The organism is Gammaproteobacteria bacterium, assembly GCA_036381015.1.
Taxonomy (GTDB): Bacteria; Pseudomonadota; Gammaproteobacteria; order Steroidobacterales; family Rariloculaceae; genus ZC4RG20.
Genome location: DASVDR010000005.1, coordinates 1 through 57,671 on the forward strand (window position 1 = coordinate 1; position 57,671 = coordinate 57,671).

47 protein-coding genes, 1 tRNA gene and 1 other RNA gene (1 of these 49 running past the window's edge) are annotated in these 57,671 nt (G+C 67.3%); 38 read left to right on the forward strand and 11 right to left on the reverse strand.

Features of this window, described 5'->3' with window-relative positions:
* The 5 genes from VF329_00820 to VF329_00840 all read left to right on the forward strand — a co-directional run.
* A partial coding sequence (locus VF329_00820) for a hypothetical protein (GenBank protein HEX7079542.1) occupies positions 1-193 on the forward strand: 193 nt, incomplete at its 5' end.
* 197 nt (positions 194-390) lie between these two features.
* Entirely contained in the window at positions 391-1,557 is a 1,167-nt protein-coding gene (locus tag VF329_00825; GenBank protein ID HEX7079543.1) for an acyl-CoA dehydrogenase family protein, read from the forward strand.
* 144 nt (positions 1,558-1,701) lie between these two features.
* A complete protein-coding gene (locus tag VF329_00830; protein HEX7079544.1) occupies positions 1,702-3,984 on the forward strand; it encodes a nuclear transport factor 2 family protein in 2,283 nt (760 codons plus the stop codon).
* Positions 3,985-4,171: 187 nt separating this feature from the next.
* Positions 4,172-6,295, forward strand: a complete 2,124-nt coding sequence (locus VF329_00835; GenBank protein ID HEX7079545.1) for a TonB-dependent receptor — start codon at positions 4,172-4,174, stop codon at positions 6,293-6,295.
* A 52-nt stretch (positions 6,296-6,347) separates the two neighbouring features.
* Positions 6,348-7,466: a PepSY-associated TM helix domain-containing protein gene (locus tag VF329_00840; protein HEX7079546.1), complete on the forward strand. Its 1,119-nt coding sequence runs from the start codon at positions 6,348-6,350 to the stop codon at positions 7,464-7,466.
* Between the two features lie 52 nt (positions 7,467-7,518).
* Here VF329_00840 and VF329_00845 read toward each other — a convergent pair whose 3' ends face one another.
* Positions 7,519-8,937 carry a DNRLRE domain-containing protein gene (locus tag VF329_00845; GenBank protein ID HEX7079547.1) on the reverse strand — a complete coding sequence of 473 codons (1,419 nt, stop codon included), beginning with the start codon at positions 8,935-8,937 and terminating at the stop codon, positions 7,519-7,521.
* Between the two features lie 406 nt (positions 8,938-9,343).
* Here VF329_00845 and VF329_00850 point away from each other — a divergent pair, with 406 nt between their 5' ends.
* The 3 genes from VF329_00850 to tal all read left to right on the forward strand — a co-directional run bounded on the left by VF329_00850 (position 9,344) and on the right by tal (position 14,697).
* Positions 9,344-11,287 (forward strand): glycoside hydrolase family 15 protein, encoded by a 1,944-nt coding sequence (locus VF329_00850; GenBank protein HEX7079548.1) that lies wholly within the window; start codon positions 9,344-9,346, stop codon positions 11,285-11,287.
* A 169-nt stretch (positions 11,288-11,456) separates the two neighbouring features.
* Positions 11,457-13,496, forward strand: coding sequence for a transketolase (gene tkt / locus VF329_00855; GenBank protein ID HEX7079549.1), 2,040 nt, complete (start codon positions 11,457-11,459; stop codon positions 13,494-13,496).
* Positions 13,497-13,563: 67 nt separating this feature from the next.
* Positions 13,564-14,697, forward strand: coding sequence for a transaldolase (gene tal / locus VF329_00860; protein HEX7079550.1), 1,134 nt, complete (start codon positions 13,564-13,566; stop codon positions 14,695-14,697).
* Between the two features lie 165 nt (positions 14,698-14,862).
* Here tal and VF329_00865 read toward each other — a convergent pair whose 3' ends face one another.
* A complete protein-coding gene (locus VF329_00865) occupies positions 14,863-15,081 on the reverse strand; it encodes a hypothetical protein (GenBank protein ID HEX7079551.1) in 219 nt (72 codons plus the stop codon).
* 149 nt (positions 15,082-15,230) lie between these two features.
* Between VF329_00865 and VF329_00870 the strand changes: the two genes are divergently transcribed.
* Positions 15,231-17,090 (forward strand): PQQ-binding-like beta-propeller repeat protein, encoded by a 1,860-nt coding sequence (locus VF329_00870; protein ID HEX7079552.1) that lies wholly within the window; start codon positions 15,231-15,233, stop codon positions 17,088-17,090.
* Positions 17,091-17,116: 26 nt separating this feature from the next.
* A complete protein-coding gene (locus VF329_00875) occupies positions 17,117-19,093 on the forward strand; it encodes a PQQ-binding-like beta-propeller repeat protein (protein ID HEX7079553.1) in 1,977 nt (658 codons plus the stop codon).
* Positions 19,094-19,172: 79 nt separating this feature from the next.
* Here VF329_00875 and VF329_00880 read toward each other — a convergent pair whose 3' ends face one another.
* Complete coding sequence (locus tag VF329_00880; GenBank protein HEX7079554.1) at positions 19,173-19,574, reverse strand: NfeD family protein; 402 nt, start codon at positions 19,572-19,574, stop codon at positions 19,173-19,175.
* Between the two features lie 194 nt (positions 19,575-19,768).
* On the opposite strand from VF329_00880, the gene VF329_00885 reads away from it, so the two are divergent.
* The gene (locus VF329_00885) at positions 19,769-20,383 is read left to right on the forward strand and encodes a class I SAM-dependent methyltransferase (protein HEX7079555.1); all 615 of its coding nucleotides are present in this window, start codon (positions 19,769-19,771) and stop codon (positions 20,381-20,383) included.
* Positions 20,384-21,165: 782 nt separating this feature from the next.
* Positions 21,166-23,106 (forward strand): heavy metal translocating P-type ATPase, encoded by a 1,941-nt coding sequence (locus VF329_00890; protein HEX7079556.1) that lies wholly within the window; start codon positions 21,166-21,168, stop codon positions 23,104-23,106.
* 94 nt (positions 23,107-23,200) lie between these two features.
* Here the strand turns inward: VF329_00890 and VF329_00895 are convergent, their stop codons facing one another.
* The gene (locus VF329_00895; protein ID HEX7079557.1) at positions 23,201-23,908 is read right to left on the reverse strand and encodes a CBS domain-containing protein; all 708 of its coding nucleotides are present in this window, start codon (positions 23,906-23,908) and stop codon (positions 23,201-23,203) included.
* Positions 23,909-24,126: 218 nt separating this feature from the next.
* On the opposite strand from VF329_00895, the gene VF329_00900 reads away from it, so the two are divergent.
* The gene (locus VF329_00900; GenBank protein HEX7079558.1) at positions 24,127-25,929 is read left to right on the forward strand and encodes an MEDS domain-containing protein; all 1,803 of its coding nucleotides are present in this window, start codon (positions 24,127-24,129) and stop codon (positions 25,927-25,929) included.
* Positions 25,930-26,047: 118 nt separating this feature from the next.
* On the forward strand, positions 26,048-26,530 hold the full coding sequence (gene dps, locus VF329_00905; GenBank protein HEX7079559.1) for a DNA starvation/stationary phase protection protein Dps: 483 nt from the start codon (positions 26,048-26,050) through the stop codon (positions 26,528-26,530).
* A gap of 144 nt (positions 26,531-26,674) precedes the next feature.
* Here dps and VF329_00910 read toward each other — a convergent pair whose 3' ends face one another.
* The 3 genes from VF329_00910 to smpB form a co-directional block, all read right to left on the reverse strand.
* On the reverse strand, positions 26,675-27,829 hold the full coding sequence (locus VF329_00910) for a hypothetical protein (GenBank protein HEX7079560.1): 1,155 nt from the start codon (positions 27,827-27,829) through the stop codon (positions 26,675-26,677).
* Positions 27,830-27,991: 162 nt separating this feature from the next.
* Positions 27,992-28,368, reverse strand: a transfer-messenger RNA (tmRNA) gene (ssrA, locus tag VF329_00915).
* 116 nt (positions 28,369-28,484) lie between these two features.
* On the reverse strand, positions 28,485-28,961 hold the full coding sequence (gene smpB, locus VF329_00920) for an SsrA-binding protein SmpB (protein HEX7079561.1): 477 nt from the start codon (positions 28,959-28,961) through the stop codon (positions 28,485-28,487).
* A 76-nt stretch (positions 28,962-29,037) separates the two neighbouring features.
* Between smpB and VF329_00925 the strand changes: the two genes are divergently transcribed.
* Positions 29,038-29,472, forward strand: a complete 435-nt coding sequence (locus VF329_00925; GenBank protein ID HEX7079562.1) for a type II toxin-antitoxin system RatA family toxin — start codon at positions 29,038-29,040, stop codon at positions 29,470-29,472.
* Positions 29,462-29,788: an RnfH family protein gene (locus VF329_00930; protein HEX7079563.1), complete on the forward strand. Its 327-nt coding sequence runs from the start codon at positions 29,462-29,464 to the stop codon at positions 29,786-29,788. Before VF329_00925 ends, VF329_00930 begins: the two co-directional genes overlap by 11 nt.
* Here VF329_00930 and bamE read toward each other — a convergent pair.
* On the reverse strand, positions 29,785-30,171 hold the full coding sequence (gene bamE, locus VF329_00935; protein HEX7079564.1) for an outer membrane protein assembly factor BamE: 387 nt from the start codon (positions 30,169-30,171) through the stop codon (positions 29,785-29,787). The two genes, VF329_00930 and bamE, sit on opposite strands and share 4 nt — an antisense overlap.
* Before the next feature lie 120 nt (positions 30,172-30,291).
* Between bamE and fur the strand changes: the two genes are divergently transcribed.
* A complete protein-coding gene (gene fur / locus VF329_00940; protein HEX7079565.1) occupies positions 30,292-30,705 on the forward strand; it encodes a ferric iron uptake transcriptional regulator in 414 nt (137 codons plus the stop codon).
* Between the two features lie 118 nt (positions 30,706-30,823).
* Here fur and recN read toward each other — a convergent pair whose 3' ends face one another.
* Positions 30,824-32,506, reverse strand: coding sequence for a DNA repair protein RecN (gene recN, locus VF329_00945; GenBank protein HEX7079566.1), 1,683 nt, complete (start codon positions 32,504-32,506; stop codon positions 30,824-30,826).
* Between the two features lie 67 nt (positions 32,507-32,573).
* Positions 32,574-33,482 carry an NAD(+) kinase gene (locus VF329_00950; protein ID HEX7079567.1) on the reverse strand — a complete coding sequence of 303 codons (909 nt, stop codon included), beginning with the start codon at positions 33,480-33,482 and terminating at the stop codon, positions 32,574-32,576.
* Between the two features lie 172 nt (positions 33,483-33,654).
* On the opposite strand from VF329_00950, the gene hrcA reads away from it, so the two are divergent.
* From hrcA to greA, 8 genes are all read left to right on the forward strand, one after another.
* Complete coding sequence (gene hrcA / locus VF329_00955) at positions 33,655-34,704, forward strand: heat-inducible transcriptional repressor HrcA (GenBank protein HEX7079568.1); 1,050 nt, start codon at positions 33,655-33,657, stop codon at positions 34,702-34,704.
* 83 nt (positions 34,705-34,787) lie between these two features.
* Positions 34,788-35,387 carry a nucleotide exchange factor GrpE gene (gene grpE / locus VF329_00960; GenBank protein HEX7079569.1) on the forward strand — a complete coding sequence of 200 codons (600 nt, stop codon included), beginning with the start codon at positions 34,788-34,790 and terminating at the stop codon, positions 35,385-35,387.
* Between the two features lie 106 nt (positions 35,388-35,493).
* The gene (dnaK, locus tag VF329_00965; GenBank protein ID HEX7079570.1) at positions 35,494-37,410 is read left to right on the forward strand and encodes a molecular chaperone DnaK; all 1,917 of its coding nucleotides are present in this window, start codon (positions 35,494-35,496) and stop codon (positions 37,408-37,410) included.
* A gap of 205 nt (positions 37,411-37,615) precedes the next feature.
* Positions 37,616-38,749 carry a molecular chaperone DnaJ gene (gene dnaJ, locus VF329_00970; protein HEX7079571.1) on the forward strand — a complete coding sequence of 378 codons (1,134 nt, stop codon included), beginning with the start codon at positions 37,616-37,618 and terminating at the stop codon, positions 38,747-38,749.
* Positions 38,750-38,752: 3 nt separating this feature from the next.
* Positions 38,753-39,562 (forward strand): 4-hydroxy-tetrahydrodipicolinate reductase, encoded by an 810-nt coding sequence (gene dapB, locus VF329_00975; protein HEX7079572.1) that lies wholly within the window; start codon positions 38,753-38,755, stop codon positions 39,560-39,562.
* Between the two features lie 243 nt (positions 39,563-39,805).
* The gene (gene carA, locus VF329_00980) at positions 39,806-40,963 is read left to right on the forward strand and encodes a glutamine-hydrolyzing carbamoyl-phosphate synthase small subunit (protein ID HEX7079573.1); all 1,158 of its coding nucleotides are present in this window, start codon (positions 39,806-39,808) and stop codon (positions 40,961-40,963) included.
* Between the two features lie 99 nt (positions 40,964-41,062).
* Entirely contained in the window at positions 41,063-44,287 is a 3,225-nt protein-coding gene (carB, locus tag VF329_00985) for a carbamoyl-phosphate synthase large subunit (GenBank protein ID HEX7079574.1), read from the forward strand.
* Positions 44,284-44,760 (forward strand): transcription elongation factor GreA, encoded by a 477-nt coding sequence (gene greA / locus VF329_00990; protein ID HEX7079575.1) that lies wholly within the window; start codon positions 44,284-44,286, stop codon positions 44,758-44,760. The genes carB and greA overlap by 4 nt, the downstream gene beginning before the upstream one ends.
* Before the next feature lie 610 nt (positions 44,761-45,370).
* Here the strand turns inward: greA and VF329_00995 are convergent.
* Positions 45,371-45,667, reverse strand: a complete 297-nt coding sequence (locus VF329_00995; GenBank protein HEX7079576.1) for a YhbY family RNA-binding protein — start codon at positions 45,665-45,667, stop codon at positions 45,371-45,373.
* Between the two features lie 53 nt (positions 45,668-45,720).
* Between VF329_00995 and VF329_01000 the strand changes: the two genes are divergently transcribed.
* From VF329_01000 to nuoG, 13 genes are all read left to right on the forward strand, one after another.
* On the forward strand, positions 45,721-46,344 hold the full coding sequence (locus tag VF329_01000; GenBank protein HEX7079577.1) for an RlmE family RNA methyltransferase: 624 nt from the start codon (positions 45,721-45,723) through the stop codon (positions 46,342-46,344).
* Positions 46,345-46,400: 56 nt separating this feature from the next.
* Positions 46,401-48,314 carry an ATP-dependent zinc metalloprotease FtsH gene (gene ftsH, locus VF329_01005; GenBank protein HEX7079578.1) on the forward strand — a complete coding sequence of 638 codons (1,914 nt, stop codon included), beginning with the start codon at positions 46,401-46,403 and terminating at the stop codon, positions 48,312-48,314.
* A 171-nt stretch (positions 48,315-48,485) separates the two neighbouring features.
* Positions 48,486-49,823 carry a phosphoglucosamine mutase gene (glmM, locus tag VF329_01010; protein HEX7079579.1) on the forward strand — a complete coding sequence of 446 codons (1,338 nt, stop codon included), beginning with the start codon at positions 48,486-48,488 and terminating at the stop codon, positions 49,821-49,823.
* A 113-nt stretch (positions 49,824-49,936) separates the two neighbouring features.
* The gene (gene tpiA, locus VF329_01015; protein ID HEX7079580.1) at positions 49,937-50,731 is read left to right on the forward strand and encodes a triose-phosphate isomerase; all 795 of its coding nucleotides are present in this window, start codon (positions 49,937-49,939) and stop codon (positions 50,729-50,731) included.
* Between the two features lie 31 nt (positions 50,732-50,762).
* On the forward strand, positions 50,763-51,188 hold the full coding sequence (gene secG / locus VF329_01020; GenBank protein ID HEX7079581.1) for a preprotein translocase subunit SecG: 426 nt from the start codon (positions 50,763-50,765) through the stop codon (positions 51,186-51,188).
* A gap of 7 nt (positions 51,189-51,195) precedes the next feature.
* Positions 51,196-51,280: transfer RNA gene (locus VF329_01025), tRNA-Leu, on the forward strand.
* 161 nt (positions 51,281-51,441) lie between these two features.
* Positions 51,442-51,798 (forward strand): NADH-quinone oxidoreductase subunit A, encoded by a 357-nt coding sequence (locus VF329_01030; protein HEX7079582.1) that lies wholly within the window; start codon positions 51,442-51,444, stop codon positions 51,796-51,798.
* 59 nt (positions 51,799-51,857) lie between these two features.
* Positions 51,858-52,316: an NADH-quinone oxidoreductase subunit B family protein gene (locus tag VF329_01035; protein ID HEX7079583.1), complete on the forward strand. Its 459-nt coding sequence runs from the start codon at positions 51,858-51,860 to the stop codon at positions 52,314-52,316.
* Between the two features lie 109 nt (positions 52,317-52,425).
* Entirely contained in the window at positions 52,426-53,139 is a 714-nt protein-coding gene (locus VF329_01040) for an NADH-quinone oxidoreductase subunit C (GenBank protein ID HEX7079584.1), read from the forward strand.
* On the forward strand, positions 53,132-54,385 hold the full coding sequence (locus VF329_01045; protein ID HEX7079585.1) for an NADH-quinone oxidoreductase subunit D: 1,254 nt from the start codon (positions 53,132-53,134) through the stop codon (positions 54,383-54,385). Before VF329_01040 ends, VF329_01045 begins: the two co-directional genes overlap by 8 nt.
* Positions 54,386-54,462: 77 nt before the next feature.
* Positions 54,463-54,984: an NADH-quinone oxidoreductase subunit NuoE gene (nuoE, locus tag VF329_01050; protein ID HEX7079586.1), complete on the forward strand. Its 522-nt coding sequence runs from the start codon at positions 54,463-54,465 to the stop codon at positions 54,982-54,984.
* Positions 54,985-55,081: 97 nt separating this feature from the next.
* Positions 55,082-56,380, forward strand: a complete 1,299-nt coding sequence (nuoF, locus tag VF329_01055; GenBank protein HEX7079587.1) for an NADH-quinone oxidoreductase subunit NuoF — start codon at positions 55,082-55,084, stop codon at positions 56,378-56,380.
* A 40-nt stretch (positions 56,381-56,420) separates the two neighbouring features.
* Positions 56,421-57,671, forward strand: partial view of an NADH-quinone oxidoreductase subunit NuoG gene (gene nuoG, locus VF329_01060; protein ID HEX7079588.1) — the 5' portion only. Its footprint extends 963 nt past the window's final position; only the first 1,251 of its 2,214 coding nucleotides appear in the window; the start codon lies at positions 56,421-56,423; the stop codon falls past the right edge of the window.

Here is a 57,671-nt window from a genome sequence, read left to right on the forward strand (position 1 = left end):
GCAGAACATCAGCCTCGCGTCGCTCGTGATGCTGACGCTGCTCGGCAACGAGGAGTTTTTCGTCGTGCCGCTCGTCTATGCCGTCGTGATGAAGCTCACGGCGCTCGGCTTCATGTACTTCGCGCGGCGCTGGCTCGCGGCAGACGAGGCACAGCAGGGCGCGCAGGCGCCGGCGGCGGAGCCGGTGCATTGAAACGGCTGCGGCGGGCCGTCGGCCCGTCGTAGGCGCGTCGCTACTGGGACGGACTCCTTCGGAGCCCCTCTTCGCGCGCGGCTGGTCGCCGCTTCGGCCGCTCATCTTTTTTGCGAAAATCGTGTCAGACACCATTTTTGGGCACGATTCGGGCAAAATCGCGGTTCAAGAGGTTCAGCACGAGGAGGAGCCCTGGGATGGTGAGCAACAGCGAGGCGGCGCAGCCGGATCTTCCCGAGCGCGCACGGCGCGTCGCGGAGATCGCGCGCGAGCATGCGGAGTTCGGCGACGAGCACGGTCAGCTCGCGGAGCCCGTCGTGGAGGCGCTGCATCGCGAGGGACTCTACGGCATGTGGGTCCCGCGCTCGGTTCGCGGCGGACACGAGCTCGACGTGGTCTCTTCCCTCCGCGTCATCGAGAATCTTTCGTACGGCGACCCGTCCGCGGGCTGGGTGCTGATGGCTTCGGCTCTCGCGATCGGCACGGGCGCCGCGTACCTCGGCGACGAAGCCGTGGAGGAGCTTTTCAGCGGCGCCCGCTTGCCGGTCATCGCAGGCCAGGGCACGCGGCCGGGCAAAGCCGTGCCGCACGACGGCGGCTTTCTCCTGAGCGGCTCGTGGAGCTTCGCATCCGGCATCAAGCACGGCACGCACATCCACACGCTCGGCATCATCGAAGGCACGGGGGAACCGCGGATCTTCGTGCTGCCGGTGGAGCAGGCCACGCTGATCGACAATTGGGACGTGCTCGGGCTGCGCGCCACCGGCAGCATCGATTACACGATCGAGTCCGTGCACGTGCCGGAGGCCTATACGCACTTCGCGGTCACCGAGGAGCCGCGCCGCGGCGGCAGCCTCTACACGCTCGGCATCATCGGCTTCGCGGCGATTTGCCACTCCGGCTGGGCGTGCGGCATCGGCCGACGCATCCTCGACGAGCTCGGCGAGCTGGTTCGGCAGAAGGCCGCGAGACGCGGCACGCTCGCCGACAGCGCGAGCTTCCAGGAGCAATACGCGAACGCCGAAGCGGTCTACCGCTCCGCGCGGGCGCTCGTCTACGAGACGTGGAACGACGTGAAGGAGACGCTAGATCGCGGGGACAAGCTTTCCGTGAGGCAGCATACGCTGATCCGCCTCGCGCTCGCGCACTCCACGTGGTCGTCGCACCATGCGGCCATGTTCGCCTACAAGGCGGCCGGTACCGCGGCGCTGCGCTCCGGAACGCTCCAGCGGCTGTTCCGCGACATGCACGCCGGCACGCAGCACATCACGTCGTCCCCGCCGGTGTATGCGACGATCGGGCGAGAGCTCGCGGGGCTGGCCGAAGGCAAGAAGTGGCAGTTCCTGGATCTCGTCGACAGCTGACGGGCGGCGCGCGAAAGGCGGCGGAGATTCGCTGAGCCGGGGTTGGCTCCCGGGATCGGCGCGTCGCTTTCGGCCATCGGATGGCGGCGCCGCGCGGACGCGCGCGGGAGCGGTCCCGCGCCGAGCAAAGAGGGGGGAACGCTGATGGCATCGACGCTCGCCAGGGCTTTCGTGCTCTTTATTTGCGTCGCGGCGGCCGCGCTTCGGCCCGCGCTCGCGCAGCCCAAGGACGCCGGCCTCGATGCCCGCCTCGATCGCCTGGAGGCCGAGATTCAAAGCGCGGAGAACCTGAGCGCTGTCAAGCGCCTGCAGCGCATCTACGGGTACTACGTCGACAAGGGCATGTGGGCCGACGTGGCCGAGCTCTTCGCCGACGATGCCGTCGCGAACTATCCGGCCGGCGTCTTCATCGGCAAGGAAAGCATCAGGCGGCACCTCTTCATGAACGTCGGCGGCGGCGAGATGGGCGAGGTCGGTCTCGGCTACGGACGCCTCTACGACCATCTGAACATCCAGCCCGTCGTGCACCTCGATCCGGGCGGCGAAACCGCTCATGGCCGCTGGCGGGCGCTCGCGATGTTCGGCCATTTCGGGGGCGGCGCGACGTGGGCCGAAGGCGTCTACAACATGACGTACGTGAAGGAGGACGGCGTGTGGAAGATCCGCACGCTCGACTACTACGCAGGCTTCGGTGCGCCGTACGAGACGGGCTGGGTCGTGCCGGAGCAGCCCCGCGAATCGCGCGCGCGGCGCAATCTGGCGCATCCGCCCGATCGCGAGCGCAACATGCCGTGCGAAGGGTTCCCCGAAGCGTGCATCGCGCCGTTCCACTACGAGAACTTGGGAACCGGCTCGAACGTTGTCGCGTGGACGACGGGCGCCGCCGCTGCCGAATCGGCGGTCCGCGCGAGCGTCGAAGCGCGCGCGGCCGACCTCGCGCGGCGAGCGCGGCGGCTCGCCGACGAGCAGGAGATCGAGAACCTCATCGAGATCTACGGCTACTACCGCGACCGCCGCAGCTGGGATCAAGTCGCGGACCTGTTCGCCGACGACGGCACGATCGAAATGGGGCTCCGCGGCGTCTACGTCGGTAAGGAGCGGATCCGCGCATTCCTCGATCTGCTCGGCCCCGCCGGTCTCGAGGACGGGGTCTTGAACGACCACGTCCAGCTCCAGCCCGTCGTCACCGTCGCCCCGGACGGCCGCACGGCGAAAGCGCGCAGCCGCGAGCTTGCGATGACCGGCGTCTACGAAGGCCGCGGGTGGTGGAGCGCGGGTGTCTACGAGAACACTTTCGTGAAGGAGGATGGCGTCTGGAAGATCCAGTCGCTGCACTTCTACCCGACGTTCATAACGGACTACGGCCTTGGCTGGGCGAAGGATGCGCAGCCGGCGCCCGGCGTCAGCGCGGAGCTTCCGCCCGATCGGCCGCCGACCGACGTCTATGCGATTTATCCGAACGCCCACATCCCGCCGTACCACTACTTGAATCCGGTCACGGGGGAGCCGCCGGTTTATCCGCCGGGCGCCGGCCGGCCGAGCGCCCCGATCGATGCCGTGTTCCCGCCGGTAGGAAGCCGGAGCGGCGCGGCCGCTGATGCCGCCGCGGGCGCGGCCGCCGATACCGCCGCGGCTTCGGCCGCCGATGCCGCGAGCGGCGAGGCCGCCGATGCCGCGGCCGACTCGGCGGCCGATGTTTCAGCCTTTAGGGACGCCGATGCTTCAGCCGTTACGGACGCCGATGCCTCAGCCGTTGCGGGCGCGGATGCCGCGGGCGGCGCGGCCGACGTGCTCGCGCTCGTGAGCGAGGCCGAGCGTCTCGTCGCGCGCGTGAAGGACTATCACGAGCTCGACAATCTCGAGAACGCGTACGGCTACTACCTCGACAAGAATCTGTGGAACGACCTCGCCGACCTCTTCGCGGAAGAAGGCTCGATGGAGCTCGCGCAACGCGGTGTCTATCGGGGCCGCGAACGCGTGCGCGGTTTTCTGTTCGCCGCCTTCGGCGCCGAGGGTCCCGTGGAAGGCCGGCTCGGCAATCACATCCAGATGCAGCACGTGATTCACGTCGCGCCCGACGGGCGCAGCGCGAAGATCAGGGCGCGGATGCTTCAACAGCTCAATTTCGGCGGCCGGCCTTCGCTCGGTGCCGCCGTCTACGAGAACGAGGCGGTGAAGGAAGACGGCGTCTGGAAGTTCAGCAAGGTGCATGCCTTCAACACGTGGACGGCGAGCTATGACGGCGGATGGGCGCACAGCCCCGGCCGGCGCCTGCCCGGCCCGAGCGAAAACTATCCGCCGGACGGCCCGCCGACGTTCGTGTTCGAGATGTTCCCGAACGTTTACGAGCTGCCGTTCCACTACGCGAATCCGGTCACCGGCAGGCCGCCCGCCCTCAGCACGAGCGACCTGGCCCCGGCGGAGTGAGCGCTGCGGCGAGCGGCGCATCGAGGATCGGCTCCGCGGCCGGAGGAGCGGGCACGGGCCGCCCATAGCGGATCGCGGGGTCGCGGCCCGGCCCTTCGACTGCAACCCCCCGGCCGGGCGGGGCTTGCGCGCCGTTGCGATTTGCAAATAATAAGCGTTCGCATTTGCATGCCAACGGAGGGCTCGAATGGGGCAGGGAAGCCGTCACCTCGCGATCGCGCTCGGAGTCGTGCTGGCCGCCGGCGCGGCCGAACGTGTCGCCCAGGCACAGGAGGGCTCGCGAGGGCTCGAGGAAGTCGTCGTAAAGGCCGCGCGATCCACGGAGCCCGCCGCCGCGTTGCCTAACCGCGTGACGCTGATCGATCGGGAGGATCTCGCCGAGCAGCTTGCGATCTCCACGAGCACGCTCGACGCGGTCGGCACCAGGGTGCCGAGCTTCTCGCCGACTCGCCAGAAGCTTTCCGGCTTCGGCGAAAGCATGCGCGGGCGCGAGCCGCTGTACATGATCGACGGCGTGCCGCAATCGAATCCGCTCCGCAACGGCTCGCGCGACGGCTTCACGCTCGACCCCGCCGTCATCGAGCGCGTCGAGGTGCTCTACGGCGCGAACGCGATCCAGGGCATCGGGGCGACGGGCGGCATCGTGAACTACATCACCCGCAGCGCCGCGAGCGGCGAAGGCACCCGGTACGAGGTCGGGGCCACGGTCGCCGGCTCCGGCGAGAGCGACGGCAACGGTTTCAGGACGAGCATCACGACGATCCGGCAATGGGACGACGTCGATCTCGTGGCGAGCATCGCCGCGGAGCGGCGCGGCGCGTTCTACGACGCCGCCGGCCGCCGAATCGGCGTCGACAATGTTCAGGGCGACATTCAGGACTCCGAGTCGTTGAACCTGTTCGCGAAGCTCGGATGGCAGCTCGGCGACCGCACGCGCGCCGAGCTGATGCTGAACGACTTCGAGCTCGACGGCGACGGCGACTACGTACCGTTGCCGGGCGACCGCTCGCTCGGCATCCCGACCTCGTCGGAGCGGGGCTCGTTCGAGGGCGACCCTCCCGTGAACGACGTGCAAACCGCGTCCTTCAGCGTGAGCCACGAGCTCGCGGCGGGAAGCGTCGACGCGCAGCTGTACTTCCAGGATTTCACTGCAGTCTTCGGCGGCGGCCGGTTCGCGATCTTTCAGGACCCGGAGCTCGATCCGAGCGGCCAGCTCTTCGACCAGTCCGCGAACAATTCCGAGAAGCGCGGGGTGAAGGTCGCGTACACCGGCGAGGATCTTCTCGCACCCGGCTTCGGGGTGACTGCCGGCCTCGATTACCTCGAGGACAAGACATTTCAAGAGCTGATCCATACCGGCCGCTTGTGGGTGCCGGAAACGCAGTTCCGATCGCTCGCGCCGTTCGTGCAGGCGCGGCAGGCGCTTGCCGGCGACCGGCTTCACCTGTCCGCGGGCGTTCGCCGGGAAATGATGGCGCTCGAGGCCGACACTTTCGTGACGCTCGCGGGAGCCGGCGGGCAGACCGTGCAGGGCGGCTCGCCCGAGTTCGACGAGAACCTCGTGAATGTCGGAGTGAGCTTCGACGCGACGGACGCCGTGACGGTCTACGCGTCGTTCGCCGAGGGCTTCACGGTGCCGGACGTCGGCCGCGTGCTCCGCGCCGTCGCGACCCCGGGAGCAGACGTCGACACGCTGCTGAATCTCGAGCCGATCGTCGCCGATAACGTCGAGGCGGGGCTCAAGTGGAGCACCGCACGCTGGTCCGGCGACATCGCCTACTTTCAGTCGGAGTCGGACTTCGGGCAGCGCTTGCAAGCGGACGTGGACGGCATCTTCTCGGTGATGCGCGAGCGCACCGAGATCGACGGTGTCGAGCTCGCGGTCGCGTTCGCCGTGTCCGACGCGCTCGGCATCGGCTTCAACTACGCGCGGATCGACGGCGTCTACGACGCGGACGGCGACGGCTCGGTCGACACGGACCTCTCCGGCGTCAACGTGAGCCCCGACAGGCTGAATGCCTACGCCGAATGGAGCCCGCACGATCGACTGAATCTGCGCGTGCAGTCGAGCACGTTCTTGGATCGCCGCTTCGACGATGCCGGCACGGAGACGGACTTCGACGGCTATTCCGTCGTCGACGCCGTCGTCGGATGGGAGCTCGAGGGCCGCGGGCGCCTCGACTTCGCAGTGCAGAACCTCCTCGACGAGCAGTTCGTCACGTACTACTCGCAGTCCGCGACGTTCGGCCTGGACGATTACTTCGCGGGACGCGGCCGGACGATGACGGTGCGCTGGACCGGGTCGTTCTGACGGCTGAATGCAGGTCCGGCACCGACCGCACGTAACGCATGTTCGGCACCGAATGCGCGTAATCCAGGTCCGGCACTGGGCGGCTGTGCACGCGTGGGCCGGGCTTGCGGCGAGCCTCGTGCTGGCCGTGATCGGCGCGAGCGGTGCGCTGCTCGTGTTCAAGGACGACTGGATCCGCCTCACGGTGCCCGGCGCGCGGGATACGGTAGCCCTCGACGACCCGGCGCTCGCGCGCGTGGCGGAGGCCGCGGAGGAGGCGTTCGGCGCCGACCGGATCGAAGCCGTGAAGTTCGCGACGCCCGACCTCGGCGTGCATCGTATTTACCTCGCCGATGGCGGGGGCGCGTACCTCGACGGCACCGGAGCCGTCGTCGATCGCTGGCCGAAGAACGGCAGGCTCGAGGACTGGCTCCTCGATCTGCACTTCAAGCTGCTTGCGGGACCGGCCGGCGAAGCAGCCGCCGGCTGGCTCGGGCTCGTCGGGACCGCGCTCGCGCTTTCCGGCGTCGTGATCTGGTGGCCCGCGCGCCGGAGCTATCGCCGCCGCTTCGTGCCGCGCTCGGGCGATCGGCGCGAGCTGCTCGGCACGCATCGCGACACGGGCGTCTGGGCAGCCGTGCCGCTCGTGATCTTGTGCATGAGCGGCTCGATGATGATTTTCGATGCGCCGACGGTCGCCGTGCTCGAGCGCCTCTTCGGCGCCACGGCGGAGCCGCCTTTGCCGGCACCGGCGAGCACCGCCGATGCCGATGCCGGAGAGCCGCGCGTCGACTGGCGCGACCTCTTCGACGAAGGCCGCCGCCTCTTCCCCGAAGGCGTCGCGCGCATCGCCAGCTGGCCCGCGCCCGGTGGATTCGCCGTCGTGCGCTACCGGCAGCCCGCCGAGTGGCATCCCAACGGGCGCTCGACGTTGACCTACGACCCGGCGGCGCGGCGCGTCGTGCAGCACGCGGACGCCACGCGCTTCGGGCTCGGCCTCCGGATCAACCACGCCCTCTACCCGATCCACTCCGCGCGCATCGGCGGCCCGCTCTACGCCGCTTTCGTCGCCGTCGCCGGCATGATGCTCGCGTGGCTCGGCCTGCTCGGCGCGTGCTCTTTCCTGAGGAGATCGCGCCGCGCGGCGCTCCCGCGCGCCGCCGGCCCGGTCACGGACCGGCAGCGCCCGTAGCGGCCCCGTTGCTCGCGAGCAGCGCGCGCGACACCGGTCGGCGCGGCGCAGCTCAGAAGCCTATGTTGTCGCCCCAATCGGTTTGAACCGTGCCGCCGAGATCGAACGGCACCGTCGCGGCCACTTGGTTGTCGCCGAAGAAGTTGCCGTCCTGCTGGAACTCGATCCCGGCGGTCCAGGACGCGCCTTCGCCGTCGGGCGCCGCGAGGTTGCCGCGCAAGATATTACGTGTCCCTTGGACCGTGATCGCGTTTCCCGCCTGAACCCCCGCCATCGGCACGAGCACGTTGTCGGCCACGATATTGGCGTCGCCGTGTATCAACAGGGCCGAGAATCCGGACGTGATCACCGTGTTGCTCGTCAACAGGTTGCCGTTACCCTGGATCGAGATGATTCCACCCGAGTCGCTCGTCATGAAGTTGCCCATCATCCGCACGCTTTCGCCGAGCTCCACGCAATCCGATAAGCAGTCGAGAGTATTTTGCTTGACGACGGAGCCCGGCCCGGCGACCAATAGCTGAGAGGCCGAAGTCGTAATCCGGGCCACCGTGGCATTGGGGCCACCGAGCTCGATGCCGCCGCGGCCGCCGCCGGCGACATGCAGATCCTCGATCGTCGTGGCTCTCCCGCCGCCGGCGATGATGATGCCTTCGCTCACGGCTGAGAGGCTGCCGTTCCGCACCGTAACCGCATTGCCTTCGATACGGATGCCGAAGCCCTCGAACCCTTGTGAGACCCTGAACCCGCGCAGGTCGAGCAGCACGCCATCGGCGACGATCTCGATCAAGGTGCTGCCGATCGGCACTTCCATCCCGAAGCTCCAGTCCCTGTCGAGCACGTAAATTCCCGGCTCGTCGATGACGGCCGGAATAGCCGAGAGATCGAGCACGTGCGTGACCCTATTCCGAGGAGGGCGCGGGCCGCTGTCGGCCACCGTCACATCGAGCGTGGGATGAGCGCCTCCCGAGCTCTCCTTCGTGTCGAAGACGGCCCGGATCGGCTCTGAGGTCGTCAGCAGGAATCCGGCGGCAGGCAGAGCGCCGTCCGCCCACTTCTGCACGGTCTCGGTGACGTCGATGCTCACTGTGCTGCCGACGTCCTCCAATGCGAACGTCACGCTGCCGACCGCAGTGCTCTCGACCGGCGGTGTCGTCGAGAAGCTCACGGAACTCTCGCTCCACGAGGAATTCACTGCATGAACGAGCACCGTTCCGCGCGCGAGAGCATCGGCGAGAAATAGACGCAACGTGGCTTGCGAAACGTCCGCGCCGGCGATGGTTGCGGCGTCGAACTGCACCAGGCCCTCCTTCGGGCCATAGTTGTGCACGACGATGCGCGTGTCCGCACCGTAATTGCGGCTGGGCTGCAAGGCGTTCACGTAGGCGTCGCCCGTCAGCGGCAACGCAACGTCCTGTGCCGGCGACGACACGGCACAAAGACAGAGGGCGTATGCGAACCATTGGGTTCTCATCAGAGACGATCTCCGGCAGCGGTGGCGTCCGTCGCCGCCGCGGCGTGATGCGAAGGCCGCCGGGACGCTCCTTCGTCTCGGACGCTTGGTTGATTCCTATGCTTTAACCGTTCTCGGGAACGGAAGGGGTCGGGGGATAAGAGGAAATGTTCGGCGCGAGCGCCCGCTCGAGACCAGGGGTAGTGCCCCCTATTGACAGCGGGCTACAGGATGATCGTCGCCTGCGACGGAAGGCAGCGCGGCCCAAGAGAGACAAAGGGTTGCGATGACGGCGCCGACGCGATCGCGGCTGCGGCCACGACGCCGCCGGCGTGCTCGGCCTTCCGTGGAGACGGATTCGCGGCCGCTGCCGTCCATGGAGCCGGTTGATCGTCCAAGCGGCGTGGGGTTAAGTAGGCGGTCAGCGATGAGCGCGCTCGGAAACAGCACGACCTCGAAGCCGCTCGAGGACTACGGCCTCATCGGCAACATGGTCTCGGCTGCGCTCGTCGCTCGCGACGGCTCGATCGATTGGCTGTGCCTGCCGCATTTCGACTCGGCCGCGTGCTTCGCCGCGCTGCTCGGCGGCCCGGAGCACGGGCGCTGGCAGATCGCGCCTGCGCAGCCGGGCTTTCGGACGTCGCGTCGCTATCTTCCCGGCACGGCCGTGCTCGAGACGTGCTTCGAGACCGACGCCGGTGCGGTCTCGTTGACGGACTTCATGCCGCTCACCGAGGACGAAGGCAAGGTCGACGTCGTCCGGATCGTGCGGGGGCTGCACGGGGAGATGACGCTCGGCATGGAGCTGGTCCTGCGGTTCAACCACGGGCAGGCGGTGCCATGGGTGCGCCGGCGGGATTACGGCATGAGCGCCGTGGCCGGACCCGACGCGATCGAGCTGCACACGAACGTGCCGCTCGAAGGGCGGGACATGAAGACGCTCGCGTCGTTCACGGTGCGCGAAGGCGAGAGCGTACCGTTCAAGCTCTCGTATCATCCGTCGCATCGAACGCCTCACTTCGTCCCGGACCACCAGGAGAGCCTCGAGACGACGGTGTCGGCGTGGCGGGAGTGGTCGAAGCGGTGCCGGTTCGAATGCTCCGACAGCGGCTGGTGCGACGCGGTGACTCGCTCGCTGATCACGCTGAAGCTCCTGACGTTCCAGCCGACCGGCGGTATCGTCGCGGCACCCACGACCTCGCTGCCGGAGACGATCGGCGGTGAGCGCAACTGGGATTACCGCTACTGCTGGATTCGGGACTCGACACTCACCCTCTACGCGCTGCTCAACGCCGGCTATCGCGAGGAAGCCGGGGCGTGGCGGCGCTGGTTGCTGCGGGCGGCGGCCGGTCATCCGGAGCAGCTGCACATCATGTTCGGCATCGCCGGCGAGCGCTGGCTGCCCGAGAACGTCGTGCCGTGGCTGCCGGGCTACGAGAACAGCCGCCCGGTCCGCATCGGCAATCGGGCGGTCGAGCAACGGCAGCTCGACGTCTACGGCGAGCTCATGGACGTGCTCCACGCAGCGCGCGAAGCGGATCTCAGCCCGCTCGACGAGGCCTGGCGCATGCAGAAGGTCCTGCTTCGGCACGTCGAGAAGGTCTGGTGCGAGCTCGATCACGGCATCTGGGAGGTGCGCGGGCCGCAGCGCGCGTTCACGCATTCCCGGATGATGTGCTGGGTGGCGTTCGACCGTGCGGTGAAGTCCTGCGAGCGCTTCGGGCTTTCCGGCTCAGTGGAGCGGTGGCGCGCCGTGCGCGACGAGATCCGCGACGACATTCTGCAGAACGGCTACGACGCGCGGCGCAACACTTTCGTTCAGCACTACGGCGGCGAGGCGCTCGACGCCTCGCTGCTTCTGATGCCGCAGGTCGGCTTCCTGCCTGCCGACGATCCCCGCTTCGTCGGCACCGTGGCCGCCATCGAGCGCGAGCTCATGGAGGACGGCTTCGTGCTGCGCTACTCCACGGAGCAGGTCGATGACGGCGTCGGCGGCAAGGAGGGCGCCTTTCTCGCATGCTCGTTCTGGCTGGCCGATGCATACGCGATGCTCGGCCGCCTGGACGACGCGAGCGCGCTGTTCCAACGGCTGCTCGACGTACGCAACGACCTCGGGCTGCTCGCGGAGGAGTACGATCCCGTGGCGAAACGCCTGCTCGGCAACTTTCCGCAAGGCTTCTCGCACGTCGGGCTCGTGAACACGGCGTTCAATCTCGTGGAGATGCACGGGCCGGCGCAGCAGCGATCGGAGCGCGTCGCGCCGAAGAACCCCGGAGCGCGCGCCTGCCGCATGGGCGCGGCCTTCCCGGAGCAGGAGGACGATCACGGCGGCTCCGGCGTGCCGCCGAGCCGTCTTTCCGACCTCGAGTGAGCGAATGTCGGCGCCGCTCGTAGTCGTGTGATCGAGCGAGATTGCGGGGCGGCTTGGCACGTCGATTGCAGACCGTCCCGGGGCTCGAGCGAGCGCGCGCTCGAGCGGTACCGCGCGGGCCGACCGAATGCGGGAGCGGACCGAAGATCACGATCACGACGGTGGAGACATGAGCGGCACGAGCAGCGCAGACGTGACGCGGCGCGCGATCGACACGATCCGCGTGCTGTCGATGGACGCGGTCCAGCAGGCGAGCTCCGGCCATCCCGGCACGGCGATGGCGCTCGCGCCGGCGGCGTATCAGCTCTACCGCAATGTGATGCGCATCAGCCCGTCGAACCCGCAGTGGCCGGGCCGCGATCGATTCGTGCTTTCGGCCGGCCACGCGTGCATCCTGCAGTACACGACGCTGCACCTCTGCGGCTACAACCTCTCGCTCGACGAGCTGAAGCGCTTCCGGCAATGGGAGTCGCTGACGCCGGGACATCCGGAGCATTTCCTGACGCCGGGCGTCGAGACGACGACGGGGCCTCTCGGCCAAGGCTTTGCGAACGCCGTCGGAATGGCGATGGCCGAGCGCCTGCTCGCTCAGCGTTACAACCGCCCGGGCCACGAGATCGTGAACCACCGCGTTTTCGTGATCGCGTCCGACGGCGACCTGATGGAAGGCGTGTCGCAGGAGGCGGCTTCGCTCGCCGGCGCGTTCGGGCTCGGCAAGCTCACCGTGCTGTATGACGACAACCGCATCACGATCGACGGCACTACGGCGCTGTCGTGGGATCGGGAGGACAAGGCGCGGCGCCTCGAGGCGCAGGGCTGGCACGTGCAGCGGGTCGAGGACGTCAACAATCTGGCCGCGCTCGAAGCGGCATTCGGCGCTGCGGTCGACGAGATCGACCGCCCGTCGTTGATTTGCGTGCGCAGCCATATCGCGTACCCGGCGCCGCACGCACAGGACACCGCGAAGGCGCACGGTGCGCCGCTCGGCGAGGACGAGGTCAAGGCCACGAAGCAGATACTCGGCTTCGATCCGGAAGCGCGCTTCGTCGTGCCCCCGGAAGTGGCCGAGCACATGAACGTCGTCGCGAAAGGCCAGCGCCTCGAGGACGAGTGGATGTCGCGGTTCTCGGCCTGGCGGGCCGCCTTCCCGTCGCTCGCGGAGGAGTGGGACCTCGTGCATACCGGAAAGCTGTCGCCCGGCTGGGCCGAAGCTCTGCCGCGCTTCCAGCCGGCCGAGCAAGCGAAGATCGCGACGCGGGCGGCGGGCGGGAAGGTGATGCAGGCGTTTCAGCGCCATGCCCCGACGATGATCGGGGGCGCGGCCGATCTCGTCGAGTCGACGAAGACGGCGTTCGAAGGCGCCGGTATGTTCGGCCGACGCTATGCCGGGCGCAACGTGCCGTTCGGCGTGCGCGAGCACGCGATGGGCGCGATCGTGAACGGGCTCGCGCTGCACGGCGGCATCGTGAAGCCGTTCGGCTCGACGTTCCTGATCTTCAGCGACTACATGCGCCCGGCCTTGCGTCTCTCGGCGCTGATGCGTCTGCCCGTCGTCTGGGTGTTCACGCACGATTCGGTCGGGCTCGGCGAGGACGGCCCGACGCACCAGCCGGTCGAGCAGTGCATGTCGCTCCGCGCGATACCGAACTTGTGGGTGATTCGTCCCGCGGACGCGAACGAGACGACGTTCGCGTGGAAGGTCGCGCTCGAGCGCGCGGAAGGACCGGTCGCGATCCTGCTGACGCGCCAGGCCGTGCCCGTGCTCGACCGGCGCACGGTGGCCGAACCCTCGGGCCTCGAGAGGGGCGCGTACGTGCTGTGGGACAGCCGCGAGGGCGGCCGCCGCGCGCTCGATCTGCTGCTGCTCGCGACGGGCTCGGAGGTCTGGGTCGCGCTCGAGGCCGGCAAGCGGCTGGCCGCCGACGGCATTGCCGTGCGCGTCGTATCGATGCCGTGCTGGGAGCTTTTCGAAGCGCAGCCGCGCGAGTATCGCGACTCGGTGCTGCCGCCGGAAACTCGCGCGCGGCTCGCGATCGAAGCCGGTGTGTCGCTCGGCTGGGAGCGCTGGGTGGGAGATGCGGGCGATTCGCTCTCGATCGATCGCTTCGGTGCGTCCGCCCCGGGCGCGACGGTGCTCGAGAAGCTCGGCTTCACGCCGGAGAACGCGGCGGTGCGCGCGCGCTCGCTTCTCGGGCGCCGCGGGGCATGAGCGGATCGGCATCCGGCCGATCCTGTATTCTCGCTTCACGGAAGAGAGCGCACAGCCAGGAGCAGCCATGACGAAAACTCCGTTACAGCAGCTCGCCGATTACGGTCAGAGCGTGTGGATCGATTACCTCTCGCGCGAGCTGATTCGATCCGGCGAGCTCGAGCGAATGATGCGCGAGGACGCCGTCGTCGGCGTGACCTCGAATCCCACGATCTTCGAAAAAGCCATCTCGTCGGGCGGCGGTTACGACGAGCAGATTCGCAAGACCCTCGCGGAGACGCGCGAAGCGAAGGAGATTTTCCTGCGCCTCGCTGCCGTCGATGTCGGCGAGGCCTGCGACGTGCTGCGTCCCGTTTACGATGCGGGGCCGCCGGCTGGAGCATCGGGCGGCCGGCCGGGCGGCACGCAGCGCGACGGTTACGTTTCCATCGAGGTCGACCCGTCGCTCGCCTACGATACCGAAGGGACCACGGCGGAAGCCGCGCGCCTGCACGCGTTGATCGACCGCCCGAATCTGTTCGTGAAGATCCCGGCGACGAAACCGGGCCTGCCCGCGATCGAGGACATGATCGCGGCTGGCAAATCCATCAACGTCACGCTGATTTTCTCGTTGACCCGCTACGAGGAGGTGGCCGAGGCCTACATTCGGGGCCTGGAGCGGCTCGTTGCGGCCGGCGGCGACGCGTCACGCGTCGCGTCGGTGGCGAGCTTCTTCGTGTCGCGCGTCGACACCGAGACCGACCGCCGGCTCGACGCGATCGGCGGTCACGAGCGGCTGAAGGGGAAGCTCGCGGTCGCGAATGCAAAGCTCGCGTACCGGCGCTACACGGAGATCTTCTCCGGGGAGCGGTGGGAATTCCTCGCCTCGAAGGGCGCCGTCACGCAACGCTGCCTGTGGGCATCCACGTCGACGAAGAACCCCGCATACTCCGACGTGATGTACGTCGAGGAGCTGATCGGGCCGGAGACGGTTAACACGCTGCCCGAGAAGACGATTCGCGCGTTCCAGGATCACGGCCGCGTCCGCGCGACGCTCGAGGAAGGCGTCGACGAGGCCAAGGCGCTCTTCGACGAGGTCGCGAAGGTCGGAGTCGACTATGACGACGTCACCGCCACGCTCGAGCGCGAAGGCGTCGACGCGTTCGCGGATTCGTTCGCGAAGCTGCTGGCCGGGATTCGCGCGCGCGCCGAGGCCGCTTAGCGGACCGGGACCGCGAAGCCGCGGGCAGCCCGGCCGGCGTCACGATGGCCATCTGCGGGGGCGCCGCGCGATAGGCTGGCTGAGCGGCCCCCGGAGGAGCGGACACAACAGCACACGGAAGGGAGGGGGCCGCTCAGCCAATTCTGCTCTGGACGATCCGAGGATTCAGGGCGCCCGCCGCCGGCTCGCCCTCGGACGGCGCTCCGCAAGCTCGATGACTTCCGCTTTCGGCCGGCTCCGCAGCCTGCGGAGCTCGGCGATGGCCTCGGCTCTCGCGAACGGCATCGGCTGACCGGTCTCGAGGGCCAGTCGATACGCGCGCCGATCGATCCATTCCCACTCGGATTCGCTGAAGATGAACGACATACTGCCGAATCCGGACATTTGGCCCTCCTTCAGCTAGACACGGTCGAGCGGCGCTTCGGTTTCACCCGGCCCCGGCCGGGGCGGGAAGCCGCGGGCAGGTTGCATTGGCCGCGTCTTGGAGGCGAACATGATCCGCGGAGCCGGGGGGACGACGGACGGCAGCGCGAATGGCGAACAGACGATCGATTGGCGGGGAGCACGTCTCCGCCGTAACGGCGGCGCTCGGGCGCTTCACGGTGGTCGCGGCGGCGCTCGGCGCGCTCGGCAGCGCCTACGCTCAAGGCACGGGCCGAGCGGAGGACGGCTCGCCGGCAGCGAAGACGGCGGCCGCAAACAGCCGCTTCGTCCCGGTTACCGACGAGATCCTCGAGAATCCGGACCCGGCCGACTGGCTGATGTACAGCCGCACGTACGACGCCCGGCGCTTCAGCCCCCTCGACCAGATCCATCGCGGGAACGTCGCGCAGCTCGAGCGCGTCTGGCACAAGGCGTTGCCCGAAGGCGTCGTCGAGGTCATCCCGATCGTCTACCGCGGCGTGATGTATCTCTCGACGCCGGGCGACCGAGACCGCTCGAGCGGCGTATTGGCGCTCGATGCGGCCACCGGCGAGCTCATCTGGGAGTACGCGCCTCCGGGCAATTCGTCGTCGAGGATCAAGGCGCTCGCGATCTACGACGACATGATCTACTTCACGGCCCCGGCGCCGCGCGGCGAGCCGAGCCCGATCGTCGCGCTGGACGCGAGGACCGGGGAGGTGCGCTGGCGCACGCCCGTCACGCCCGAGACGCATACCTCGGGCGCGATCGTCGTCGACGGCAAAGTGATCTCGGGCCGCACGTGCAACAGCGCTCGGGAAAATTGCTACATCGCGGCGCACGATGCGATCACCGGTGAGGAGGTCTGGCGTTTCTACACGACGCCGGCCGAAGGGGAGCCGGGCGACGAATCGTGGGGCGGCGCGCCCGTGAGCGGCCGGCGCGCGTCCACGTGGGGCCTGCCCGGCACGTACGACCCGATGCGGCGGCTCCTCTTTTGGGGCATCTCGAATCCGATGCCGAACACGCGCGCCGCCCGCCACGGCGGCGATCCGTACGCGATTCCGACGCACGCGCCCGCCGATCTCTACAGCAACTCCACGGTCGCGCTTCGGCCGGATACCGGCGAGCTCGTTTGGTACTACCAGCACCTTCCGGGCGACGACTGGGACATGGACATCAATCAGGAGAAGATGCTGATCCGGACCGTCATCGATCCGGATCCGCGCTTCGTCAAATGGATCAATCCGAACGTCCCGAAGGGCGTCGAGCGCGACGTCGTCGTCACGGTCGGCGAGGGCGGCGGCATCTGGGTGAACGATCGCGAGACGGGCGAGTTCATTTGGGCGACTCCGTTTCCGTACGACACCGAGCACTTCATCATTTCCGACATCGACGTCGAGACCGGCGTCACGCACATCAATCGTGAGCTCATCCTCGACGAGCCCGGCAAGCGCAGCATCGTCTGCTTCTGGAACACTCGCAGCTACTGGCCGACGGCCTACCACCCGGGGCTGAACTCGCTCTACGTGCCCTACGTCGACCATTGCCTCGACATGACGCGCGCGGTGCCGGGCGGCGCCGGCGAGAGGCGCATCGGCGCGCTCCGGCCGGGCGCCGACCAGGCGAAGTTCGCCGGGCTTGCACGCATCGACATGACGACCGGCGAGATCCATCGCCTGCACGAGGGGCGCGCGGCCGGCAACGGCGCGGTGCTCGCGACCGCCGGCGGATTGGTGTTCTGGGGCGACATTACGCAGGTCCTGCGCGCCTTCGACGCCGAGACCGGCGAGATCCTCTGGGAGTCCGAGCCGCTCGGGGCCACCGTCCAAACGAGCACGATCACGTATGCCGTAGACGGCAAGCAGTACGTCGCGGTCGTCAATGCCGAAGGCGTGTTCGGCTCGCCCCGTGCGCTCGCGGAGGCCGGCGGCGTGGACGTGCCCGAGCACCAAGGCAACTCGATCAACGTGTTCGCGCTGCCCGATTGAGGCGGCGCCGCATCCGGAGGAGAGACATGACGCTGACGGCGCGCCGCCGCTCGATTCTCTGCGCCGCGGGCTTGGCTTTCTTGAGCGCGGCCGGCGGTCCGGCAGCCGCGGACGAGGCCTCGAGCACGGATGCCGAGTGGCCGGCCGTTCCGGCCGGCGACTGGTGGACGATCAACCGCGACTGGGCGGCGACGCGCTTCTCGCCGCTCGAGCAAATCGACGCGGAGAACGTCGGCGGCCTCGAGCAGGCGTGGACGTACGTCCTCGGCTCGAGCTCGACTGCCGTGCCGCTCGCCGTTGGCGGCGTGCTCTACGTTCCGGCGGGCGATCGCGTCGTTGCGCTCGACGGCGACACCGGCGAGGAAGTGTGGGTTCACAGGCTCCGGCCGGCCTCGTCGGCGGAGCCGGCGGCGGAGGCCGGGCCGCGGCGGCGCGGACCGACCGCCTCCACGCGCGGGGTCGCCTACTGGCCCGGCGACAGCGAGCGGGCGCCGCGGATCCTCTTCACGGCGGGCTCCGAGCTCACGGCGCTCGACGCCGCGACCGGCGAGCCGGTCGCCGAGTTCGGCGAGAACGGCGTCGTCGACGTCGGCGTGCCCTACGGCGGCGCGCCGGTCGTCTACCGCCACGCGGCGATTCTCGGCGCGGCCGTCGGCGAGGTGCCGCAAGGTCCGCCGGGCAACGCGCGTGCGTTCGACGTGCGCACCGGCGAGAAGCTCTGGGAGTTTTGGACCGTGCCGCGCCCGGGCCAGCCGTTTCACGAGACGTGGGGCGGCGACAGCTGGCGCGAGCGCTCCGGCACGAACATGTGGGCGTTCTCCGCGCCGATCGATGCGGAGCGCGGGATCGTGTATCTGCCGATCTCGAGCCCGGCGCCGAACTACTTCGGCGGCCGACGTCCGGGCGCGAACGTCTTCGGCAACTCGATCGTCGCGGTCGATGCGCTGACGGGCGAATATCGCTGGCATTTCCAGACCGTCCACCACGACATCTGGGACTCGGACATGCCTTCGGCGGGCGCGCTGTTCGAGCTCGAGCGGGACGGCGAGCGTGTGCCCGCGATCGCCCATGTCGGCAAGACGAGCTACTTCTTCGTGCTCGACCGCGTGACCGGCGAGCCGCTGATCGACGTCGAGGAGCGGCCCGTGCCGCGCGGCGACGTGCCGGGGGAATGGTATGCGCCGACGCAGCCGTTCCCCGTCCGGCCCGAGCCGCTCTCGCGCGTGAGCTTCGACCCCGAGCGCGATCTCGTGAGACCCGAGGACACGACACCCGAGCATGCCGCGGCCTGCCAAGAGCTGATGGAGCGCAGCGGCGGCTACCACAACGAAGGCCCGTTCACGCCGTTCCTCTACAAAGCGCCCGACGCACCGCCGCGGTCGACGATCCAGCTTCCCGGCGGCACCGGCGGCGTCAACTGGGGCGGCGTCGCGATCGATCGGCAGACGAGCCTCGTGTACGTGAACGCGCACGACACGTCGCTGGTCGGCTGGATCGAGGACCGCGACCCCGAGGGCAACTACGGGCGAGGCACGGCCGAATCCACGCAGCCCTACGACCGCGCGAGCATTCTCGGGCCGGGTCCGTACGCGAGCTTCAGTGCGCCGATCGGCGGCGAGTTCGACGAGGCGGGGCGGCCCGTCGGGCCCACCGCGCCGTGCTACCGCCCGCCGTGGGCGCGGCTCGTCGCGATCGATCCGAGCGCCGGCGAGATCGTCTGGGAGTCCGTGCTCGGGCTCGACGAGGATCTGCCGCAGGGCAAGCAGCGGGTCGGGAACTCCGGCAGCGCCGGGCCGTCGGTCACGGCCGGCGGGCTCGTGTTCGTCGGCGCCACGAACGACCGGCGCTTCCGCGCGTTCGATGCGCACACCGGCAAAGAGCTGTGGACCGCGCGGCTCGAGGCGAACGCGAACGCGAATCCGATGACGTATCTCGCCGCGAGCGGAAAGCAGCACGTCGCCGTCGTGGCCGGCGACCGGGTCGTCGCATTCGCGCTGCCTTGACCGTTGTCGAGGTGTGCGCGGTGGAGGCTCGGAGGGAGCGAGTGAGCGCCGCCGGACTGTGCATCGGCACGAATAAAAATCACGAATTATCCTGTGCTTGTGGCTCAGATCTCACGTAAAGCGTGAGGCCTGAGGCGCCCGTGATCCGCACGCGCGTACCCTCGGCGATCGGCCTCTCGCCGGGGCGGACCCGGGCGCGCCAGCGCTCTCCGGCCACCGTGACATAGCCTTGCGGATCGAGGTCCTGTTGCGCGACGCCCGTCCGGCCGATCAGCTCGATGCCGCCGGTCGGCGATTCGCGCCCTTCGTACGCGGAGCGCAGAAACGGATACAGCGCGAAATCCTTGACGACGTACACGGCGTAGCCGGCGACGGCGACCCACGCGCTCCATCCGGTTTTCGGCCAGAGCCAAAGCAGAAGCAAGCCGACCAGCGCCCAGCCGGGCAACTGCAGCAACATGTACTTCGTGAAGGTCTTCATTGCGAGGGCGAGATGCGCCGGTTCAAATGTCGCGCTTTCGTTCGACGCGGCTGCGCGGGATCGACGTGCTGGCGCCGAGGATTGCGCCGCTGTCGCGCTTTTGCAATGGTGGGCTCGAAACCCGAGCCGGAGCACGACCGTGACTCGCATCAGGTCCTCCCGCCTGCTCACGGCCTCTCGGGAAGGCCGGCCCGATGGCGAACGCTGACCGCCCGATGCCCGTCACCAAAGCGCTCTTGATGCGCACCTTTGGTCGTCCCGAGGGTGTTCTCGGATGGCTCGGCGGCATGATCATGGCGCGCACGAACCGCCGGATGATCGGGCGCGCTGTCGAGTTGCTCGATGTCCGGCCGAGCGATCACGTCCTCGAAGTCGGCTTCGGCCCGGGCGTCGGCATCGCGTACCTTGCACGCGCCGTGTCCTCGGGACACGTCGCGGGCGTCGATCCGTCCGAGCTGATGCTCGGGCAAGCGAGGTCGCGCAACGCCGCGGCGGTCGCCCGCGGCGCCGTCGAGTTGCGCAAGGGCGGCGTCGAGCGCCTGCCGTTCCGGAACGAAAGTTTCGATCGGGTGATGGCCATCAACTCGATGCAGCTTTGGCCGGATGCCGTCAACGGGCTGCGCGAGATTCACCGTGTGCTGAAGCCCGGCGGATGCCTCGTACTCGGTTTCACGCGGCACTCGGGGCAAGGACGAGAGGGCGTGGCCGAGGCGCTCGAGGCAGCCGGCTTCACGGACGTTCGCTTCGACGACGTCGATGCGCGGGACTTCTGCGTCGTCGCGAGCAAGCGCTCGAAAGCCGACGGCTGATGATCGACCTAGCGGCGAGGTGTCGACGCGATCGACTCGCACGGAAGGGTACAGGACTTGCATCCTATTGGACATGAAGCACCCGATGCCGCCGTACAGAGTGCGCGTAAGCCTTCGGCGGTCATCGGCACATCGCCGGGTGCGATCGGCACCGCGATTGCTCAACAGCACTTGCAGTGTTCTGGGCTTCTGCAATTCCCCGCTGATGAACGTGCCGGAGGCCTATATCCAGTTCAAACCCGGTACGATCCCCGATTTTCCGGGGCGCGCCTCGATCAGCGGCTAAAGGGCTCGTCCGAGGAGCGTGTCGGCGGTGTCTCCATAGTAAGGTCGAGTCTTCTCGGCCGCGAGGGAGGGAAGCGGATTGAGGATGCGCATGCCGGCGAGACCGAGCACGGACGCAAGGATCAGCAAGAAGGCGAGCCGCCGAGCACGCATCAAGGGCGATTGCGTTTCATCTGCAAACAGCACCGCACGTGCCGCACCGTCTCCTCATCTTCGGTCAGGAACGTTCGAGCGGCAACTCCGCGCTATGATGGAGCATACGATCCACGCGGACGAGCTCGGGGCAGCCGATAGAGTGCCGGCCGCCTCACCGTGAGGCCGGCGAACCCGGCGTGCCGATCGGCATGAGCGGACTGGAAGGCTCCGAACATTCGCATTCGCCGCACCGCCATTCGGCGGACGCGCACGCCGATCACACGGTTCGGGAAAGCCGCGGGCACGGCGCCGGGTCCGGCGAGCACGCGGCACACGACAAGCATGCCGGCCACAGCGTCGAGATGTTCCGCAGCCGCTTTTGGCTTGCCCTCGCCCTGACCCTGCCGACCGTCCTATGGAGCGAACACCTGCAGGAGTGGTTCGGCTACGCGGCTCCGGACTTCCCGGGCGCTCGCTGGCTGCCGGCGCTCTTCGGCACGGTCGTCTTCGTGTACGGCGGCCAACCGTTCCTGGCCGGCGCGCGGCGCGAGCTGAAGGCTCGGCGGCCCGGCATGATGACGTTGATCGCGCTCGCGATCTCGGTCGCCCTCGTCTACAGCGCCGCTGTCACGCTCGGCTATCCGGGCATGGCGCTCTGGTGGGAGCTTGCGACGCTGGTCACGATCATGCTGCTCGGTCACTGGATCGAGATGCGATCGATTTCCCAGGCGCAAGGGGCGCTCAAGGAGCTTGCGAAGCTGCTGCCGGATACCGCGCTGCGCATCACCGGCGACGATCGAACCGAGGAAGTGACCGTCGATCAGCTTCGGGACGGAGACCTCATCCTCATCCGGCCCGGGGCGGCGGTGCCGGCGGACGGCAAGGTCCGCAGCGGCAAGAGCAGCGTCAACGAAGCGGCCATCACCGGGGAGTCGAATCCCGTCCACAAGCAAGAGGGCGACGAGGTCATCGCCGGCACGGTCAACGGTGAAGGATCGCTCCGCGTCGAGGTGACCGGCACGGGCGACGACACGGCGTTGGCCGGAATCATGCGGCTCGTCGCCCAGGCGCAGACTTCGCGCTCGCGTGCGCAGGCGCTCGCGGACCGAGCGGCATTCTTCCTGACCATTGTCGCGATCGGTGCCGGCCTCGCGACGCTCGTCGGATGGCTCGCGGCGGGCGCAGAGCTCGATTTCACCGTGACTCGCGTCGTGACCGTGCTCGTGATCGCGTGCCCGCACGCGCTCGGGCTTGCCGTGCCGCTCGTGATCGCGATCTCGACGACGCTCGGCGCCCGCAGCGGGCTGCTGGTTCGCGACCGCCGCGGACTCGAGGAAGCCCGCAGCTTGGACACGGTCGTCTTCGACAAGACGGGCACGCTGACCCTGGGCGAGCACCGCGTAGTCGACGTCGCGACGGCGGAAGGGGTCGCCGTCGAGGAGGCTCTTCGGCTGGCCGCGGCCGTCGAGCGTGATTCCGAGCATCCGATCGCACGAGCGCTGCAGAAGAGCGCGGAGGAGCGGGGGCTCGACGTTCCGCAAGCGCGAGGATTCGAGGCGCTGCCGGGGCGCGGCGTGCAGGCGGACGTGGAAGGCCGTCGCTTGCAAGTCGGCGGCCCGGCCTTGCTCGGCAAGCTCGGCGTCGGCCTTCCGACCGTGCTGCGCGAGGCCGAGGCGCGCTTCAGCGGCAATGCCCAGGCCGCCATCTTCCTCGTGGAGGGCCGCCGCGCGTTGGCTGCATTCGCCATCGCGGATGCCATTCGGCCGGAGTCGTACGAGGCCATCCAGCGCCTGCACGAGGCGGGGATCGAGGTGGCGATGTTGACCGGCGATTCAGCGGCCGTCGCGCATCGTGTCGCCCGGGAGCTCGGCATCGATCAGGTGTTCGCGGAGGTGCTGCCGGACCAGAAGGCCGCGAAGATCGAGGCGCTGCAGCGCGAAGGCAAGCGTGTCGCCATGGTCGGCGACGGGGTGAACGATGCGCCCGCGCTGGTGACGGCCGATATCGGTATTGCGATCGGCGCCGGAACGGACGTCGCCGTCGAAGCGGGCGATGTCGTGCTCGTCCGCAGCGACCCGCGCGACGTGCCGAGAATCGTATCGCTGAGCCGCGCGAGCTATCGGAAGATGCTGCAGAACCTTTGGTGGGCGGCGGGCTACAACATCGTGACGATACCGCTCGCGGCCGGAGCTCTGGCATGGGCCGGCATCGTGCTCGCTCCCGCGGTCGGCGCGGCGCTGATGTCGGCGAGCACGGTGATCGTCGCGATCAATGCGCAACTGCTGCGGAGGGTCTCGCTGTAGAGACGAGGTCACATTGTCGCCGACGTGCGGCTGCATGTGCCCGCAGGCCCAGCGTCGATCGCAGCCGATGAGCGCGACGCGCTGAGCCTGACGATCACGATAAGCTCAGACGGTTGGGCGGCAAGACGTGCAGGTTGTCTTCGATTCGGCGCACGCCCGCGGTGTTCTCCGCCGCGACGCGCACCGCCCGGCGCTCCGTCTCGCTGAAGACGCTTCCCCAGAGGTGAACGGTGCCGCCGCTGACGACGACGTTGACGAATTCGTGACGGACACCGGCTTCTTTGCGCAGAGTTTCGAGCAGCTGGTCGCGTATGAGCTGATCGGAGGTCCGATCCACGGGCTGCGGTTGCGTGGGCCTGTGCGTAGCGAGGCCGCGCAACAGGTTCGCTCGGCTAACGATGCCTACCAACACCCCATCGCGCAGCACCGGGACGCGCTTGATCTGCCGCTTTTCCAGAAGCTCCGCGATTTCGGCGAGAGATGCCTGCGGATCGATCGTGACGACCGGAGTGCTCATGACGTCCTTCGCCGTACGGCCGTGACTCTTGATATAGCGGGCAGCGCGGTCGGTGTCGGTGAGCAGCAACGATAGCCACCACGAGGGTTGCTTCTCGGTCTGGATTTCGGGGCGGCGCATCAAATCACCTTCGCTGACGATGCCGACCACTTCACCGCCGGCGGTGACGACGGGTACCGCGCTGATGCGCCGCTCCAGCAACAGGCGAGCTATGTCCTCTACCGGTGTGCTCTCGGCCACCGTCGCAACGTCGCGCGTCATGATGTCTTCGGCATGCAGCGTCATCGGTGACTCCTGGTCGTTGCACGAGCCGACGTGCTGCTCGAAGCATGCAAAACTCGATCCACTCGGAGGCCCGGAAGCTTCGGTCCGCCGACTACTTCCAGAAGCCTATCAATTTCCCGCGCCTGCTGCGGAACCATTGATAGGCACTGTACATACAACCTGGATAGCGAATCAACACAGTCGACATTACTGTATAGGCTGATGCATCCGAGGGCGACATGCAGCAGCCACTGCAAAAGCAGGAGCGCACCCCCACTCGACTTCCTCTCGTCGCTTCTTTGCCTTGGGGCTCCCACTGCTGTCTGTTTTATCGCTCCAAATCCGATCTCTTCGACGCGGCGATCGAGTTCTTCCGGGCCGGTCTCGAGAACCGCGAGAAGTGTGTTTGGATAGTAGCTTCCGGCGACGAAGCGCGATCGGCCCTCGCAGCTCGAATCGAACATCTGGCTCGCTATGAGCGGCAGGGTCTCATCGAAGTTCTCGACCAGTCCGACTGGTACGCCGGGACAGAAGGCGTCAAGGGCGAGGAAGTCCTAAGAGCCTGGCTCGATTACGAGCGGTATGCGCTTGACGCCGGCTGCAACGGGCTTCGCATATCCGGTGACATACCTTTTCTCGATCGTCGCTCCTGGCCTTCTTTCGTGGCGTACGAGGCGGCCGTCGACGAAGCATTCCGAGGGCACCTCATCGTGGCTCTCTGCACGTACTCCCTCGCGGAGCACTCTTTCAACGACATCCTCGAAATCGCGGCGCATCACGAGACGGTACTGGTGCGAGATGCCGGAAGGTGGCAAAGCCTGCGGAACATGACCCGTCTCGCCAATGTAAGGCCCGCGGCAAGCGCTAAAAGCGCCATTTGCTTTTTCGATGCTGCAGACAGGCAGCCGGAGATTCGCAAGCTGCAGACCTTCGAGGGAGTAATCGAGGAGGGGCGTCACAGGCTCATTGCGTTGGAGACGATCGCAGACGGGCTGGCGCAGTCGCTCTCAGCCGACGAGATTCTTGCTGTACTCAAACGCGTGGCCCTCGGAGCCTCGGAGATCATGATCGAACGAGCCGATACGACCGAGGCAACGGGAGAGAATTACCCCGCTATTGAAGGTCCGCGGCTCGCCGAGTGGCTGACGGATCGGGTGGAGATCGAGCGTCGCTGTCCGGCTCTGGCCGGCGCTGCTGCCCTCGCCGTATTCCCGCTCCAAGTCGGGTCGAGAAGCTTTGGCACGATGTCGCTGGCCTTCGATTCGCCCGAGCGACTCGACCCGGACGAATGGCTTTTTCTGCAAAGCGTGGCGGAGCTCACGGCGATTGCGTTCGAGCTTGCGCAGATGCGAGAGAGGGCGGACCGGGAGCGGAGATTGAGGGAGGACATGGTCGCGACGCTCAGCCACGAGCTACGAAACCCCCTCGCAACCATTTCGGCAATAGCGGAGGCGCAGAGGTTCGTGGAGGACGACCCGGCCAAGCGTTCTCGATGGGAGGCAGCGCTCAGCCGGCAAGTAGATCAGATGGATAAATTGCTGTCGGGAATGCTGGATTTCTCGCGGCTCGCCCGGGACGAATTCGAGCTTGCAGAACGCGTCGACGTGGCTGCGGTGTTGCGCGATGCCGTCGAGGACAAGAAGGCCGAGTGCGAGCGGCGCGGGCTCACGGTGCATTTGGACGTGGAACGGAGCCTCTGGATAAAGGGCAGCATCGTGCGGCTGACACAGGTGTTTCATAACCTTCTCGCGAATTCCATTAAGTTCACCGATCCGCCGGGGCAGATCGCCGTAAGATGCCGGCCGGATTCTCACGGGAATGCCGTGATCACGATGACCGATACCGGGAGGGGGATAGAGCCCGCACTGCTCCGCAGAATTTTCGATCCTTTCACTCGAGGAGCCGACGCGGGCGGTGGTCTAGGTCTGGGACTGGCGCTGGTCAAGAGAGTAGTCGCGCAGCACCGGGGAACTGTATCCGCTTACAGCGCAGGAGAGGGAAAAGGAGCGACGTTTACGGTCGTATTGCCGCCGGCAGACTGACTCGGCGCGTTGCTTGCATCTTGGAACGGCCGAAACGCGCGCTCTCGACTCGGCGAATGATGCTCGAGAGATCCGGGCCGATTGCAATTGCCTTGTCTGTTGATTGGAGGATCGACTGATGTACAAGACGAAAATCGACATTGCCGAGAACACCCGCAAGGCAGCTATCGATCTCCTGCAGGCGCGGCTTGCCGACGCCGTTGATCTGGTCACGCAGGCCAAGCAGGCTCACTGGAACGTCAAGGGCCCGAACTTCATCGCCCTGCACGAGCTGTTCGAAAAAGTGGCCGAGGATGGTCGCGAGCACGCCGACCTGATCGCCGAGCGCATCACGGCGCTCGGTGGTCTGGCGGAGGGTACGGCGGCCGTCGTGGCCGAGCGCTCGGCCCTGCCGCGCTATCCGCTCGATGTCACCGAGAGCGCCGCCCACATCGAGGCGCTCTCGACAGCGCTTGCCGCCTTCGGCAAGGCGGTACGGGCGGCGATCCACGCGACGGCGGAGATGGGCGACGAGGTGACTGCCGACCTCTTCACCGAAGTGTGTCGCACCGTCGACAAGAACCTCTGGCTGGTCGAAGCCCATACGCAAGCGAAAGGATAGCCGGGACATGCGGCCCCGGCCGCGCGCTCGCGGCCGGACCGGGTTTATCACCGAGCGGGGGGCTGCGGGACGCGCCGACTAGCTCGTTCCCTGCGCTCGCCGAACGCCCGGAGGGGGGCCGCGCAACGCCAATGGCGGTTCATGTCACAGTAACAGGCCCTTGATATGCATCCAGATTACGGTGACGGGGGCCGCCAGCAACAAGACGGGGACGAAGGGAAGCGACGTGGCCAACACGAGTGCGGAAAGATCTTTCAGGCCGATCGGAACCAGGTGGATCGCGTGAACGTTCGATACGACGGCGTAGAGATCGGCAGTGGCGGAGAAGTCCGGCTGACAGAGCGCTCCCTCATCGAGAGCGGCGTCGGAATCGAGCCATTTGCGTTCGAAACTCTGCCCGAGCCGCTGCGCGAGAGCTCCGTATTCGAACGTGCCGCGTCGCCACGTGCGCGTCAGCATTGGCGTGAAAACCAACATGGGCGCCGCGAACATCGCGACGATCATCAGGACTAGCACGACATCTACGTAGACGAGGACCCTCGCGAGCTCTCCGGTTTCGAGCTCGACCTGCACGGACTCACCTGCGACCATCACCCCAAACGCCAAAGCCACGATCCAGAACGCGCCCACAGAGCGGCCGAGGAAGCTGAGGCCCGCGCAGCGATCAGGATGGGACGCGACCAGCACAAGATCGAGTCGCGAGATCAGCCATAGAAGTCGCGTCCACAGCGCAACCCTCCAGATCCAGCCAATGATCAGGATCAACAGCAACGGGAGGCTGACCGCGATGTTCCACCATCCGACTGGGGAATAGGTGGACGCGCCTCCGTCGACCGTACCCCAATCCGGCAGCTGCTCCGGCGGAGTCGATAGGAGCGCCATCAGCACGGTCACGTACGCCAGCGTGATGGCGCCGATCTCTGCCCCCGGAGATTCGAGCAGCCTGCGGGTCGACCTGATTGCATCGTCGAAACGCCCGCGGCCGCTTTCGGCGATGATGTCGCTGCCGGCGCAATGGCGGACCACGGCGCTCAGCCGCGGTGCACATACGGACTCGGCGAATATCAGGAGAGGACCGGTCACCAGGTAGGCGGCATGCGTCCGGACATGACCGAGCAGCGACATCAAGTCGTCGGTGCCCAGCACGACGCTTTGCAGGAGCGCCAGCAGCACCAGGGGGCCCCAGACAACCAGGACGAACAGCAGCACACGACGTTTGATATTCAGATTATCCGGCTTGACGAGCCCGAAACGCTGCTGGATGCGGATCGGCGGCGCATGCTCGAACAGCGCGTCCATTCGATGGCTCGTCTGCCCACGACGAATTCGGACAGACCATTTGGAGCAGTCTAGCGAGCGCCCTCGGGCCGGCCATTGGACCTTGGTCCAGACGAAACACCCGGCCCGTCGTTTTGCGGGAGGAGGCTGAAAGCCTTATAACAGATTGAATATAAAAAAAATTGGTGGAGGCGGCGGGAATCGAACCCGCGTCCGCAAGCTCTCCGCCCTCGGCTCTACATGCTTAGCCCGCCTTTGGTTTTAGCTGCGAGCAACCCGGCGGACGGGGCGCGCTCGGCAGCGAGTCCGCTTCAGGTGTTTAACGACTCGGCAGCGGACGCGCCTCGTCGCGAGCTTGTGAGATACGACGCCTGAATGCCCCGAAGGGCGCTGGACGCACAAGCACGGCTCCAGTCAGACGGCACCCTACCGGGTTTTAAGCGGCGAGTGCGTAGTTGTCGTCGTTGGCAACTATTTGGTTTGCAGACGGTTTTACGAGGTATCTGCACCTCGGCATGCACCTCAGGTTTCGCAACCCGCGTCGAAGCCAGGTCGCCCCCAAGACAGACCGCCAGTGTATGGCCGGAACCGGGGAATTCAAGCTCGTGCACCCCGACTCCGGCATTCTCCGGCCGGGACGATAGACCGCGCTACGAACGGCCGGTTCCCACGGCCGTCACCGCGCTCGGAGCGCCCGCGCCTTCTCGATCTGCCAGTCCCGCTCCTTCTCCGCCGCGCGCTTGTCGTGCTGCTTCTTGCCGCGTGCGAGCCCGACTGCGAGCTTCGCCCGACCCTTGTTCCAGTAAAGCTCGAGCGGGACGAGAGTGTAGCCGCGCCGCTCGACGAGCCCGGTGAGACGGTCGATCTCGTTCCGGTGCAGGAGCAGGCGACGCGTGCGGGTGGGGTCGGGGTCCACGTGCGTCGAAGCGGAGAGCAGGGGCGTGATGTGCGCGCCGAGGAGCCATGCCTGGTTCTCCCGCAGCACGACGTAGCTTTCCGTGAGCTGCGCCTTGCCTGCGCGAAGGCTTTTCACCTCCCAGCCTTGGAGCTCGAGTCCGGCCTCGAAATCCTCCTCGATGAAATAGTCGAAGCGCGCCTTGCGATTCTGCGCGATCGAACGCTCCGAGCTCGGCTTTCCCTGCTTCCTGGCCATCGCAACGCAATGATCCTAGAATGCAAAACAAAAAACATCCCTCGTGCCGCTGAGCGCAATCGGACTATTCTAGGAGATGCCGACCATCCACCGGAGAGAGCGGGTGCCGTACACCGCTACGGAGATGTTCGACCTCGTCAACGACGTCGAATCGTACCCGCGGTTTCTGCACTGGTGCCGCAGCGCGCAGATCGAGGAGCGTGGTGACGGGTACATGAAGGCGAGGCTCGACATCGGCGTGAGCGGCATCCACAAGAGCTTCACGACACTGAACACGTTCGAGCGTCCGCACCGCGTCGACATCGAGCTCGTTCGAGGACCGTTTCGGCACCTCGACGGCCTTTGGGAGTTCAAGGACGTCGGCGAAGGCGAAAGCGAGGTGTCGGTGACCCTGAACTTCGAGGTGGTGCCTTCACCGTTCTCGATGGTGTTCGCCGTCGTGTTCGAGGAGCTCGTGCGTGCTCAGGTCGCGGCGTTCATCCACAGGGCGGAAGCGCTCTATGCCAAGTGAGCCGGAAGCGGACTGCGTCGAGGTGGTCTACGCGACCCCGGCGGTCCAGCGGATCGTGACGCTCCCGAGGTCGCCCGGGCTGACGGCCGTGGAGGCGGTGCGGCGCTCGGGCTTGCTCGAGGAGTTTCCCGAGATCCGCGACCGTCCGCTCGTCCTCGGCGTATTCGGCGAGCCCGTCGATCTCGACCGGCCTCTGCGCGGCGGCGACCGGGTCGAGATCTGCCGGCCGCTGCGGCGGGACCCGCGCGCGCTGCGCCGCGAGCTCTCGTCTCGAGGGCAGGTCATGGGGCCCGCGGGCAGGACGAGGCGAAGCTAAAGGCCGCCGTTGCCGTCCCGGGCGGCGATGTCGGTCTCCGAATCGGCCGAGCCCGGCGCGATCCGCCGCTCGATCCGGGCGACACGGTCGTCCTCGAAATACACGCTGACCCAACGCCGCTCGACGTCGGCCCGGCGCCCCGCCTTGAAGTAGTAGGTGTAGTCCCACCGATTGCTGTGAAAGGGATCGGAGATCAGAGGAGTACCGAGCAAGAACTGCACCTGGCTGCGCGTCATGCCGACCTCGACCTGTTCCAACGCCTCCTGCTCGACGACGTTGCCCTGCTGAATGTTGATCCGATACACGCAGCCTGAAAGCGCGACCGCAAGGCTCGCGACGCACGCAGCGGCAGTACGCGAGACGCCGGAGGCGCGCGAAGGCAAGGGAATTTTCGCGATAAATCGACTGATTACTGGCATCTCGCTGCGGTAGAGAGGAAAGCCGGCCTGAGCCATAATGAGCAGCCGCGGATCATAACCCATTTGAAATAGGTGAGTAGTACAGTGGAAGGGCAGGATCTACGCAAGGCTGGGCTGAAGGTCACTTCGCCACGGCTCAAGGTCCTGGAGATCTTGGAGACCAGCGCCGAACGCCATCTCACGGCCGAATCGATCTATCGTGCGCTGCTCGATGCCGGCGAGGAGCTCGGCCTCGCGACCGTGTACCGTGTCCTGACCCAGTTCGAGCGTGCCGGCCTCGTGACGAGGCACAACTTCGAGGGGGGCACGGCCGTCTTCGAGCTCGCCGACCGCACGCATCACGACCATATGGTGTGTCTCGACACCGGAAAGGTCATCGAGTTCTACGACGAGCGCATCGAGCGGATCCAGCGCGAGGTGGCGTCGCGCCACGGCTACGAGATCGAGGATCACAGCCTCGTGCTGTACGTGCGGCCGAAGGGCGCGCACCGCAGCTGACCGAGAGGGCCTGACCGGCCCGAGCGCGGCTCCGCGTCTGTTGCCGGCGCTTCGACGGCCGGCATCGGCGGCAAGGCCGCGCCGCTCACGTCCGGCATCGGCGGCAAGGCCGCGCCGCTCACGTCCGGCATCGTCTCGCACGATCGATCATCTCTTCCGCATGGGCCCGGGTGAGATCAGTGATCTCGAGCCCGCCGAGCATTCGCGAGAGCTCCTCGACACGCTCCTGCGCGCGGAGTCGATGCACGATCGTGCGCGTCGCGTGGCCGTCGGTCACCTTCGCGACTCGGTAGTGCTCGCGCCCCTGGCTCGCCACTTGCGGGAGGTGGGTGACGCAAAGGACCTGCCGGCTCTCCGCGATGCGGGCCAGCTTGCGCCCGACGATCTCCGCGACGCCGCCGCCGATGCCCGCGTCGACCTCGTCGAACACGAAGGTCGGGACGGGAGAAGCGCCGGCCGCCGCCACCTCGAGCGCGAGGCCGACGCGGGAAAGCTCGCCGCCGGACGCCATCTTCGCAAGCGGACCGAAGGGCTGCCCGGGATTGAGCCGCACCTGGAACTCGATGCGGTCGAGCCCGGTGGCGTCGGCGCGATCCTTCGGCTTCGCTTCCACGCGCACGGCGAACTCGCCGTGCGGCAGGCCGAGCTCCGGGAGCTGCGCCGTGACCGCAGCGCCGAGCTCCGCCGCACAGCGGGTGCGCGCGGCCGTCAGCGCCTCCGCGGCCTCGAAGTACGTTGTCGCCGCGCGCTGCGCCGCGGCTCGAAGCGCTTCGGCCGATTGCCCGCCCGCGTCGAGCGCCTCGATGCGCGCGCGAAGCTGCGGCAACAGCCCCGCAAGCTCGTCCTCGGGGACGGCATGGCGGCGCGCCAGCGCCCGAATTTTCGCGAGCCGCGCTTCGACGGCTTCGAGCCGCTCGGGATCCGGCTCCAGCACGTCGCGATAGTGGATCAGCGCATGCGCGGCCTCGCGCAGCTCGATCTCGGCGCCGGCCAGCGCTCGGGCCGGCTCGCCGAGCGCGTCGTCGTGGTCGACGAGCCTTTCGAGCTCCTGCCGGGCCCGGGCGACCAGGGCGTAGGCGTTCGCCACCTCCGACTCATAGAGCGCATCGATGGCCGCACCGAGCCCCGCCGCGAGCTTGTCGACGTTGGCGAGGCGGCCGCGCTCGGCCAGCAGCCGCGCGGGCTCGCCGTCTTCGAGCGCGAGCGCCTCGAGCTCGGCGGCCTGAAACCGAAGCAGCTCGAGCTCGGCGTTGCGCTGCGCGGCCCCGCTCTCGCGGGCGGCGAGCTGCTCCTCGAGCTCGCGCCACGCTCGGAACGCCGCAGCGACGCGGTCGACGAGGTCGCCGAGACCGCCGTGCGCGTCGAGCAGCGCCCGCTGGTTCGGGCCGTGCAGCAGCGACTGGTGCGCGTGCTGGCCATGAATGTCGACGAGGAGCCCGCCGACGCTTTTCAGGTCTTGCAGCGTGACCGGCTGGTTGTTGATGAAGGCCCGGGAGCGTCCTTCCTGGCCGACGATCCGCCGCAGCGCGACGCGGTTCTCGTCGTCGAGGCCGAGCTCCTCGAGCCGCGCGAGCGCGGCATGACCGGGCGGGCACTCGAAGACGACGCCGATCTCCGCCCGCTCGGCGCCGTGGCGTACGGCCGTCGCGTCGGCCCGGTCTCCGAGGGCGAGGCCGAGGGCATCGACGAGGATCGATTTCCCGGCGCCGGTTTCCCCGGTGACGACGCTGAGGCCCGAGCCGAGCTCGAGCTCGACCTCGTCGATCACGGCGTAGTTCTTCACGCGGATCAGGCTCAGCATCGCGGGCGGCTCTGGCACGTCGCGGAAGCGGAGGCGTTCATCGTCGTTGGATCGATTCGGCGACGGCTCAGGAGCGCGGGCCCGAGCGGCCGAAGCGCGTGGCGCTGCCCCAGTTCAGTTTCGAGCGCAGCAGCTCGTAGTAGTTGTAGTCGCGCGGGTGCAGCAGCGTGATCGTCTGGGGCGCCATGCGGATGCGAAGCGTGTCTTCCGGATCGATCGAGCCGTAGTCGTCGCCGTCGCACGAGATCTGTGCGGCGGGGGCCGAACCCGAATGCAGCCGGACGTCGATCACGCTTTTCGGGTTCAGCACCAGAGGGCGGTCGCTCAGCGTGTGCGGACAGATCGGCACCATCACGATCGCGTTCAGATCGGGCTGAATGATCGGCCCCCCGCAGGACAGCGCATAGGCGGTGGAGCCAGTGGGCGTGGCGACGATCAGCCCGTCGCCGCCGTGGGTGTTAACGTAGCTCCCGTCGACCCACGTGACGAAGTCGAGAATCCGGCCGGTCGCGCCTTTTTGCAGCACGACGTCGTTCAGCGCGGCCATCGGCGGACGGGCTTCGCCATTGCGGAGCAGATGCGCCTCGAGCATTCGGCGCTCCTCGGCCAGGTAGTCGCCGGAGAGGATCGCGTCGATGGTGTCGACCGCGTGCTCGGGCAGGATGTCGGTGAGGAAGCCCAGCCGGCCGAGGTTGATCCCGAGGAGCGGCACGCCGAGGCCCGCGACGCGGCGCGCGGCGTGGAGCATCGTGCCGTCGCCCCCGATGGCGACGATCACGTCGACCTTCGACGCGAGATCGGCTTCGTCGACGATCTCCAGACCGCCTGCCTGCGCGGCGATGCCGGCCGCGGACGGCGGAGCGGCGATCCGGGCGTTGCGCGTCTTCAGACGGGCGATGACCTTGAGCGCCGTCTCGGCCACCTTGCTCTCGGACAGCCGGCCCCAGAACCCGACGTTCTCGAACTTGTATTTCATGCGGCTCGGACGCGCCCCCCGGCCCGGATTGTAGCGAGAAAGCCCGGGGCACTGTGAGCGGGCGCGCGGCCGTGTGAGGGGCCGCACCCGAAACGGGCACGATTCTTGACAGTCGCGCGAGCCCGTTGCTAGCGTGCCATTCGCCGGGATGGGGAGCCGAGCCCGGACTGATATGGCAGCGATCAAAGGAGACTTTCCGGACGAGCGGGCGCAGCACCTGTTGCGCGTGCTCGTGGACAAATACATCCGCGAAGGGCAGCCCGTCGGTTCGCGGACGTTGTCGCGTGAGTCCGGGCTCGATCTGAGCCCGGCCACGATCCGCAACATCATGGCCGACCTCGAGGAGATGGGCTTCGTCTCCTCGCCTCACACCTCGGCAGGTCGCGTGCCCACGATCAAGGGCTACCGCCTCTTCGTCGATACGCTGATCAAGCTCACGCCGCCGAAAGAAGACGAGCTGCTCCGCTTCCGGGAGACGCTGCGCGAGGCGGCCGGCGACCCGCAGGCGCTCGCAACCTCGGTCTCGTCGCTGCTGTCCATGCTGACGCAGCTCGCGGGCATCGTCACCGTGCCGCGCCGCGTCCACAGCGCGCTGCGGCAGATCGAGTTTCTGCCGCTGTCGAACCGGCGCGTTCTCGCGATCCTCGTCGTGAACGAGCGCGAGGTGCAGAACAAGATCCTGCACGTGCACAGGGACTTCACGGAGGACGAGCTGCGTCAGGCGGGCAACTACCTCACGGAGCAGTTCGGCGGGCGCGACCTGCATCAGGTGCGGGTCGACCTCGTCAACGAGCTCAGGAAGACCCGCGAGTCCATGAACGCGCTGATGATCGAGGCGATCGAGCTCGCCGCCCAAGCGTTTCCGAACGAGACCCCGCGGCAGGAGTACGTGCTGTCCGGCGAGACGAATCTGATGGTCGCCGAGCTCGGCGACATGGAGAAGCTGAAGGGGCTGTTCAACGCGTTCAGCCGCCAGCACGACATGCTCCGCCTGCTCGATCAGAGCTTGAATGCCGAGGGGGTGCAGATCTTCATCGGCCAGGAGTCGGGGTACCAGGTTCTCGAGTCGTGCAGCATCGTGGCGGCGCCCTATACCACCGAGGACGATACGGTGGGCGTGCTCGGCGTCATCGGTCCCACGCGCATGGCGTACGAGCGGGTGATTCCGATCGTCGACATCACCTCCAAGCTGCTCGGGCGCGCCTTGAAGTCCAATAACTAGCCCCCATTAGCCCCTCAAATCATTACTGGAACGGGCGCCCGGCGGGCGTCGCGGGAGGAACTTTCGTCATGACTGGAGAGGCCATGGAGCGGAATTCATCAGGCGGGCGCGAGGCCGCGGACCCCGGCGGGGAGGCGGACGCGGCCGGCCGGGAACACGAGGCCGGCCCGGAGCTCGAGGCAGGCCCGGCGCCGGCAAGCGAGCCGACGGCCCACGAGGAGGAGCTCGAAGCCCTGCGCCGGGAGGCCGAGGAGAACTGGAACAAGTATCTGCGGGCGGTAGCCGAGCTCGATAACTTCCGCAAGCGCACCGCGCGCGAGCTCGAGACGGCCCGGAAGTACGCGGCGGAGCGCCTCGGCCAGGCGATGCTTCCGGTACGGGACAGCCTCGAGGCGGCGCTCGCGGCAGCCGACAATGTCGACGTCGCGACGCTGCTCGAGGGTGAGCGCGCCACGCTCCGCCTCCTGGACCAGGCGTTCGAGAGCGTCGGAATCCGGGAGATCAACCCCGCCGGCGAGGCCTTCGACCCGACGAAGCACGAGGCGATGACGTTGCAGCCCACGGCCGATGCGGCTCCGGATACCGTCGTCGCCGTGATCCAGAAGGGCTACGAGCTGCACGACCGGCTGCTGCGGCCGGCGCGCGTCGTCGTGGCGGCCCCGCCGCCGCAAGGGCAGGGGTGACGGGCCGGGGTTGAATTGGAGGGCGGGTCCCCCAATTAAGATCGAGTCGGAAAGGTCTGACGCGACGCACGAATTTTCATTCTGGGCGAGCTGAGGTGTGGCAGTTATGGGACGAGTCATCGGCATAGATTTGGGCACGACGAATTCGTGCGTTGCCGTCATGGAGGGCGGCAAGCCGAAGGTCATCGAGAACAGTGAGGGCGACCGCACGACGCCTTCGATCGTCGCGTTCACCAAGGACGGCGAGGTTCTGGTCGGGCAAACGGCCAAGCGTCAAGCGGTCACGAATCCGAGCAACACGTTGTTCGCGATCAAGCGTCTGATCGGGCGCCGCTACGACGACCACGTCGTCGAGAAGGACGCGAACATGGTGCCGTACAAGATCGTCCGGGCGGACAACGGCGACGCTTGGGTCGAGGTGGCCGGCAAGAAGATGGCGCCGCCCGAGATTTCGGCGCGAGTGCTCGCGAAGATGAAGCAGACCGCCGAGGACTATCTCGGCGAGAAAGTCACCGAGGCCGTGATCACGGTGCCGGCGTACTTCAACGACTCCCAGCGGCAGGCGACGAAGGATGCGGGGCGCATCGCGGGGCTCGACGTCAAGCGCATCATCAACGAGCCGACGGCCGCGGCGCTCGCTTACGGTCTCGACAAGAAGCGCGGCGACCGCAAGGTGGCCGTCTACGACTTGGGCGGCGGCACGTTCGACATCTCGATCATCGAGATCGCCGAAGTCGACGGCGAGCATCAGTTCGAGGTGCTCGCGACGAACGGCGATACGTTCCTCGGCGGTGAGGACTTCGACAATCGCATCATCGGCTACCTGACGAAGGAGTTCGAGAAGGAGAGCGGCATCGACGTCACGAAGGATCCGCTCGCGATGCAGCGCCTGAAGGAGGCGGCAGAGAAGGCGAAGATCGAGCTTTCGTCGCGTCAGCAGACCGACATCAACCTGCCGTACATCACGGCGGATGCGAGCGGTCCGAAGCACCTGAACATCAGCCTCACGCGGGCGAAGTTCGAGTCGCTCGTCGAGGATCTGATCGAGCGCACGATTGCGCCGTGCAAGACCGCGTTGCAGGACGCGGGGCTCACGGTGAACGACATCCACGACGTGATCCTCGTCGGCGGCCAGACGCGCATGCCGAAGGTGCAGCAGCAGGTCCAGGAGCTGTTCGGCAAGGAGCCGCGCAAGGACGTGAACCCCGACGAGGCGGTCGCGATCGGCGCCGCCATTCAGGCCGGCGTGCTCGCGGGCGAGGTCAAGGACGTGCTGCTGCTCGACGTCACGCCGCTGTCGCTCGGCATCGAGACGCTCGGCGGCGTGATGACGAAGCTGATCGAGAAGAACACCACGATTCCGACGAAGGCGACGCAGGTGTTCTCCACGGCCGAGGACAATCAGACGGCCGTGACGATCCACGTGCTTCAGGGCGAGCGCGGACGGGCGCGCGACAACAAGTCGCTCGGCCGCTTCGACCTCTCCGACATCCCGCCGGCGCCACGCGGCGTGCCGCAGATCGAGGTGACGTTCGACATCGACGCGAACGGCATCTTGAACGTGTCCGCGAAGGACAAGGCCACGGGCAAGGAGCAGAAGATCGTCATCAAGGCGTCTTCGGGGCTCACCGAGGAGGAGATCCAGCGGATGGTTCAGGACGCCGAGGCGCACGCCGCCGAGGACGAGAAGTTCCGCGAGCTCGTGAACGTCCGCAACCAGGGCGATGCGCTGGTTCACGCCACGGAGAAATCCCTTGCGGATCTCGGCGACAAAGTACCGGCAGAGGAGCGAGCCCGCGTCGAGAGCGCGTTGTCGGAGCTGAAGGAGGCGTTGAAGGGCGACAGCAAGAGCGGCATCGAGGCGAAGATTCGCGCGCTCAGCGAGGCGTCTGCCGGGCTCGCGCAGAAGGTGTACGGCGAGCAGCCTGCGGGCGGTGCGGCCGAGGGCCGGCCGGGCGAGGACAACGTCGTCGACGCCGAGTTCGAGGAGGTCAAGGACGACGACGAGCAGAAGCGGGCGTGAGCCCGCGCCGGCGGGAGGGGCGAACGACGGGCCGCGGCTCCTTCCTGCCGGCATCGCCTCGGGAAAAAGGGCGCGAGCGCCCTTTTTCCGAAATGCGGCCCGAGCCGTTTTTTCGTGTGGGGGCTTTTCGGCGACAATCGCGGCCTGGTAACGGGGGCGCGGGCCTCGGTGCGGGGCCCGCGCCGTCATGGGGACTGAGGGGGTAATGGCCAAGCGCGATTACTACGAGATTCTGGGCGTGCAGCGCAATGCTGCGGCGGAGGACCTCAAGAAGGCCTACCGGCGCCTGGCCATGAAATACCATCCGGACCGCAATCCGAACGATCCGGAGGCCGAGACGCGCTTCAAGGAGGCGAAAGAAGCCTACGAGGTGCTGGCCGACCCATCGAAGCGCGCCGCGTACGACCGGTTCGGGCATGCGGGCGTCCAATCGGGGGGCGGCATGGGTGCTAACGGATTCGGCGGCTCGGATGTGTTCAGTGACATCTTCGGCGATGTGTTCGGCGACATCTTCGGCGCCGGGTCGCGAAGCCGAGCCCAGATGTACCGCGGGGCGGATCTTCGCTACGAGCTCGAGCTGACGCTCGAGCAGGCCGTCACCGGCGACACGGTCGAGATCGATATACCGAGCCGCGTGACGTGCGAAACCTGCGACGGCAGCGGCGCGGCGCCGGGCACCGAGCGCGTGACCTGCGCGACTTGCGGCGGCCTCGGCCAGGTTCGTGTGCAGCAGGGCTTCTTCTCGATCCAGCAAACGTGCCCCGCGTGCCGTGGCGCGGGCTCGCGGATCGAGACGCCGTGCCGCGAGTGCGGCGGCGCCGGGACGGTACGCAAACTCAGGACGATCGCCGTCAAAGTGCCGCCGGGTGTCGACGACGGCGACCGCATCCGGCTGGCGCGCGAAGGGGAGCCGGGGCGCAACGGCGGCCCGCCCGGAGATCTCTACGTCGACATCGTCGTGCAGCCGCACCCGATCTTCCGTCGCGACGGCCGCGACTTGAGCTGCGAGGTGCCGATCAGCTTCGCCACGGCCGCCCTCGGCGGCACCGTGGAGGTTCCGACCCTCGACGGCCATGTCGTGCTGAAGGTGCCCCCGGAGACCCAGTCCGGAAAAGTGTTCCGGCTGAGGGGCAAGGGGGTGCGCTCGGTTCGGGAGCCGGGCTTCGGGGACCTCCTGTGCCGCGTGCAAGTCGAGACGCCGGTGAATCTCACGGCCGAGCAGAAAGAGCTGCTGAGGGCGTTCGACGAGGCGGTATCCGGCGGCGGCGAGCGTCACAGCCCGCGCGCGCGATCGTGGTTCGACGGCGTGAAAAGCTTTTTCGAGCGGATGGGGGCGTAGCCGTTGCTGAAGCTCGCGGTGCTTGGCGCCTCCGGCCGCATGGGCCGGGCGATTCTCGGCTGTGTTGCGGAGGCGGACGACTTCCGGCTGACCGGCGCGGTGACGCAGTCCGGCGATCCGACGATCGGACGCGACGCGGGCGAGGCCGCGGGGCTCGCGCCCTTCGGCGTGCCGCTGACGGACGACCGCCAGCAGGCGCTGCACGGTGCTCAAGTGGCCGTCGATTTCACGCTGCCCACCGCGCTCGAGGCGAACGTCAAGGCTTGCGTCGAGACGGGCACGGCGCTCGTCGTCGGCACCACGGGGCTCGAGAAGCGGCATTTCGATGCGATGGAGCGGGCGGCGCATCAGATCCCGATCGTCTACGGCCGCAACATGAGCGTCGGCGTGAACCTCTTCATGGAGCTCGTCGCCCGCGCCGCCCGCGCGCTCGGCGACGAGTACGACGTCGAGATCGTCGAGGCCCACCACCGTCACAAGGTGGATGCGCCGTCGGGTACGGCGCTCGCGCTCGGCGAGCGCGTCGCCGAGGCGAAGGGACGGCCGCTCAAGGACCTTGCCGTCTACACCCGCCAGGGGCGGACGGGACCGCGCGTCCCGAGCACGATCGGCTTCTCGGTGATTCGCGGCGGCAACATCGTCGGCGATCACTCGGTGCTTTTCATTGCCGGCGACGAGCAGGTGGAATTCGTGCATCGCGCCAGAGACCGTCGCGCATTCGCCCGCGGCGCCCTGCGCGCTGCCCGGTGGGTGGCCGGGCGCGCCCCCGGCTACTATTCGATGGCGGACGTGCTCGCGTCGCAACGCGCTTGAGGCACGAGCGGTCCGAGTTCCTGCTGCCACCAATGCGGCGGCGTGAACTTCGAGCGGCCGGCCGGCTCTATGTAGCGGGCGCGCGCGGCGGCGGTCGGAGGTTCCCGCAATTCAAGTCCGGCATCGGAGCCGCTAGAATAGCGGCCTGAGCCCCCACTAGCGAAAAGCTCTCCGGGATTGCCGTGCGCCTCGCGGCAAGCCCGCGATCGTGTGCAGGCGCAACCCTTGGTTCAGGAGCTCAGCGTGGCAGAGCCGGCGATACTAGCGCTCGAAGACGGAACGGTGTTCCGCGGCATCTCCGTCGGCGCACCCGGCCGCACCCTCGGCGAGGTGGTGTTCAACACCGCGATGACCGGGTATCAGGAGATCCTGACCGATCCGTCCTATTTCCGGCAGATCGTCACCCTGACCTATCCTCACATCGGCAACGTCGGCACGAACTCCGACGATTTCGAGTCACAGCGCATTTTTGCCGCGGGGCTCGTCGTCCGCGACCTCTCCCGGCTCGCGAGCAGCTGGCGGGCGGAGACGAAGCTGCAGGACTTTCTCGTCCGCGGCGACACGGTCGCGATCGCCGGCATCGATACTCGCCAGCTGACGCGCATCATCCGCGACAAAGGCGCACAGGCGGGCTGTATCGTGACGGGCGCCGATGCGAGCGCCGAGGAGGCGGTGCGGGCCGCGCGGAAATTCCCCGGCATCAAAGGCAAGGATCTGGCGCGGCTGGTCACGACCAAGAAGCCGTACCAGTGGAATCAGGGCAGCATCTGGCCGCAGCGGCCGGCCGTGTACTCGAAACGGATCGCGAGCTTTCACGTCGTGGCCGTCGATTTCGGGGTGAAGCGCAACATCTTGCGGCTGATCGCCGACCTCGACGCCCGGATCACGGTCGTGCCGGCCACCACGGGCGCTGACGAGATCATGGCGCTGAATCCGGACGGCGTGTTCCTGTCGAACGGCCCGGGCGACCCTGAGCCCTGCGGGTACGCGATCGAGGCGATTCGTACCCTCGCGAGCATCGGCGTGCCTCAGTTCGGCATCTGTCTCGGCCACCAGCTGCTCGGTCTTGCGGCGGGCGCGAAGACCGTGAAGATGAAGTTCGGGCATCACGGCGCGAACCACCCCGTGCTCGAAATCGACTCCGGCCGGGTGCTGATCACGAGCCAGAACCACGGCTTCGCGGTCGACGAGGCGACGCTGCCGCCGAACGCGCGCCCGACGCACCGCTCGCTCTTCGACGGCACGCTCCAGGGCATCGAGCTGACCGACGCGCCGGCGTTCTCGTTTCAGGGCCATCCGGAAGCGAGCCCCGGCCCGCACGATCTGCGGCCGCTGTTCCAGCGCTTCATCGCGATGATGAAGGACTATCGCCGGCAGGCTGTCGCCGCCGCGGCTCGATGAGCTCGAAAAGGTGTCCGACACCTTTTTCCGCAAGATTCGCAACTGACACCTTTCTTCCGATGCCACCGGCCGCTTTTTCCGACGGATTGGAATGACGCTATGCCTCGCCGCGACGACCTCGAGAGCATCCTGATCATCGGCGCCGGCCCGATCGTGATCGGGCAGGCGTGCGAGTTCGATTATTCGGGCACGCAGGCGTGCAAGGCCCTGCGGGAGGAGGGCTACCGCGTCGTTCTCGTGAACTCGAATCCCGCGACGATCATGACCGATCCGGCGAGCGCGGACGCGATCTACATCGAGCCGATCAACTGGCGGGCGATCGCGAGCGTGATCGAGAAGGAACGCCCGTCCGCGCTGCTCCCGACGATGGGCGGTCAGACGGCGCTGAACTGCGCCCTCGACCTCGACCGCGAGGGCGTGCTCGCGCGGTACGGCGTCGAGCTCATTGCCGCGTCCCGCAAGGCCATCGACATGGCCGAGGACCGCGAGCTCTTCCGCAACGCGATGCAGGAGATCGGCCTCGAGGTGGCTCGCGCGGGGATCGCGCACTCGATGGAAGAGGCGTGGGAGGTGCAGAAGGAGATTGGCTTCCCGGTGATCGTGCGTCCGTCGTTCACGCTCGGCGGCACGGGCGGCGGCATCGCCTATAACCGCGAGGAGTTCGAGGACATCGTCAGCCGCGGGCTCGACCAGTCGCCGACCAACGAGGTGCTGCTCGAGGAATCGGTCCTCGGGTGGAAAGAATTCGAGATGGAGGTCGTCCGCGACCGCAACGACAACTGCATCATCATCTGCTCCATCGAGAATCTCGATCCGATGGGGATTCATACCGGCGATTCGATCACGGTGGCGCCGGCGCAGACGCTGACCGACAAGGAATATCAGCGCATGCGCGACGCGTCGATCGCGGTGCTGCGCAAGGTCGGCGTCGACACCGGCGGCTCGAACGTGCAGTTCGCCGTGAACCCCGAGGACGGGCGGATCATCGTGATCGAGATGAACCCGCGCGTGTCGCGCTCGTCGGCGCTCGCGTCGAAGGCCACGGGGTTTCCGATCGCGAAGGTGGCCGCGAAGCTCGCCGTCGGCTACACCCTCGACGAGCTCCGCAACGAGATCACCGGCGGCGCCACGCCGGCCTCGTTCGAGCCGACGATAGACTACGTCGTGACGAAGGTTCCGCGCTTCACCTTCGAGAAGTTCCCTCAGGCCAACGACCGGCTGACCACGCAGATGAAGTCCGTCGGCGAGGTCATGGCGATCGGCCGCACGTTCCAGGAGTCGCTGCAGAAGGCGCTGCGCGGGCTCGAGACGGGCGCCGACGGGCTCACGCCTCTGGCCGGCAACGTCGAGACTGACGAGGACTGGGCCGAGCTCAAGCGCGAGCTCAGCATGCCGGGCAGCAAGAGGATCTGGTACGTCGCGGATGCCTTTCGCCTCGGCATGCCGTTCGAGGAGATCCACGAGCTCACGAAGATCGATCCGTGGTTCCTCGCGCAGATCGAGGACCTGGTCGCCGCCGAGCGGGAGGTGGAGGAGGCGGGCCTCGACGCGCTTCTGCCCGACATGCTTCGCCGGCTGAAGCGGAAGGGCTTCAGCGACAGTCGGATCGCCGCGCTCCTCGGCATCCAGGAAGCCGTTGTCCGCAAGGCACGCTACAAGCACGGTGTCCGTCCGGTATTCAAGCGAGTGGACAGCTGCGCGGCCGAGTTCGCGACCGACACCGCCTACATGTACTCCACTTACGAGGACTACTGCGAGGCGGACCCCACGGACGCGAAGAAGATCATCATCCTCGGCGGCGGGCCGAACCGCATCGGACAGGGCATCGAGTTCGATTACTGCTGCGTGCACGCCGCCTTCGCGCTGAAGGAGATCGGGTACGAGACCATCATGGTCAACTGCAACCCGGAAACGGTCTCCACCGACTATGACACGTCGGATCGCCTGTATTTCGAGCCCCTCACGCTCGAGGACGTGCTCGAGATCGTCGACAAGGAGAAGCCGGAGGGCGTGATCGTGCAGTACGGCGGCCAAACGCCGCTCAAGCTCGCGCGCGCGCTCGAGGCCGCGAACGTGCCGATCATCGGCACGTCCCCAGACTCGATCGATCTCGCGGAGGACCGCGAACGCTTCCAGAAGCTGGTGAACAGCCTGGGGCTGAAGCAGCCGCCGAACTGCACCGCGCGCACCGAGGAGGAGGCCGTTGCGATGGCCAAGGAGGTGGGCTATCCGCTCGTCGTGCGGCCGTCCTACGTTCTCGGCGGACGGGCGATGGAGATCGTCTACGGCGAGGACGAGCTCAAGGACTACATGGCCCAGGCGGTCAGCGTCTCGAACGAGAGCCCGGTGCTGCTCGACCGCTTCCTCGACGTCGCCGTCGAGGTCGACGTCGACGCGATCTCGGACGGCCGCGATGTGATCATCGGCGGCATCATGGAGCACGTGGAGCAGGCGGGTATCCACTCCGGCGATTCCGGCTGCTCGCTGCCGCCGTTCAGCCTGAGCGCGGAAACGCAGCAGCAGCTCGTGGAGCAAGTCACCCGGCTCGCGAAGCGCCTCGAGGTCGTCGGCCTCATGAACACGCAGTTCGCGATCCAGAACGGCGTGATCTACGTGCTCGAGGTCAATCCGCGCGCGTCGCGCACCGTGCCTTTCGTCTCGAAAGCGATCGGGATGCCTCTCGCGAAGATCGCGGCGAAAGCGATGGCCGGCATGAGCTTTGCGGAGCAGGGCGTCGTGCCGCCGAAGCGCCGGCCGTATTTCGCGGTGAAGGAGTCGGTGTTTCCGTTCATCAAGTTCGCCGACGCCGATCCGATCCTCGGCCCGGAGATGAAGTCGACCGGCGAGGTCATGGGCACGGGCCGTACCTTCGCCGAGGCCTACGCGAAGGCGCAGATCGCTTCGGGCGTCGACTTGCCGCGCTCGGGCGTCGCCTTCCTCAGCGTGCGCGACCGCGACAAGCCCGCCGCCGTCGAGCTCGGGCATCTATTGATCAAGCGCGGATTCGAGATCGTTGCGACGGGTGGGACCGCGAAGGCCCTCGCCGAAGGCGGCGTCCCGTGTCGCCGGGTGAACAAGGTGCGCGAAGGACGCCCGCACATCGTCGACATGATCAAGAACCGCGAGATCAGTCTGATCGTGAACACCACGGAGGGGAAGCAGGCGATTCGCGAGTCGCATTCGATCCGGGGCGAGGCGGTGCACTACAAGGTCACGTACTACACGACGCTTGCGGCTGCGAAAGCAACGTGCGACGCTCTAGACCATCTCGATAACGTCATCGTCAACAGGCTGCAGGACCTGCACGAGGAGGCGACGGTTTGAGCAAGGTACCCCTTACGGCGCGCGGGGCGGAGCAACTCAGAGAGGAGCTGCGGCGGCTCAAGACCGAGGAGCGCCCGCGAATAGTCAATGCGATCGCGGAGGCGCGATCGCACGGCGATCTTCGCGAGAACGCCGAGTATCACGCTGCAAAGGAGCAGCAGGGGATGATCGAGGCGCGCATTCGGGACATCGAAGCGAAGCTCGCGAACGCGCAGATCATCGACGTCACGCAGCTCGACGCGGCGGGCCGCGTCGTTTTCGGGGCGACGGTGCATCTCGTCGACGTCGACAGCGGCGAGACGACGCAATACCAGATCGTCGGCGAGGACGAGTCCGACATCAAGGACGGCCTATTGTCCGTGAGCTCGCCGATCGCGCGGGCGCTGATCGGCAAGGAGGAGGGCGAGACGGCCGAGGTTGTGACGCCCGGCGGCCGGCGCACCTACGAGATCTCTCGCGTCGAATACGTCTGATCCCTTTCGGCTTGGTGGGCGAACGACTCACGCCGCGCATCGCACGGGACGCGTCTACGATGAGGCCTTTCGGAGGCACGCGGGAAGAGCATCCCTGCCGCTCGTCTGCGGCCCTCCCTGGCCGCAGACGGCCTCCGAAAGGCCTCATCGAAGACGCGTCCCCTCCGAGCACGGCAGATCGGTGAGGTGAGGGGCGGCTTCGGTAACGTCGCCGAGTTGCTTGCTGCGTTCGCTTCCGATCGGAGCTGACCGCGATCCCGGAAAGACCCGCGCGTCGCTTAGTATGAAAGCGAGGATGCATTTGTGTCGGCGATCATTTGGGCGCCACCGCGCGGACTATGGCGCGCAAGCGCCGCCATCGGTCTCGACGCGGTAACTACGGAGCGCGCAGCCAACGGATGAGGGCCTTCGGGCCCCGGTGCGGTGTCGGGGACACGGCTTCGACCGTCTCTTTCAGAGGCCGTCTGCGGCCAGGGACGGCCGCAGACGAGCGGCAGGGACGCTCTTCCCGCGTGCCTCTGAAAGAGACGGTCGAAGCCGTGTCCCGCTGCGGTGACGCATGAGGCGGTGACGTGAGGTGCCCGCGTGAGGCGCACGCGTGCCGCGGACTTCAGGAGTCGGGCAGACGGATGGACGACGGATTGCCGGGGCGATAAAGCAAGGCGACGTGGCCGGCTTCCTTCACGAGGCAAGCGTCGGCGAGCGGAGCGAGCTCCTGGAACACTTTGGACCGGCGCTGCCGATCGCCGAACCGAACTCGGACCTTCACGAGCTCGTGGTCGGCCAGCGCTTTGTCGAGCTCCTTTCGCAGGGACTCGGTGACGCCGCCGGCGCCGACGTCGATGACCGGTGTCAGAGTATGACCGAGGATGCGCAGATAGTTGGACTGCTCTTCAGTGAGATGCATCCGCCTTATTGTTCTCGGCGCCGCCCTCTCCGGCATGGTCCGCGCAGCATACGATGACTCGCCGCACGGGGTCCAGTAGCCGCTGGCTGCGCCGCCAGGAGCGCGATCCGTACGTCGGGCGCGCCGCTCGGGAGGGCTGGCGCTCGCGCGCCGTTTTCAAGCTCGAGGAGATTCAGGCGAAGGAGCGAATCCTGAAACCCGGGATGCGGTGCGTCGACCTCGGGTCGAGCCCCGGCGGCTGGAGCCAATTCGCCGCGAAGATCGTCGGTCCGCGCGGCCGCATCTGGGCCGTGGACGTGCTGCCGATGGATCCCGTGCCCGGCGTCGAGTTTCTTTGCGGCGACTTCACCGCGCCGGAGACGCTCGAGGCGCTCAGGGCCGCCATGGGCGGGGAGCGGGCGGATCTTGTAATGTGCGACATGTCCCCCAACATCAGTGGAAACCGAGCCGTCGATCAACCGCGCAGCATCGGCCTGGCCGAGGAAGCGTTGTCGTTCGCGGCCGAAGTGCTCGCCCCGGGCGGCGCCTTTCTCGTCAAGCTGTTCCAGGGCGAGGGATTTCGGGAGCTCGTGGACCGTTTGCGCACCGAGTTTCAGACCGTTCGGCTCGTCAAGCCGAAGGCTTCGCGCCCGGAGAGTCGTGAGATCTACGTGCTGGCCAGAAACTATGGGATGTAGTACGGTCTAATGTGGACTCGGCGTGGGAACTCGGTTCCCCATCATGAGGTAACGTCTTGAACGACCTGGCCAAGAACATCATCCTGTGGATCGTCATCGCGGTCGTGTTGCTGTCGGTGTTTCAGAGCTTCGGGCCGAACCACCAGCGCGTCGCCACGATCCCGTACTCCACATTCCTCTCCTACGTCGAGGACGGCTCCGTCGAGGAGGTCACGTTCGAGGGCGAGGCGATCCGCGGTCGCCGGAACGGTGAGGCGTTCCTCACGTACAACCCCGAAACCGACAACACGCCGCTGATCGGCCTGCTCCAGGAGCACGGCGTCGTCATTCAGGCGATGCCGCCGGAGCAGCAGTCGTTCCTGCTGCAGCTCTTCATCTCGTCGTTCCCGATTCTGCTGCTGATCGGCGTGTGGGTGTACTTCATGCGCCAGATGCAGGGCGCGGGCGGCGGCCGCGGTGCCATGTCGTTCGGCAAGAGCCGCGCAAGGCTCCTCGGCGAGGACCAGGTCCACGTCACGTTCGCCGATGTCGCGGGCGTCGAGGAGGCCAAGGAAGAGGTCGTCGAGATCGTCGACTTCCTGAAGGACCCGGCGAAGTTCCAGCGGCTCGGCGGCAAGATCCCGAAGGGCGTGCTGATGGTCGGCCCTCCAGGCACCGGCAAGACGCTCCTCGCTCGCGCGATTGCCGGTGAGGCGAAGGTGCCGTTCTTCACGATCTCGGGCTCCGACTTCGTCGAGATGTTCGTCGGCGTCGGCGCCTCGCGCGTGCGCGACATGTTCGAGCAGGCGAAGAAGCATGCACCCTGCATCATCTTCATCGACGAGATCGACGCGGTCGGCCGTCATCGCGGCGCGGGCCTCGGCGGCGGTCACGACGAGCGCGAGCAGACGTTGAACCAGCTGCTCGTCGAGATGGACGGCTTCGAAGGCAACGAAGGGGTCATCGTCATCGCGGCCACGAACCGGCCGGACGTGCTCGACCCCGCGTTGCTGCGCCCCGGCCGCTTCGACCGCCAGGTCGTCGTGCCGCTGCCCGACGTTCGCGGCCGCGAGCAGATCTTGAAGGTGCACATGCGCAAGGTGCCGGTCGATCCGAACGTGAAGCCGTCCGTGATCGCGCGCGGTACGCCCGGGTTCTCGGGTGCCGATCTCGCGAACCTCGTCAACGAGGCCGCACTGCTGGCCGCACGCGCGAACCGGCGCACGGTCCGCATGGAGGAGTTCGACAAGGCCAAGGACAAGATCATGATGGGCACCGAGAGGCGCTCCATGGTCATGAGCGAGGAGGAGAAGAAGCTCACCGCGTATCACGAGTCCGGCCACGCGATCGTCGGTCTGCTGGTCCCCGATCACGACCCCGTGTACAAGGTCACGATCATCCCGCGCGGGCGTGCGCTCGGCGTCACGATGTTCCTGCCGGAGGAGGATCGTTACAGCTACTCAAAGCAGCGGCTGATGAGCCAGATGAAGAGCCTGTTCGGCGGCCGCATCGCCGAGGAGCTGATCTTCGGGCCGCAGTACGTGACCACCGGCGCGTCGAACGACATCGAGCGCGCCACCGACATCGCGCGCAACATGGTCACGAAATGGGGGCTTTCGGATCGGCTCGGCCCGTTGACCTACACCGAGGACGACGGCGAAATCTTCCTCGGTCGCAGCGTCACGCGGCACAAGCAGGTCTCCGACGTCACGGCGCACGCCATCGACGAGGAAGTCCGCAAGCTGATCGACACGGCGTACACGGAAGCGCGCCAGCTGCTCGAGTCCAACGAGAGCAAGCTGCACATGATGGCCGAGGCCCTCATGAAGTACGAGACGATCGACGAGCAGCAGATCAGGGACATCATGGAAGGGCGTGCGCCGCGGCCGCCCGAGGATTGGGACGAGCCCTCGGAGCCGGGCGAGCGGGTCCCGGAGCCGGCCGACGAGCCGGCGACGCCGGCGCTCGGCGACCCGGCCGGGCAACACTAAGCGCCTACCCGGGGTCCGGCGGCCGCGAGCCGGCAAGGGGCGGTCACAACAACAACGGAGCGCCGCTCGAGCGCCGCACGAGATTCACGGAGGAGCCCGCTGCCGGTTCGGCCGCGCCTGTCTTTGGAGCGCGAGACCGTCGCTATCGCGTGGGCGCAGAGGGAGGGTACGATGGGGAGACGCTACTTCGGCACCGACGGGATCCGCGGGGAGGTGGGTTCCACGCCGATGACGGTCGACTTCGCGCTCCGGCTCGCGAGCGCGGCGGCCCGCGTCCTCGCCCCGAACGGCGGCCGCGTGCTGATCGGCAAGGATACGCGCGTCTCGGGCTACATGTTCGAGTCGGCGCTCGAGGCCGGCTTCGTCGCGTCTGGCGTCGACGTGCTCCTGACGGGCCCGCTGCCGACGCCCGCGATCGCGTTCCTCACGAAAAAGCTCGGCGCCGATTTCGGTATCGTGATCAGCGCCTCGCACAACCCGTACTACGACAACGGCATCAAGTTCTTCGGCGCGGACGGCGAGAAGCTCTCGGACGCGCTCGAGGAAGCGATCGAGGCACGCCTCGACGAGGTGCCGATCACGCGGGAGTCCCGGCGGCTCGGCCGCGCCACGAAGGCCGCATCCGCGCGGGCCGACTACATGGACTTTCTGCAGAGCACGATTCCCGAGGGGATGACGCTCGAGGGACTAAAGATCGTCGTCGATGCGTCTCACGGCGCGGGCTACAAGGTCGCGCCCCGTATCGTCGCCGACCTCGGCGCGGACGTCGTGCCGGTCGGCTGCTCGCCGAACGGGCGCAACATCAATGACGGATGCGGCTCCACGCGGCCGGACTTGCTGAAGCTCACGGTGGCCGGCGTCCGCGCGCACGTCGGGCTCGCGCTCGACGGGGACGGCGACCGCGTCGTGATGGTCGACGAGCGCGGCAATCTCGTCGACGGCGACCAGCTTCTGTACATCCTGACGTGCGATCGCCTGGAGTCGGGCGGCCTGCGCGGCCCGGTGATCGGCACGGTCATGAGCAATTTGGGCCTCGAGCTTGCGCTGCGCGAGCGGGGCATCGAGTTCAAGCGCGCCAAGGTCGGGGACCGGCACGTGCTCGCCATGCTGAAGGAGCACGACGCCGTGCTCGGCGGGGAGACCTCCGGGCACGTGATCTGCCTCGACAAGACCACGACAGGCGACGGGCTCGTCACGGCGCTTCAGGTCCTCGCGGTCATGCGGCGGACCGGCAAGAGCTTGAGCGAGCTCGCTCGCGGGATGTCCCAGTTTCCGCAGAGCCTCGTGAACGTGCGCGTGCCGGCGCCCGCCGACCCGAACGGCGCCCCGGCCATCCGTGCGGCGGTCGAGGAGGCCGAGAGCGCGCTCGGCCAGCGGGGCCGCGTCGTGCTGCGTGCCTCGGGCACGGAGCCTGTCATCCGGGTCATGGTCGAAGGCGAGGACCGCGAAATGGTCCGCGCGCTCGCATCGCGCCTCGCCGACTCCGTCCGCGCCGCCTTTGGCGCCTGACGCGCGTGCATTCGGTGCCGGTGATGCACTCCGCGCCCCGCACATGTTGATTCCCCCGTCCCCGGCCCTTAAGCTCTCGGGCCCTCGATGAGTCCCGGGCAAAGGCAAACGGCATGAGCGCCGCTCCGCGAGCGTCGGCCGCGCGGACAAAGCTGGTCGCCGGCAACTGGAAGATGAACGGCTCGCTCGAGGCGAGCGGGGCGCTCGTCGCCGCGCTGCGGGACGGCATCGGCGAGGGCCGCGGCGCGCGAATGCTGCTCTGCCCGCCATACCCTTATTTGAAAAGCGTCGCGGACTGGCTGCGCGGTACCGATATTCTGCTCGGGGCGCAGGACGTCTCCACACGCATCGGCAGCGGCGCGTTCACGGGCGAGGTCGCGGGCGCGATGCTCGCCGACGTCGGCGCGCAGTATGCGATCGTCGGCCACTCGGAGCGCCGCACGCTGTTCGGGGACACCGACGAGGTCGTCGCGCTGAAGTTCCAGGCCGCGCAGACCGCCGGTCTCGTGCCGATCCTCTGCGTCGGCGAGACGCTCGAGGAGCGCGAGAGCGGCCGAACCGAAGCCGTCGTCGAGCGTCAAATCGGCGCGGTGCTCGGCGCGGCCGGAGTTGCGGCGTTCGCGAACGCGGCCGTCGCGTACGAGCCGGTATGGGCGATCGGCACAGGCCGCACGGCCACGCCCGCGCAGGCGCAGGAGGTGCACGCGCGGATTCGGGCGATGATCGCCGCGCAGGATGGTACAATTGCCGCCGGCCTCCCCATCCTGTACGGCGGCAGCGTCAAGGGCGCGAATGCGGCCGAGCTGTTCGCGATGGATGACGTGGACGGCGGTCTCGTAGGCGGCGCGTCGCTCGAAGCGTCCGAGTTTCTGAGTATCTTTCGCGCGGCCTCTCAATCGACGGCATAACTACGGGCTGTGGGACCGGAAACCGACTGAAATGCTGCATACCATCCTGCTGAGCCTGCATCTGCTGGCATGCCTGTTCATCGTGGCTCTCGTGCTGCTCCAGCGCGGCAAGGGGGCTGAGGCGGGCACCGGCTTCGGGGCGGGCGCATCGGGCACGGTGTTCGGCGCGCGCGGGTCGGCGAGCTTCCTCTCCCGAGCCACGGCCGCCCTGGCGACGACGTTTTTTGCCACCAGCCTCGCCCTAGCGTTCCTCGGGCAGGACCAGACGGCGCCCGAGAGCTTGCTCGAGCGCGCGGCGCCGACCGAACAGCAGCCTCAGGCGGCGCCGCCGCCGGCGGAAGAGGACATCGACCGGCCGCCGCCGCTGCCTTCGGACGATTCGCAGCCGTCCGACCTGCCGGAGATCGACTCGGGTGAGGGTGAGCCGGCCCCGGCGACCGAAGCGCCGAACGATTGATTCGATTGCGGATGTGGTGGAACTGGTAGACACGCTGTCTTGAGGGGGCAGTGGCGCAAGCCGTGTCGGTTCGAGTCCGACCATCCGCACCACCGAATCAGGCACACCAAACGGAACTGACCCGGGCCGAGCGAGTTGATACAATTCGCGCCGGCTGACCGGGAGCGGTCAGCCTCGCACGGCCGGTCGTCGAGCGGCCGATTTTTTTATTCCGGCCGAGGCCCGCCTCTGTCGGGGCATTTTTTTGCGGATGATGCTTGCGAATTACCTACCGGTACTGATCTTTCTGGTGGTGGCCGGCGTATTCGGCGCGGTGTTGCTCTTCCTCGGCTTCGCGTTCGGCCGCGGACGCAAGGATGCGGAGAAGCTTTCGGCGTACGAATGCGGCTTCGATCCGTTCGAGGACACGCGCATGCGGTTCGATGTCCGCTACTACCTCGTCGCGATCCTGTTCATCATCTTCGATCTCGAGATCGCCTTCCTCTTTCCGTGGGCCGTGTCGCTGGATGCGATCGGCGGCTTCGGCCTCGCGGCGATGGGCGTGTTCCTGGCCCTTCTCGTCGTCGGCTTCATTTACGAATGGAAGAAGGGGGCGTTGGAATGGGATTGAGTCAGGAGGCCGCGCGCACGGCGCTGAACAGGGAGCTTCCGTTCGACGCGCCGGAGGTGATGCACCGCGGCTTCGTGGTCACGAAAGTCGACAACTTGATCAATTGGGCGCGCACCGGCTCCCTCTGGCCCGTCACTTTCGGGCTGGCGTGCTGCGCGGTCGAGATGATGCACGCGGGGGCCGCGCGCTACGATCTCGATCGCTTCGGCGTGATCTTCCGCCCGAGCCCGCGCCAGTCCGACGTGATGATCGTGGCGGGCACACTGGTGAACAAGATGGCGCCCGCGCTGCGCAAGGTTTACGACCAGATGGCGGAGCCCCGTTGGGTGATCTCCATGGGCTCCTGCGCGAACGGCGGCGGCTACTACCACTACTCGTACTCGGTGGTCAGAGGCTGCGACCGCATCGTGCCGGTCGACGTCTACGTCCCCGGCTGTCCTCCGACAGCCGAAGCGCTGCTGTTCGGAATCATCCAGCTGCAGCAAAAGATCCGACGCACACACACGATTGCCCGCTAGAGGCAGTCCCCGAGCGAAGGTCGAACGTGGAATCGTTCGATCCACCCGGTTGCGCGGATACGAGCAACGAAAGAAAAGGGAAATGCGAATCGAAGAGCTGACGCCGAGAATGAGCCGACTGGCCGAAGCGCTGGAAGCGCGTCTCGCCGGTCGCGTGCAGCGGTTGTCGCCGGGCCTGAATGCCGGGCAGCTCGCGTACGAGGTCGAGCCGGAGTCCCTGCTCGACGTATGCCGGGTGCTCCGGGACGAAGAGCCGTTCCGCTTCGAGATGTTGATGGACATCGCCGGCGTCGACTACCTGGTTTACGGCCGCGACGAGTGGCAGACGGCGAGCGCGACAGGCACCGGCTTCAGCCGCGGCGTGTTCCGCCGCGACGGCGTTCCCGCCGAGAGTGACGATCACGACGCCACGACGTACCGGCCCAAGCGCCGCTTCGCCGTCGTCTATCAGCTCTTGTCGATCACGCACAACCAGCGACTCCGCCTGCGCACGTTCTGCGCCGACGACGAGCAGCCGCTCGTGGATTCGGTCACCGGCATCTGGAGCTCGGCGGATTGGTACGAGCGCGAGGCCTTCGATCTCTACGGCATTCTCTTCCGCGGACATCCGGACCTCCGGCGCATTCTCACGGACTACGGCTTCATCGGGCATCCGTTCCGCAAGGATTTCCCCCTCGTCGGCAACGTCGAGATGCGTTACGACCCCGAGAAGGGCCGCGTCGTGTACGAGCCGGTGAGCATCGAGCCGCGAACGCTCGTGCCGAAGGTCATCCGGGATGATCACCGCTACGAGCCGGAGCTCAAGGACGCGAGCGATGCCTGAGATACAAAACTTCACGGTCAATTTCGGCCCCCAGCATCCCGCCGCACACGGCGTGCTGCGCCTCGTGCTCGAGATGGAGGGCGAGGTCATCCACAAGGCGGACCCCCATATCGGTCTGCTGCACCGCGCCACCGAAAAGCTCGCCGAGTCGAAGCCGTACAACCAGTCGATCGGCTACATGGACCGGCTCGATTACGTCTCGATGATGTGCAACGAGCACGGCTACGTGCTCGCGATCGAGAAGCTGCTCGGAATCGTACCTCCGATCCGCGCGCAGTACATCCGCGTGATGTTCGACGAGATCACGCGCATCCTGAATCACCTGATGTGGCTCGGCGCACACGGCCTCGACATCGGCGCGATGACGATGTTTCTCTACTGCTTCCGCGAGCGCGAGGATTTGATGGACTGCTACGAGGCGGTGTCCGGCACGCGGATGCACGCCACGTACTACCGCCCGGGCGGCGTCTACCGCGACCTTCCGGACAAGATGCCGCAGTACGAGCCGTCGCCGTATCGCACGGAGAAGGAGCTGAAGGCGATGAACGAGGCGAGGAGCGGGTCGCTCCTCGACTTCATCGACGATTTCGTCGCGCGCTTCCCGGCCCGCATCGACGAATACGAGGTTCTCCTCACGGACAACCGCATCTGGAAGCAGCGCACCGTGAACATCGGCGTCGTCTCGCCGGAACGGGCGATGCAGCTCGGCTTCTCGGGGCCGATGCTGCGGGGCTCCGGCATCGTCTGGGATCTGCGCAAGCAGCAGCCGTACGAGGTCTACGACCGCCTCGACTTCGACATTCCCGTCGGCGTGAACGGCGACTGCTACGACCGCTACCTGGTGCGCGTGGAGGAGATGCGCCAATCCACGAGGATCATCAAGCAGTGCGTGGACTGGCTGCGGGCGAACCCGGGGCCCGTGATGATCGAAGACCGCAAGGTGGCGCCGCCGCGCCGGATCGAGATGAAGGACGACATGGAGTCGCTCATTCATCACTTCAAGCTCTTCACCGAGGGTTACACGGTTCCGGAGGGTGAGGTATACGCGGCAGTGGAGGCGCCGAAAGGCGAGTTCGGCGTGTATCTCCTCTCGGACGGGGCGAACAAGCCTTACCGCGTGAAGGTCCGGGCACCGGGGTTCGCTCACCTCGCGGCGATGAACGAGATGGTGCAAGGGCACATGCTCGCGGACGTCGTCGCCGTGATCGGCACGCAAGACATCGTTTTCGGGGAGATCGACCGATGAACGACCGCCACTCGAACGCGGGGCGCGCCGACGCGCTGCCGGAGGCCGAGGAAGAGTCGGGCGCGGAGGTGACGACGATGCCCCGGCCGGCTGCGGCCCCGGCAGCCGCCGCAGGCCCGGCTCGGCTCTCCGAGCACGTTCGCGCCGAGATCGACCGCTGGGTTGCGAAGTTTCCGGAGGGCCGTCAGCGCTCCGCCGTGATCGCGGCGCTCCATGCCGTCCAGCACGAGAACGGCGGCTACCTCACGCAGCCGCTGATGGACGCCGTAGCCGAGTACCTGAAGCTTCCGCCCATTCAGGTGTACGAGGTCGCGTCGTTCTATTCGATGTTCGAGACGAAGCCTGTCGGCCGCCACCACATCTCGGTGTGCACGAACATCTCGTGCATGCTCCGCGGCTCCGACGAGATCGTTGCGCACATCGAGCGCAAGCTCGGCATCAAGACCGGGGAGAGCACGCCGGACGGCAAGTTCTACCTCAAGCGCGAGGAGGAGTGCCTCGCGGCGTGCGTCGGCGCGCCGATGATGATGGTCGATCACGTGTACTACGAGCATCTCACGCCGGAGAAGGTGGACGAGGTGCTGGACGCGCTGAAATGACGAGAAGAATGACGACAAAAAAGGTGTCAGACACCTTTTTCCGAGAAAAGGTGTCTGACACCTTTTTTGACAACACCTTTTTCGGCGGGGCCGTAGCGTGAGGGAGCAGAACCTCGTTTGCTTCGCGACGCTGGGGCTCGACGAGCCCTGGTCGCTCGCGAGCTATCTGAAGGTCGGCGGCTACGAGGCGTGGCAGCGCGTGCTGAACGGCGAGCTCGACCGCGCGGCGATCATCGAGGAGATCAAGGCGTCGGGGCTCCGCGGTCGGGGAGGCGCGGGCTTTCCCACCGGTCTGAAGCTCTCGTTCATGCCGGCCAACGCACCGGGGCAGAAATACCTCGTCTGCAACTCGGACGAGAGCGAGCCCGGCACGTGCCACGACCGCGACATCCTGCGCTACAACCCGCATGCGCTGATCGAAGGTATGGCGATCGCGGGCTACGCGATCGGGGCCACTGTCGGCTACAACTACATTCGCGGCGAGTTCATGGCCGAGCCGTTCCCGCGGTTCGAGCACGCGCTGAAGGAGGCGTACGAGGCCGGATGGCTCGGTAAGAACATCAAGGGCTCGGGAATCGATTTCGACCTGCATGCGTTCATCGGCGCGGGCGCCTACATCTGCGGGGAGGAGACCGCGCTTCTCGAGTCGCTCGAGGGCAAGCAGGGCAGGCCGCGCTTCAAGCCGCCGTTCCCCGCGCAGCACGGGCTCTACGGCAGGCCGACGACGATCAACAACACGCAGAGCCTGGCGTCGATTCCGACGATCATCCGCAAGGGCGCGCAGTGGTTCGCGGATCTCGGCGTCAAGGGCTCGGGCGGCACGGCCATCTTCTCGGTCTCGGGGCACGTCGAGAAGCCCGGCAACTACGAGCTGCCGCTCGGCATCCCGTTCAAGGAGCTGCTCGAGATCGCCGGCGGCGTGCGCGGCGGGCGCAAGCTCAAGGCCGTGATCCCGGGCGGCTCGTCCGTGCCGGTAGTCCCCGCCGAGACGATGATGAATCTCACGATGGACTTCGACACGATCCGCGCGGCCGGCAGCGGTCTCGGAACCGGCGCCACCGTCGTGATCGACGAGACGACGTGCATGGTGCGGCTGCTGCGGCGCATCTCGCGTTTCTACACGGCGGAATCGTGCGGCCAGTGCACGCCGTGCCGCGAGGGCACCGGCTGGCTCTACCGGGTGCTCACGCGAATCATCGACGGCAAGGGAACGCATGCCGACCTCGACATGCTCGTCGACGTCGCGAACAAGATCGAAGGGCACACGATCTGTGCGCTCGGCGATGCCGCCGCATGGCCGGTGCAGAGCTTCCTGAAGCACTTCCGGCACGAGTTCGAGTACATGGTCGAGCACGGGGGGCGCAGCATCGTCGACGACTTGAGCGCGGCGGCCTGAGCACGATGTTCCGCAGCGCAAGCCGCGATTACGGACGAACATGAGCGACGACACAGTCAAGATCGAAGTGAACGGCGTGCCGCTCGAGGCGCGCAAAGGCGAGATGCTGATCGAGGTGACGGATCGGGCACACATCTACGTCCCCCGCTTCTGTTATCACCGGAAGCTGAGCGTCGCGGCCAACTGCAGGATGTGTCTCGTCGACGTCGAGAAGGCGCCGAAGCCGCTGCCGGCATGCGCGACGCCGGTGATGGACGGCATGAAGGTCTTCACGCGTTCGAAGCGCGCAATATCGGCGCAGAAGGCGACGATGGAGTTCCTGCTGATCAATCATCCGCTCGACTGCCCGATCTGCGATCAGGGCGGCGAGTGCGAGCTTCAGGACCTGGCGCTCGGGTTCGGCCGCGACGTTTCGCGATATACCGAGAAGAAGCGGGTCGTGAAGGACCAGGATCTGGGCCCGCTCGTCTCCACGGACATGACGCGCTGCATCCACTGCACGCGCTGCGTGCGCTTCGGTGCCGAGGTGCAGGGCATCCAGGAGCTCGGCACGATCGGGCGCACCGAGAACGTCGTGATCAGCACCTACGTCGAGCGCGGCGTCCAGCACGAGCTCTCCGGCAACATCATCGATCTCTGCCCGGTCGGTGCGCTGAACAACAAGCCCTACCGCTACAGCGCGCGCGCCTGGGAGATGGTCGCGAAGCCGCTGATCGGCGCCCACGATTCGGTCGGGTCGAACCTCTACGCCCACGTGCTCCGCGGCAGCGTCAAGCGCGTCGTGCCGCGCGACAACGAGGCGATCAACGAGACGTGGATCGCAGACCGTGACCGCTTCAGCTGCCACGGCGTCTATAGCCCCGACCGGCTCGAGAAGCCGATGGTGCGGAGGGAGCAGGAGTGGTCCGAAGTGAGCTGGCAGGAGGCTCTCGAAGCGGCCGCGGCGCAGCTTTCCGGCGCCGTTGCGGACGAGGGCGACGCGCTCGGCATGCTCGTCTCGCCGAATGCGACGCTCGAGGAGATGTATCTCCTCCGGCGCATTGCGGAGCGGCTCGGCACGCGTAACGTCGACCACCGCCTCCGGCGGCGGGACTTCCGCGATCAGGCGGCGGATCCCGCGTTCCCGTGGCTCGGCTGCAGCATCGAGGAGCTCGAGCGGCAGGAGGCGCTCCTCGTCGTCGGCTCGAACCTCCGGATGGAGGTGCCGCTTCTCGCACACCGCGTCCGCAAGGCGGCGCTCGCAGGCGCGTCCGTCACGTTCGTCAATCCGGCCGATTACACGTATTACTTC

What these genes read in the sequence shown, in the direction of transcription:
- dnaJ (HEX7079571.1), top strand. Translation starts at nt 37,616, where the DNA reads ATGGCCAAGCGCGATTACTACGAGATTCTGGGCGTGCAGCGCAATGCT.
- VF329_01030 (HEX7079582.1), top strand. Translation starts at nt 51,442, where the DNA reads ATGCTTGCGAATTACCTACCGGTACTGATCTTTCTGGTGGTGGCCGGC.
- VF329_01000 (HEX7079577.1), top strand. Translation starts at nt 45,721, where the DNA reads ATGACTCGCCGCACGGGGTCCAGTAGCCGCTGGCTGCGCCGCCAGGAG.
- VF329_00845 (HEX7079547.1), bottom strand. Translation starts at nt 8,937, where the DNA reads ATGAGAACCCAATGGTTCGCATACGCCCTCTGTCTTTGTGCCGTGTCG.
- VF329_00925 (HEX7079562.1), top strand. Translation starts at nt 29,038, where the DNA reads ATGCCGACCATCCACCGGAGAGAGCGGGTGCCGTACACCGCTACGGAG.
- VF329_00825 (HEX7079543.1), top strand. Translation starts at nt 391, where the DNA reads ATGGTGAGCAACAGCGAGGCGGCGCAGCCGGATCTTCCCGAGCGCGCA.
- VF329_00870 (HEX7079552.1), top strand. Translation starts at nt 15,231, where the DNA reads ATGGCGAACAGACGATCGATTGGCGGGGAGCACGTCTCCGCCGTAACG.
- dps (HEX7079559.1), top strand. Translation starts at nt 26,048, where the DNA reads ATGTACAAGACGAAAATCGACATTGCCGAGAACACCCGCAAGGCAGCT.
- glmM (HEX7079579.1), top strand. Translation starts at nt 48,486, where the DNA reads ATGGGGAGACGCTACTTCGGCACCGACGGGATCCGCGGGGAGGTGGGT.
- VF329_00930 (HEX7079563.1), top strand. Translation starts at nt 29,462, where the DNA reads ATGCCAAGTGAGCCGGAAGCGGACTGCGTCGAGGTGGTCTACGCGACC.
- tpiA (HEX7079580.1), top strand. Translation starts at nt 49,937, where the DNA reads ATGAGCGCCGCTCCGCGAGCGTCGGCCGCGCGGACAAAGCTGGTCGCC.
- VF329_00950 (HEX7079567.1), bottom strand. Translation starts at nt 33,482, where the DNA reads ATGAAATACAAGTTCGAGAACGTCGGGTTCTGGGGCCGGCTGTCCGAG.
- VF329_01045 (HEX7079585.1), top strand. Translation starts at nt 53,132, where the DNA reads ATGCCTGAGATACAAAACTTCACGGTCAATTTCGGCCCCCAGCATCCC.
- VF329_00885 (HEX7079555.1), top strand. Translation starts at nt 19,769, where the DNA reads ATGGCGAACGCTGACCGCCCGATGCCCGTCACCAAAGCGCTCTTGATG.
- VF329_00995 (HEX7079576.1), bottom strand. Translation starts at nt 45,667, where the DNA reads ATGCATCTCACTGAAGAGCAGTCCAACTATCTGCGCATCCTCGGTCAT.
- VF329_00830 (HEX7079544.1), top strand. Translation starts at nt 1,702, where the DNA reads ATGGCATCGACGCTCGCCAGGGCTTTCGTGCTCTTTATTTGCGTCGCG.
- smpB (HEX7079561.1), bottom strand. Translation starts at nt 28,961, where the DNA reads ATGGCCAGGAAGCAGGGAAAGCCGAGCTCGGAGCGTTCGATCGCGCAG.
- recN (HEX7079566.1), bottom strand. Translation starts at nt 32,506, where the DNA reads ATGCTGAGCCTGATCCGCGTGAAGAACTACGCCGTGATCGACGAGGTC.
- VF329_00880 (HEX7079554.1), bottom strand. Translation starts at nt 19,574, where the DNA reads ATGAAGACCTTCACGAAGTACATGTTGCTGCAGTTGCCCGGCTGGGCG.
- VF329_00875 (HEX7079553.1), top strand. Translation starts at nt 17,117, where the DNA reads ATGACGCTGACGGCGCGCCGCCGCTCGATTCTCTGCGCCGCGGGCTTG.
- VF329_00840 (HEX7079546.1), top strand. Translation starts at nt 6,348, where the DNA reads ATGCGCGTAATCCAGGTCCGGCACTGGGCGGCTGTGCACGCGTGGGCC.
- secG (HEX7079581.1), top strand. Translation starts at nt 50,763, where the DNA reads ATGCTGCATACCATCCTGCTGAGCCTGCATCTGCTGGCATGCCTGTTC.
- VF329_00895 (HEX7079557.1), bottom strand. Translation starts at nt 23,908, where the DNA reads ATGACGCTGCATGCCGAAGACATCATGACGCGCGACGTTGCGACGGTG.
- VF329_00865 (HEX7079551.1), bottom strand. Translation starts at nt 15,081, where the DNA reads ATGTCCGGATTCGGCAGTATGTCGTTCATCTTCAGCGAATCCGAGTGG.
- carB (HEX7079574.1), top strand. Translation starts at nt 41,063, where the DNA reads ATGCCTCGCCGCGACGACCTCGAGAGCATCCTGATCATCGGCGCCGGC.
- tkt (HEX7079549.1), top strand. Translation starts at nt 11,457, where the DNA reads ATGAGCGGCACGAGCAGCGCAGACGTGACGCGGCGCGCGATCGACACG.
- grpE (HEX7079569.1), top strand. Translation starts at nt 34,788, where the DNA reads ATGGAGCGGAATTCATCAGGCGGGCGCGAGGCCGCGGACCCCGGCGGG.
- VF329_00850 (HEX7079548.1), top strand. Translation starts at nt 9,344, where the DNA reads ATGAGCGCGCTCGGAAACAGCACGACCTCGAAGCCGCTCGAGGACTAC.
- tal (HEX7079550.1), top strand. Translation starts at nt 13,564, where the DNA reads ATGACGAAAACTCCGTTACAGCAGCTCGCCGATTACGGTCAGAGCGTG.
- VF329_00910 (HEX7079560.1), bottom strand. Translation starts at nt 27,829, where the DNA reads ATGGACGCGCTGTTCGAGCATGCGCCGCCGATCCGCATCCAGCAGCGT.
- VF329_01035 (HEX7079583.1), top strand. Translation starts at nt 51,858, where the DNA reads ATGCACCGCGGCTTCGTGGTCACGAAAGTCGACAACTTGATCAATTGG.
- VF329_00835 (HEX7079545.1), top strand. Translation starts at nt 4,172, where the DNA reads ATGGGGCAGGGAAGCCGTCACCTCGCGATCGCGCTCGGAGTCGTGCTG.
- nuoE (HEX7079586.1), top strand. Translation starts at nt 54,463, where the DNA reads ATGCCCCGGCCGGCTGCGGCCCCGGCAGCCGCCGCAGGCCCGGCTCGG.
- VF329_01040 (HEX7079584.1), top strand. Translation starts at nt 52,426, where the DNA reads ATGAGCCGACTGGCCGAAGCGCTGGAAGCGCGTCTCGCCGGTCGCGTG.
- hrcA (HEX7079568.1), top strand. Translation starts at nt 33,655, where the DNA reads ATGGCAGCGATCAAAGGAGACTTTCCGGACGAGCGGGCGCAGCACCTG.
- VF329_00890 (HEX7079556.1), top strand. Translation starts at nt 21,166, where the DNA reads ATGTTCCGCAGCCGCTTTTGGCTTGCCCTCGCCCTGACCCTGCCGACC.
- VF329_00900 (HEX7079558.1), top strand. Translation starts at nt 24,127, where the DNA reads ATGCAGCAGCCACTGCAAAAGCAGGAGCGCACCCCCACTCGACTTCCT.
- dnaK (HEX7079570.1), top strand. Translation starts at nt 35,494, where the DNA reads ATGGGACGAGTCATCGGCATAGATTTGGGCACGACGAATTCGTGCGTT.